The 57,671-nt window shown below is 48.3% G+C and carries 30 protein-coding genes (2 of these 30 cut by a window edge); 28 read left to right on the forward strand and 2 right to left on the reverse strand.

Features of this window, described 5'->3' with window-relative positions:
- From P6910_RS21010 to P6910_RS21120, 23 genes are all read left to right on the forward strand, one after another.
- Positions 1–1,402 carry the 3' portion of a hypothetical protein gene (locus tag P6910_RS21010; protein WP_317143211.1) on the forward strand. It extends 593 nt beyond the left edge of the window, so the window shows 1,402 of its 1,995 coding nt (coding positions 594–1,995); the start codon falls outside the window, past its left edge; its stop codon occupies positions 1,400–1,402.
- Positions 1,403–1,535: 133 nt separating this feature from the next.
- Positions 1,536–4,031: a hypothetical protein gene (locus P6910_RS21015; RefSeq protein WP_317143212.1), complete on the forward strand. Its 2,496-nt coding sequence runs from the start codon at positions 1,536–1,538 to the stop codon at positions 4,029–4,031.
- A complete protein-coding gene (locus tag P6910_RS21020) occupies positions 3,991–6,798 on the forward strand; it encodes a hypothetical protein (RefSeq protein WP_317143213.1) in 2,808 nt (935 codons plus the stop codon). The genes P6910_RS21015 and P6910_RS21020 overlap by 41 nt, the downstream gene beginning before the upstream one ends.
- Positions 6,799–6,916: 118 nt before the next feature.
- The gene (locus P6910_RS21025) at positions 6,917–9,583 is read left to right on the forward strand and encodes a hypothetical protein (protein WP_317143214.1); all 2,667 of its coding nucleotides are present in this window, start codon (positions 6,917–6,919) and stop codon (positions 9,581–9,583) included.
- 204 nt (positions 9,584–9,787) lie between these two features.
- Positions 9,788–11,821, forward strand: a complete 2,034-nt coding sequence (locus P6910_RS21030) for a hypothetical protein (protein WP_317143215.1) — start codon at positions 9,788–9,790, stop codon at positions 11,819–11,821.
- A gap of 162 nt (positions 11,822–11,983) precedes the next feature.
- Positions 11,984–13,810, forward strand: coding sequence for a hypothetical protein (locus P6910_RS21035; RefSeq protein WP_317143216.1), 1,827 nt, complete (start codon positions 11,984–11,986; stop codon positions 13,808–13,810).
- 120 nt (positions 13,811–13,930) lie between these two features.
- Positions 13,931–16,033 carry a hypothetical protein gene (locus P6910_RS21040; RefSeq protein WP_317143217.1) on the forward strand — a complete coding sequence of 701 codons (2,103 nt, stop codon included), beginning with the start codon at positions 13,931–13,933 and terminating at the stop codon, positions 16,031–16,033.
- 121 nt (positions 16,034–16,154) lie between these two features.
- Positions 16,155–18,248: a hypothetical protein gene (locus tag P6910_RS21045; RefSeq protein ID WP_317143218.1), complete on the forward strand. Its 2,094-nt coding sequence runs from the start codon at positions 16,155–16,157 to the stop codon at positions 18,246–18,248.
- Between the two features lie 127 nt (positions 18,249–18,375).
- Complete coding sequence (locus tag P6910_RS21050; RefSeq protein WP_317143219.1) at positions 18,376–20,343, forward strand: hypothetical protein; 1,968 nt, start codon at positions 18,376–18,378, stop codon at positions 20,341–20,343.
- Positions 20,344–20,471: 128 nt separating this feature from the next.
- Complete coding sequence (locus P6910_RS21055; RefSeq protein WP_317143220.1) at positions 20,472–21,998, forward strand: hypothetical protein; 1,527 nt, start codon at positions 20,472–20,474, stop codon at positions 21,996–21,998.
- 467 nt (positions 21,999–22,465) lie between these two features.
- Entirely contained in the window at positions 22,466–24,403 is a 1,938-nt protein-coding gene (locus P6910_RS21060; RefSeq protein WP_317143221.1) for a hypothetical protein, read from the forward strand.
- Positions 24,404–24,536: 133 nt separating this feature from the next.
- On the forward strand, positions 24,537–27,089 hold the full coding sequence (locus P6910_RS21065) for a hypothetical protein (RefSeq protein WP_317143222.1): 2,553 nt from the start codon (positions 24,537–24,539) through the stop codon (positions 27,087–27,089).
- A gap of 75 nt (positions 27,090–27,164) precedes the next feature.
- The gene (locus P6910_RS21070) at positions 27,165–29,228 is read left to right on the forward strand and encodes a hypothetical protein (RefSeq protein WP_317143223.1); all 2,064 of its coding nucleotides are present in this window, start codon (positions 27,165–27,167) and stop codon (positions 29,226–29,228) included.
- A gap of 390 nt (positions 29,229–29,618) precedes the next feature.
- A complete protein-coding gene (locus P6910_RS21075; protein WP_317143224.1) occupies positions 29,619–31,427 on the forward strand; it encodes a hypothetical protein in 1,809 nt (602 codons plus the stop codon).
- A 93-nt stretch (positions 31,428–31,520) separates the two neighbouring features.
- A complete protein-coding gene (locus P6910_RS21080) occupies positions 31,521–33,602 on the forward strand; it encodes a hypothetical protein (RefSeq protein ID WP_317143225.1) in 2,082 nt (693 codons plus the stop codon).
- Positions 33,603–34,000: 398 nt separating this feature from the next.
- Entirely contained in the window at positions 34,001–35,485 is a 1,485-nt protein-coding gene (locus P6910_RS21085) for a hypothetical protein (RefSeq protein ID WP_317143226.1), read from the forward strand.
- 598 nt (positions 35,486–36,083) lie between these two features.
- Positions 36,084–37,730 (forward strand): hypothetical protein, encoded by a 1,647-nt coding sequence (locus P6910_RS21090; RefSeq protein ID WP_317143227.1) that lies wholly within the window; start codon positions 36,084–36,086, stop codon positions 37,728–37,730.
- Between the two features lie 340 nt (positions 37,731–38,070).
- Positions 38,071–40,326 carry a hypothetical protein gene (locus P6910_RS21095; RefSeq protein ID WP_317143228.1) on the forward strand — a complete coding sequence of 752 codons (2,256 nt, stop codon included), beginning with the start codon at positions 38,071–38,073 and terminating at the stop codon, positions 40,324–40,326.
- A 179-nt stretch (positions 40,327–40,505) separates the two neighbouring features.
- Positions 40,506–42,383 carry a hypothetical protein gene (locus P6910_RS21100; protein WP_317143229.1) on the forward strand — a complete coding sequence of 626 codons (1,878 nt, stop codon included), beginning with the start codon at positions 40,506–40,508 and terminating at the stop codon, positions 42,381–42,383.
- 181 nt (positions 42,384–42,564) lie between these two features.
- Complete coding sequence (locus P6910_RS21105) at positions 42,565–44,727, forward strand: hypothetical protein (protein WP_317143230.1); 2,163 nt, start codon at positions 42,565–42,567, stop codon at positions 44,725–44,727.
- Between the two features lie 194 nt (positions 44,728–44,921).
- A complete protein-coding gene (locus P6910_RS21110; RefSeq protein ID WP_317143231.1) occupies positions 44,922–46,796 on the forward strand; it encodes a hypothetical protein in 1,875 nt (624 codons plus the stop codon).
- Between the two features lie 177 nt (positions 46,797–46,973).
- Positions 46,974–49,079, forward strand: coding sequence for a hypothetical protein (locus tag P6910_RS21115; protein WP_317143232.1), 2,106 nt, complete (start codon positions 46,974–46,976; stop codon positions 49,077–49,079).
- Between the two features lie 199 nt (positions 49,080–49,278).
- Positions 49,279–49,647: a hypothetical protein gene (locus P6910_RS21120; protein ID WP_317143233.1), complete on the forward strand. Its 369-nt coding sequence runs from the start codon at positions 49,279–49,281 to the stop codon at positions 49,645–49,647.
- A gap of 21 nt (positions 49,648–49,668) precedes the next feature.
- Here P6910_RS21120 and P6910_RS21125 read toward each other — a convergent pair whose 3' ends face one another.
- A complete protein-coding gene (locus P6910_RS21125) occupies positions 49,669–50,925 on the reverse strand; it encodes a transposase (protein ID WP_317143234.1) in 1,257 nt (418 codons plus the stop codon).
- Between the two features lie 63 nt (positions 50,926–50,988).
- Between P6910_RS21125 and tnpA the strand changes: the two genes are divergently transcribed.
- Entirely contained in the window at positions 50,989–51,399 is a 411-nt protein-coding gene (tnpA, locus tag P6910_RS21130) for an IS200/IS605 family transposase (protein ID WP_317146576.1), read from the forward strand.
- A gap of 530 nt (positions 51,400–51,929) precedes the next feature.
- Here tnpA and P6910_RS21135 read toward each other — a convergent pair.
- Positions 51,930–52,310 carry a hypothetical protein gene (locus tag P6910_RS21135; protein ID WP_317143235.1) on the reverse strand — a complete coding sequence of 127 codons (381 nt, stop codon included), beginning with the start codon at positions 52,308–52,310 and terminating at the stop codon, positions 51,930–51,932.
- A gap of 68 nt (positions 52,311–52,378) precedes the next feature.
- Between P6910_RS21135 and P6910_RS21140 the strand changes: the two genes are divergently transcribed.
- The 4 genes from P6910_RS21140 to P6910_RS21155 form a co-directional block, all read left to right on the forward strand.
- Positions 52,379–52,873: a hypothetical protein gene (locus tag P6910_RS21140; protein ID WP_317143236.1), complete on the forward strand. Its 495-nt coding sequence runs from the start codon at positions 52,379–52,381 to the stop codon at positions 52,871–52,873.
- A 177-nt stretch (positions 52,874–53,050) separates the two neighbouring features.
- The gene (locus P6910_RS21145) at positions 53,051–54,982 is read left to right on the forward strand and encodes a hypothetical protein (protein ID WP_317143237.1); all 1,932 of its coding nucleotides are present in this window, start codon (positions 53,051–53,053) and stop codon (positions 54,980–54,982) included.
- Between the two features lie 176 nt (positions 54,983–55,158).
- Entirely contained in the window at positions 55,159–57,336 is a 2,178-nt protein-coding gene (locus P6910_RS21150) for a hypothetical protein (protein ID WP_317143238.1), read from the forward strand.
- 125 nt (positions 57,337–57,461) lie between these two features.
- On the forward strand, positions 57,462–57,671 hold the 5' end (the start) of the coding sequence (locus tag P6910_RS21155; RefSeq protein ID WP_317143239.1) for a hypothetical protein. 2,124 nt of this gene lie beyond the right edge of the window; the window shows 210 of its 2,334 coding nt (coding positions 1–210); it begins with the start codon at positions 57,462–57,464; its stop codon lies off the right edge, out of view.

Genomic DNA, 57,671 nt, shown 5'->3' on the forward strand with positions numbered 1-57,671 from the left:
ACAGCAACATACTTTGGATTTAAATTGCTTCGTCCAGCCCTGTTATGGCGTTTGTGAATTCCGACTATCTTCCGAAAGCGTGGGGCCAACTGAATCTTCGCTGAATTATCAAGACGGGGTCGCCTCAGACGGGGTCGCCTCAGACAGGGTCATCCCGAACTCAATGGGTGCAGCAGCAACCAATAAAAGAGCCTCTGCCGGGCAGGCAACCTGCAACGTTGTAATGGTTGGGGAGGTTGGGCAGCTGCTGCAATGCGAGAGGATCTTCAAAACTGCTCAAGCCCTGCGTAATCACAAAAAAAGAGTCCATACCGGGCAAAAAATCTGTGATGCAACCGTGTTCAGGGAGGATGGCCAGCCGCGGCCATGTGGAAAAGTCTACAAAAATGCTGATTCTCTGTCGTCTCACAAAAGACTCTTCCACACCAGGCAACAAACCTGTGACGTGACAGTGGTCGGGGAGGATGGTCAGCAGCCATGCGGGAAAGTCTGCAAGAACGCTCATTCTCTGTTGTCTCACAAAAGAAACTTCCACACCGGGAAACAAGTCTGTGACGTTAATGTGATCGGGGGGGATGGCCAACAGCAGCCATGCGGAATAGTCTGCAGGAGTGCTCAAAACCTGTCGGAACACAAAAACAAATTCCACGGTGGGCAAAAAACCTGTGAACTGGCCATTATCGGGGAAGATGGCCAGCCGCAACCCTGCGGGAGGATCTGCAAGAATACTTATAACCTGTTGTTCCACAAATACAGAGTCCACGGCAAGCAACAAATCTGTGACACGTTAGTGGTCGGGGAAGGTGGCAAGCAGCGACAATGCAAGAAGGTCTGCAAAAATGCTCTTGCCCTGTCGGCTCACAAAAGCAAGTACCACAGAGGGCAACAAAACTGTGACGTGACCGTGGTCTGGGAGGATGGCCAGTCGCGACCATGCGGGAGAGTCTGCAAGAATGCCAGTGTCCTTTCAAGTCACAAAAGCAGATTCCACAGTGGAGAAAGAGCCTGTGACTCAGTCGTGATTGGAGAAGATGGCCAGCTGCGGCCATGCGGGATGGTCTGCAGGAGTTATGGAGCTCTGTGCGATCACAGAAGAAAAGACCACACCGGGCCAAAAACCTGTAACGTGAACCTGGTCAGAAAGGCGGGTCAGCAGCAGCCATGTGGGAAAATCTGCAAGAATGCCAGTGCTCTCTCAGTTCACAAAAGCAAATGCCACAGTAGACAACACACCTGTAACACGACAGTAGTTGGGGTGGACAGCCAGCCGCGGCCATGCGGGAAGGTCTGTAAAAGTGCTCAAGATCTCCCGAATCACAAAGGAACACATCGAAAACGCAAGCCTGTTGATGCGAACCAGGAGGGTGACCTCACTACTCCAAAAGGTAAAGCCGACAGATAACGGTCTTCAACTGAAGGTTATTGACAGAGTAACACCCTTATTTTTCTGGTCTATCCTTCCTTTCTGTAAACTAGAACGCAAGAATAGAATTATTAAACTCTCACTCCCTGCGGCACTGCAGTTGCTGCTAGCTTTGTTGACCGTCATCGACCAGGCCGAAGCGTTGACAAGCCGTTTTATTGTCGAGCTTCAACAGAGTGCAGACCTTCCAAAACAGAGCTTTTCAATAAAGCCAGTACAGCGTACATGGTCCGATAAACCGTCAGGCCCTGCCTTCAAAAACGGCTATGCAAGACCAGATTTACCCACTGATAACAAACGACAAATATCCACCAATTACGGAGTAAAAAAAACCATCATTGAGTCGATTTCCTGGCAATGGCTTTACGCCACGAATCTGCTGGTTGCCTTCGAACTGACCCTTATAACCAGAGACGCCCCCCCTCTGAGCTCTACACCCTGTTCACGCCTACCGGTAGAAGCAGCTACAGCTGTCGGGTGGTTTTTAAAAAGTTACTGGAGTCTCAATTCACTGCTGTTTAACCCGATGGAACATCAAAAGGAACAACAAGAGGCGACATCCATCCTGAAACAGGAGGATCAGCCATTTAGCAACATCGCTATGATGTTTGGTTCTGGAAATAACCAACAACCCTGTCAGCAACTGGACCAGCGATCAGAATCATTTAGCCAGCAGACCTCGGTGGCCACAGGCTATTTCAACAGCTCCCCGTATTCTCGCTCGGGGGACGGTAACGAAGATCCTCAACAACATCACCATACTATGGGTTTAAATTGCTTCGTCCAACCCTGTTATGGCGTTTGTATATTTCGACCATCTTCCGAAAGCACGGGGCCAGCTGAATGGTTGTTGAATTGTGAAGACGGGGTCGCCTTAGATGGGGTCGCCTTAGACGGGGTCGCCTTAGACGGGGTCTCCTTAGACGGGGTCTCCTTAGACGGGGTCGCCCTGGACGGGATCGCCCTGGACGAGTTCGCCTTAGACGAGTTCGCCCCGAACTCAATGTGTGCATGGACAACCGATACAAGAGCCTCTGCCGGGCAGATAACCTGCAACATGGAAGTAGTTGGGGTGGGTGGCCAGCTTCAGCAATGCGGGAGAGTCTTCAAGAGTGCTCAAGGTCTGCTGGTTCACAAGAGTAAATTACACAACGGGCAAAAAACCTGTGACCTGTCCATTAAAACCTGTGACCTGGCCATTATCGGGAAAGATGGTAAGTCGCAACCATGCGGGAAAGTCTACAAAAATGCCCTTGCCCTCTCGGTCCACAAAAGCGGATACCATACCGGGCAACAAACCTGTGACTTAACCATAGTCGGGGAAGATGGCCAGCAGCAGCCATGCGGGAAAGTCTGCAAGAATTCCCTTGCCCTGTCCGTTCACAAAAGCGGATACCATACTGGGCAACAAACCTGTGGCTTAACCATAGTCGGGGAGTATGGTCAGCAGCAGCCATGCGGGAAAGTCTGCAAGAATTCCCTTGCCCTGTCCGTTCACAAAAGCGGATACCATAGCGGGCAAAAAATCTGTGACTTTCCCCTGGTTGGGGAGGATCACCAACCGCAGCCATGCGGAACAATCTGCAAAAATGCTCATTCTCTGTGGTCTCACAAAAGAAACTTCCACACCGGGAGAAAAATCTGTGACGTCACCGTGATCGGGTTGAATGGCCAGCAGCAGCCATGCGGAAAAGTCTGCAGGACTGCTCAGGGCTTGTCGTATCACAAAAGCAAATTCCACGGCGGGCAAAAAACCTGTAACGTAAACGTGGTTGGCGAGGATCAACAATCATCGCCATGCGGAAGGATTTTCGAGAGTGCTCAAACCCTGTTAAATCACAAATACAAATTCCACAGCGACCAAAAAACCTGTAACTCGATCGTGATTGGAGAGAATGGCCTGCCGCGGCCATGCGGTGAAGTCTGCAAGGGTTCTCACGCTCTTTCGGATCACAAAAGAAGACACCACAGCGAGCAAAAAATCTGTAACTCCAACGTGATTGGGGAGGACGGCCAACCGCGGCCATGCGGAAATATCTACAAGAATGCTAAAGCCCTGTCAGCTCACAAAAGCGCATTCCACAGTGGAGAAAGAACCTGTAACTCCAACGTGATTGGGGAGGATGGCCAGCAGCGGCGATGTGGGATGGTCTGCAGGAGTTATGGAGCTCTGTCGAATCACAAAAGAAGATACCACACCGGGCCAAAAGCCTGCGACGTGAACCTGGTCGGAAAGGAGGGTCAGCGGCGGCCATGTGGGAAAATCTGCAAGAATTCCAGTGCTCTCTCCGTTCACAAAAGCAGATCCCACAGCGGGCAACAAACCTATGACGTGACCCTGGTTGGTGAGGATCAGCAACTGCGACCATGCGCAGAAGTCTTCAATTGTTCTCAAACCCTGTCAAATGACAAAAGCAAATGCCACACTGGACAACAAACCTGTAACACGACCGTAGTTGGGATGAGCGGCCAGCCGCGGCCATGCGGGAAGGTCTGTAAAAGTGCTCAAGATCTCTCGAATCACAAAGGAACACATCGAAAACGCAAGCCTGTTGATGTGAACCAGGATGGTGACCTCACTCCTCCAAAAGGTAAAGCTGACAGATAACGGTCTTCAACTGAAGGTTGTTGACAGAGTAACACCCTTATTTTTCTGGTCTATCCTTCTTTTCTGTAAGCCAGAACGCAAGGATAGAATTATTAATCTCTCGCTCTTTGCGGCACTGCTGTTGCTGCTCCCGTTGTTGCCCGTCATCGGCCACGGCGAACTGTTGACAAAGCGTTTTATTGTCGAGCTTCAACAGAGTGCAGGCCCTCCAAAACAGAGCTTTTCAATAAAGCCAGATGAGTGCACATGGTCGTATACCCTGTCAGGACGTGCCGATAAAAACGGCTATCCAAGGCCAGGTTTACCGCCCGGTAACAAACGACAAATACCCACCAATTACGGAGTAAAAAAAACCATCATTGAGTCGATTTCGTGGCAATGGCTTTACGCCACGAGTCTGCTGATTGCCTTCGAACTGACCCTTGCTACCAGAGACGCCGCCCCTCTGAGTTCCATAGCTTGTTCATGGCTACCGGTAGAAGCGGCTATAGCTATCGGTTGGTTTTTAAAAAGTTACTGGAGTACCAGTTCAATGCTGTTTAACCCGTTGGAACATCAAGAGGAACATCAAGAGGAACAACAAGAGGAACAACAAGAGGCGACCTCCATCTTGAGACAGGGGGATCAACCATTTAGCAACATCGCTATAACGTTTGGCTCTGAAAATAACCAACAATCTTGTCAGCAACAAGACCAGCCATCAGAACCATCCGGCCAGCAGACCTCGGTGGCCATAGGCTATTTCACCAGCGTCCTGTATTCTCGCTCGGGGGACGGTAACGAAGGTCCTCAACAACAGCAGCATACTTTGGGTTTAAATTGCTTTGTCCAGTCCTGTTATGGTGTTTGTAAATTCCGACTATCTTCCGAAAGCACGGGGCCAGCTGAATGGTCGCTGAATTTTGATGACGGGGTCGCCTTAGACGGGGTCGCCTCAGACAGTGTCGTCCCGAACTCAATGGTTGCAGGGGCAACCGATGCAGGGGCCTCTGCCGGGCAAGCATCCTGCAATGTGGTAGTGTTTGGGGAGACTGGGCAGCTACTGCAATGCGAGAGAATCTTCAAAACGGCTCAAGCCCTGCGTAAACACAAAAAAAGAGTCCATACCGGGCAAAAAATCTGTGACCTGGCCATGCTCAGGAAGAATGGCCAGCTGCGGCCATGCGGAAAAGTCTACAAAAATGCTGATTCTCTGTCGTCTCACAAAAGACTCTTCCACACGAGGCAACAAACCTGTGACGTGACCGTGGTCGGAGAGGATGGTCAGCAGCCATGCGGGAAAGTCTGCAAGAATTCGCTTGCCCTGTGTGTTCACAAAAGCAGATACCATACCGGGCAACAAACCTGTGACTTAACCATAGTCGGGGAGTATGGTCAGCAGCGGCCATGCGGGAAAGTCTGCAAGAACTCCCTTGCCCTGTCCAATCACAAAAGGGGATACCATAGCGGGCAAAAAATCTGTGACTTAACCATAGTCGGGGAGTATGGCAAGCCGCGGCCATGCGGGAAAGTCTGCAAGAATTCCCATGCTCTGTCCACTCACAAAAGCGGATACCATAGCGGGCAAAAAATCTGTGACTTTCCCCTGTTTGGCGAGGATCACCCACCGCGGCCATGCGGAACAGTCTGCAAAAATGCTCATTCTCTGTCGTCTCACAAAAGAAACTTCCACACCGGGAAAAAAGTCTGTGACGTCAATGTGATCGGGGGGAATGGCCAGCATCGGCCATGCGGAGTAGTCTGCAGGAGTGTTCAAAACCTGTCGGAACACAAAAACAAATTCCACGGCGGGCAAAAATCCTGTGACCTGGTCATTATCGGGGAAGATGGCCAGCCGCGGCCATGCGGGATGGTCTTGAAGAGTTATGGAACTCTGTTGGATCACAAAAGAAGCTTCCACACTGGACGACAAATCTGTGACGTGACCGTGGTTAACGGGGATCAACAACCCCGGTCATGCGCAAAGGTCTTCAATAATGCCCGAGTCCTGTCAAGTCACAAAAGCAGATACCACAGCGGGCAAAAAACCTGTGACTCGACCGTGGTTGGGGAGGATGGTCAGCCGCGGTCTTGTGGGTTGGTCTGCAAGAGCTCCGGAACTCTGTCAGATCACAAAAGAAGAGAACACACCGGACAAAAAACCTGCAACATGATTCTGGATACAGAGGATGGCCAGCTGCGGCGATGCATGATGGTCTGCCGAAATGCTCGCGCCCTGTCGAATCACAAAAGCAAACTCCACAGCGGACAAAAAACCTGTGATTTGACAGTAATCGGTAAGGATGACCAGCAGCGACCATGCGGGAAACTCTGCAAGCATGCCCAAGCCCTGGAGCTTCACAAAAAAAGTGCACACACCGAGCAAAAAACCTGCAACTCAACAATAGTAGGGAAGGATGGCCAGGCGAAGCCATGCGGCGCTGTCTTAAGGAATCTTCAATCTCTGGCATCTCACAAACGCAGATTCCACAGTGGGCAAAAAACCTGTGATGTGATCGTGGTTGGGGAGGATGGCCAGCAGCAGCCATGCGGTATCATCTGCAGGAGTTCTGGAATTTTGTCAGATCACAAGAGAAAAGACCACTCCGGACAACAGACCTGCAACATGATTCTGGTCGCGAAGGATGGCCAGCTGCAGCCATGCGGGAAGGTCTGCAATAATGCTCAAGATCTTTCGAGCCACAAAAGAATACATCGAAAACGCAAGCCAGTTGATGTGAGCCAGAATGATGACCTCATTGCTCCAAAAGGTAAAGCCAACAGGTAATGATCTTTAACTGAAGGTTCTTGACGGAGTAACACCCCTATTTTCTTGATCTATCCTTCCTTTCTGTAAACCAGATCGCAAGGATAGAATTATTAAACTCTCACTCTCTGCGGCACTGTTGCTACTACCGTTGTTATCTGTCTTCGGTCAGGCCGAACTGTTGACAGGGCATTTTATTGTCGAGCATCAAAAGAGTGCAGGTCTTCCAAACCAGAGCTTTTCAATAAAGCCATACCAGAGTAAATGGTCAGACAACCCTACAGGCTTTGCCAACAAAAACGGTTATGCAAGACCAGGTTTGCTACCCGAGAATATACGACAAACAACCAACAGTTACGAAGTAAAAACAACCAGTATTGAGTCGATTTCCTGGCGATGGCTTTACGCCACGAATCTGCTGGTTGCCTTCGAACTCATCTTTACCACCAGAGTCTCTGCTCCGAGTTCAACACCTTGTTCATGGCTACCGGTGGAAGCGGCTATAGCTTTCGGTTGGCTGTTAAAAGGCTATTGGAGCCCCGGTTTACTGCTGTTTGATCTGATGGAACATCAAGAGGCGAGATCCATCTCGAGACAGGGGGATCAACCATTTACCAACATCGTTATAATGTTTGGCTCTGACAATAACCAACAACCTTCTCAGCAACAAGACCCGACAACAGAATCTTCCGGCCAGCACGCCACGCTGGCCAAAGGCTACTCCACCAACGTCCTGTATTTTCGCTCGGTTGACGGTAACGAAGACCCTCAACAACAGCAGCATACTTTGGGTTTAAATTGTTTTGTCCAAACCTGTTGTGGCGTTTGTAAATTGCGACCCTCTTCCAAAAGCATGGACCCATTTGAACGGTCTCTGAATTGTGAAGACGGGGTCGCCTTAGACGGGGTCGCCAAGAACTCAATCGCTGCAGGGGCAACAGATACAGCAGCCCCTGCCGGGCAGACAACCTGCAACGTGATACTGGTCGGAGAAGATGGTCAGCTTCGGCAATGCAGGAGAGTCTTAAAGAGTGCCAAAGCCCTGTCGAATCACCAAAGAAGAGTCCATACCAGGCAAAACATCTGTGAAGTGACCGTATTCAGGAAGGATGGCCAGCTGCGCGCTTGTGGAAAGGTTTGCCAAAATGCTCATTCTCTGTCGTCTCACAAAAGAACCTGCCACACCGGGCAACAAACCTGTGATGTTACCGTAATCAACGAGAATGGCCAGCAGCTGTCATGCGGAAAGATCTGCAAGAGTGCTCAAGCCCTGTCAAGTCACAAAAGCAAATTCCACAACGGGCAAACAACCTGTAAAGAGAAAATTGTCAGGGAAGATGGCAGGCCGCAGCCATGCGGGAGAGTCTTCAAGAATGCTTATGCAGTGTCGCTTCACAAAAACAAAGTCCACGGCAAGCAACAAATATGTGACGCTACAGTGATTGGGAAAAATGGCCAGCTGATGCCATGCAGGGCAGTCTGTAAAAATGCTAAAGCTTTTTCGGATCACAAAAGAAGCTTGCATAGCGGGCAACAAACCTGTGATGTGACCCTGGTCGGGAAGGATGGTCAGCAGCAGCCATGCGGGAAAGTCTGCAAAAGTGCCTGTGCCCTCTCCTCTCACAAAAGCGGATACCACACTGGACAAAAAACCTGTGAATTTACCCTGATTGGCGAGGATCACAGACCGCGGCCATGCGGCAAGGTCTGCAAGAGTGCTCAAGCCCTGTTAATTCACAAAAGGAGATCGCACAGCGAGAAAAAAAGCTGTGACTGGGCCGTGGTAGGGAAGGACGCCCAGCCGCGGCCATGCGGGATGATCTGCAAGAGTTATGAAACTCTATCGGATCACAAAAGAAGCTCCCACAACCAGCAACAAGCCTGTCAAGTAACCGTGGTAGGTGAAGATCAACAACCGCGGCTGTGCGGAAAGGTCTGCAAGAATGCTCAAGCCCTGTCAACTCACAAAAGCATACTCCACAGCGGCCAAAGAACCTGTGATGCCACACTGGTTGGGGAGGATGGCCAGCTGCTGCCATGCAGGACAGTCTGCAAGAATGCTAAAGCTTTTTCGAATCACAAAAGAAGACTCCACACCGGGCAAAAGACATGTGAAGTGACCGTGGTCGAAAAGGATGGTCGGCAGCAGCCATGCGGTAAAGTCCTTAAGAGTGCCTTCGACCTCTCCGTTCACAAAAGCAGATACCACACCGGACAACGAACCTGTGACTTTACCCTGATTGATGAGGATCACCAATCGCGGCCGTGTGGAAAAGTCTGCGAGAGTGCTCAAGCCCTGTCAAGTCACAAAAGCAGATCGCACAGCGAGCAAAAAACCTGTGACTCAACCGTCGTTGGGAAGGACGGCCAGCCGCGACCATGCGGGAAGGTCTGCAAGAATTCTAAAGCACTGTCGGGTCACAAAAGATGCTACCACAGCAGGCAAAAAACCTGTGACGTGACCGTGGTTGGCGAGGATCACCAACCACGGTTGTGCGCTAAGCTCTGCAAGAATGCTCAAGCCCTGTCAACTCACAAAAGCAAACTCCACAGCGGGCAAAGAACCTGTAACTCGACCGTAGTTGGGGAGGATGGACAGCCGCGGCCATGCGGAATGGTCTGCAGGAACTCTGGAGCTCTGTCGAATCACAAAAAAAGAGACCACTCCGAACAACAAACCTGCAACGAAATCCTGATCACAGAGGATGGCCGGTCAAAGCTATGCGGGATGGTCTGCAAAAGTGCTCACGATCTCTCAAATCACAAAAGAAAACATCGAAAACGCAAGTCTGTTGATAAGGAGTAGGACGATGACCTCACTCCTCCACAAGCTAAAACGAATCAGTAATGATTTTTAACAGAGAGACTTTGACAGGGTACGCCCTTATTTTCTTGATCTATCCTTCTTTCCTGTAAACCAGATCGCAAGGATAGTATTATTAGACACTCACTTTTTGCGGCACCGCTGTTGCTGTTATCGCTGCTGCCTGTCACCAGCCAGGCAGAATCGGTGAAAAGATGTTTTATTGTCGAACTTCAACAGAGTAAAAGTCTTCCAGGCCAGAGCTTTTCTATAAAACCAGACCAAAGTACATGGTCGGATAACCCGTCAGGCTTTGCCGTCACAAACAGCTATGCAAGACCAGATTCACCGCCGTATAATATACGACACAAACACTTCAGTTACAGAATAAAAACAAGCATCATTGAGTCGACTTCCAGGCGATGGTATTACGTCACTAACCTGCTGGTTGCTTGCCAACTGATCCTGACCACCAAAGACAATCCTCTAAGCCCCATCCCTTATTCATGGCTACCGGCAGAGACAGTTGTCACTCTCGGCTGGCTTTTAAAAAGCTATTGGGGCCCTGCTTCAATGCTATTTAACCCGATGGAACATCAGGAGGAAAAACGAGAGGCGACATCCATCTTCAGACAGGGGGATCGACCATTTTCCAACATCGTTATAATGTTTGGCTCTGGAAATAACCAACAACCTTGTCAACAAAAGGACCAGCCATCAGAATCTTCCGGCCGCCCCCACCCTGTAGACAGAAGCCATTCCACCGGTGTCCCGTATTCACTCTCTGGAGAAGGTAAAGAAGGCCCTCAACAACAGCAACATACCTTGGGTTTAGATTGTTTTGTCCACCCCTGTCATGGCGTTTGTCGATTCCGACCATCATCCGATGACATAGAAGCTACTGAATGGCTGTCGACTTTCGAAAAAAGTTCGACAGGCCATTCAGGAGTTAAACCCGGGCAAAGCTCACGCCCCCGCTTTACTGAGGAACACGGCCTGTGTTGCAAAACTGATTTTGATTCTTTAACCACTACATATCTACGACAAAAATTGTCTTTCGAAACATTAAATGGTCTCTCAGCCATTCAAAGCCAGCGTGCTTCCAGCCAACCCTGTCATCCCCAGACCCATCAATCTGATGATGTGCGGATGCATGGAAATATACCTGCCACTTATGATGATTTGATAATAATCGACGGGCTTCTCAAGCTTTGCGGTCATGGTCTTCTTAAAGAAAACGAAATTTCCCTTACGCTTACTCATTTCACCCACCCATTCGGAACTTCACAAACACAACAAACAGGAAGATCACCCCAATTGGGTCAAAGCTCACCTTATCTTTCCCTGACAGGCTCCAGGCATGCCATTGACCACAGCGGGAAACTAGATTGTGACACGACCTTGGCCGTTAGTAATGGCCAACAGATACCGTGCAGGTCGGTCTGCAAGAATGCTCATGCTCTTTCGGTTCACAAAAAAAGATACCACAGTGGGCAAAAAGCCTGTGAAATGACAATGGTCGGGGAAAATGGTCAGGAGCAACCATGTGGAAAGCTCTGCAAGAATCTTCAAAGTCTGTCGGATCACAAACAAAGATATCACACCGGACAACAAATCTGTGACGTGATAATGGTCGGGAAAGATGGCCAGCTGAAACGATGCGGGAAGGTCTGCAAAAGTCTAAAAGCACGGTTGGATCACAAAAGAAGCTTACACACCGGGCAACAGACCTGTGAGCTAACCATGGTCGGAGAGGATAACCAACTGCAGCGATGCGGAAAGGTCTGTACGAGTGCTCAAGCCCTGTCAACTCACAGATACAGATACCACGCCGGGCCAAAAGCCTGTGACGAGACCGTGGTTGGGGAGGATGGTCAGCAGCAGCCATGCGGGAAAATCTACAAAAATGCCAGTATCCTCTCCATGCACAAAAGCAAATACCACACCGGGCAAAAAACCTGTGACATGACTGTGTTTGGTCAGGATGACCAAGCGCGCCCATGCGGAAAAGTCTGCAAGAATGCTCAAGCCCTGTCAACTCACAAAAGCAGATTCCACAGCGGACAAAAAACCTGTAACTCGACCGTGGATGGGGAGGACGGGCAGCCGCAACCATGTGGAAGGGCCTGCAAAAGTGCTCAAGACCTCTCGAATCACAAAAGAGCACATCGAAAACGCAAGCCTGTTGATGTGAACCGGGATGATGACCTCAGTGCTCCAAGAGGTAAAACCAACAGGTAACGACCTTTAACAGAAGTTTTTGACAAAGAAACACCTTTATTTTTTTGATCTATCCTTCCTCTCTGTATACCAGAACGCAGGGATAGAATTATTAAACACCCACTCTATGCGGCACCACTATTGCTGCTAATGTTGCTGTCTGTCATCGGCCGGGCGGAACTATTGACAAGGCGTTTTATCCTGGAGCTTCAACAGGATTCCGGTTCTCAAAATGAGAGTTTTTCTATAAATCCAAACGGGATTACATCGTCCTTTAACACATCAGCCATTTCCGACAGCAACGGCTATTCAGGATCAAATTTTCCACCATATTACAAACGACAAAGACCTTACGGTTACAGGTTAAAAACAAAACCCATTGAGTCGATTTCCTGGCAATGGCTTTACGCCACTGACCTGCTGGTTGCTTACGAACTGACCCTGACCACCAGAGGCACACAGCCCGGCCCCATCCCTTATTCATGGCTACTGATAGAAACGGTTCTTGCTGTCGGCTGGCTTTTAAAAAGTTATTGGAACCCCCATTCACCTCTGTTTAAAGCAATTGAACTACAGTCGTCATCTATATTGACACAGGGGGGGGACATATATGCGATCAACACGATGGTGCCTGGCTCTGGACAGGAGCAACAACAAGTCCAGCTATCACAATTAGCTGACCAACAGAACAAACAGCCAACCCGCCAAACTGCAAGCGCTTTCACCCACGCCCTTTATTCCTGCTCTGGCGACGGTAATGGAGACTCTCAAAAACACTCACATACTCTGGGTTTAGATTGTTTCGTCCATCCCTGTCATGGCGTTTGCAGGTTCCGAACTTCATCCGATCGTACACATTCAATGACTGTAGGGATTGCATGTCCTGACCCTGTCGGGTCACTCAGTGATGAAACACCAATATCCGGGAATCTGCCTGCCAGCGCTGATGACCTGATTATAGTCCAGGGATTACTCAGTCTAACTAAATATAAACCTCACGAAGAAACCGAAATTTCCTGTACGCCCGTCCATTTCACATCCCCAATGGGGACTTCAGCAACACGACAAACAACAGGATCACCCCAATGGGGCCAAAGCCCAGCTCGTCTTTCCCGGACAGGCACCAGACAAGCCACTGATCACAGCGGGAATCGAACCTGTTACGAGATCCTGTACGGAAAGAATGGTCAGCAGCGACCATGCGGAAAAATCTGCAAAAATACTTCGGCCCTGAAGGTTCACAAAAGCAGATACCATACCGGGCAAAGAACCTGTTACACGGCTGTGGTCCCAGAGAATGGTGAGAAGCGGCCATGCGGAAGGGTCTGCAACAATGCTCAAGCCCTGTCGGAGCATAAAAAAAGAGACCACACCGGGCAACAAATCTGTGACGTGACAGTGGTCAAAAAGGATGGCAAGCAGCGACCATGCGGAAAGGTTTACAAGAATGCTCCTACCTTGTCGATGCACAAAAGCAGATACCATACCGGACAAAGAACCTGTCAGGTGACAATAGTCATGGAGGATGGCCAGCAGCGGTCATGCGCAAAGGTCTGCAAAAATCTTCAAGCCCTGTCGGATCACAAAAACAGAGACCATACCGGGCAACAAATCTGTGACGCAAGAGTGGTCGAAAAGGATGGCCAGCAGCGACCATGTGGGAAGATCTGCCAGAGTGCCCGCACCCTTCTGGATCACAAAAGAAACACCCACAGCGGGCCACAAACCTGCGACTTAACAGTGCTAGGAAAGGATGGCCCGCCGCGGCAATGCGGAAAAATCTGCAAGAGTTCTCTAGCCCTGTCAAATCACAAAAGAAGAGACCACACCGGGCAGCAAACCTGCAACGAGACCCTGGTCACAGAGGATGGCCAGACAAAGCTATGCGGGATGGTCTGCAAAAACGCTCATGATCTCTCGTGTCACAAAAGAACACATCGAAAACACAACACTGTTGGTGGAAACCAGGATGTTGACCTCATTGCACCAAAAGGAAGAGCCAACAGGTAAAGATCTCTAGCAGAAGGTTATTGACAAAAAACAACTTTATTTTCTTGATCTATCCTTCCTCTCTTTATAGCAGAAGGCAAGGATAGAATTATTAAACACTCACTCTTTGCGACACCACTGTTGCCGCTACTGTTGTTATCTGTCATCACTCAGGCCGAACCGTTAACAAGGCGTTTTATCGTCGAGCTTCAACAGGACCCTGATTCTCCAAACCAGAGTTTTTTTATAAACTCAGACCCGCTTATACTGTCGGGCAAACCGTCAGTCATCACTAACACCAACAGCTATTCAGGATCAGATTTTCCACTTTATGATACACGACAAAGACTTGACAGTAACAGGGTAAAAAGAACCCTTATCGAATCGATTTCCTGGCAATGGCTTTACGCCACTAACCTGCTGGTTACTTACGAACTGACTTTGACCACCAGAGGTACACCACTGAGCCCAACCCCTTATTCATGGCTACTGATAGAAACGGCTGTCGCTGTCGGCAGGCTTTTACAAAGTTATTGGAACCCCGACTCATTGCTGTTTAAACCAATTGGTATACATATGTTGTCTACATTAGCACTGGAAGATCACAGGTTTGTGATCACCACCATGGTGCCTGGCTCTGAACAACAACAGCAACAACAAGGCCAGCTATCAGAATCATCTGGCAAACAGGCCCCGCAAGCCAGCAGCCACCCTGCAGGCGCTTTCACCAGCCCACGGTATTCTAGCTCTACCGACGGTAACGGAGACTCTCAACAACAGTCACATACTTTGGGTTTAAATTGTTTCGTCCATCCTTGTCATGGCGTTTGCAAGTTCCGATCATTGTCCGATCATACCTATTCAACGAGTGCGTGGACTCCCTACGCTGAACCTATCTGTCCACCCGTTGATAAAGCAACAATACCCGTGAATTTGCCTGCCAGCGCTGATGACTGGATTATAATCCAGGGGCTTCTCATTCTGGGTAAGTATGGAACTGACAATGAAACCGAAATTTCCTGTACGCCTGCTCATTTTACCCCCTTGATGGTGACTTCAGAAACACAACAAACCACTACAGAACCAACCCAATGGGGTGAAAGTTCACCTCGTCTTTCCCGGTCAGTCACCGGGCAGGGCACTGAACACAGCGGGAAACTAATCTGTGATGTGACGCTGTTCGAGAAAAATAGTCAGCAGCGACCATGTGGAAAGGTCTGCAAGAATACTCGTGCCCTGTCAGCTCACAAAATCAACTACCACAGCGGGCAAAGAACCTGTGACGCGACGGTGCTCGGCGAGGATGGTAAGGAGCAGTCATGCGGAAAGCTCTGCAAGAATACTCAATTACTGTCGTATCACAAAAAAAGAGACCACACCGGGCAACAAATCTGCAAAGCAATAGTGGTCGGAAAGCATGGCCAGCAGCGACAATGCGAAAAGGTCTGCAACAATGCTGCCTCCTTGGCGAATCACAAAAAAAACTTCCACAGTGGACAAAAGACCTGTAAGACGACAGTGGTCAGTGAAGATGGCCAGCCGCGGCTATGTGGAATCGTCTTCGGCACTACTCAAGCCCTTTTCTACCACAAAAGCAGAGATCACACCGGGCAACAAATCTGCGACGTAATAATGATCGGGAAGGATGGCCAGCAGCTACCATGCGGAATAGTCTGCAATAATGCTAAAGCCCTGTCAGATCACAAATCCAACTTCCACACCGGGCAACGAACCTGTGACCTGACCCTGATCGGGGAGGATGGTCAGCAATGGCCATGCGGAAAGGTCTGCAAAAGTAATAAAGAGCTTTTGTATCACAAAAGAAGACACCACACCGGGCAAAAAACCTGTGACCTGACTGTGGTCGGCGAGCACCATCAGCTGGAGCCATGTGGAAAGGTCTGCAACAATGCTCAAGCCCTGTTAATGCATAAAAGCAGATTCCACAAAAGGCAAAGGACCTGTCAGGTGACAATAGTCGGGGAGGATAGCCAGCCGCAGCCATGCGGGAAGCTCTGCAAGAGTATAGAAGCACTGTTGGATCACATAAGAAGAGACCACACCGGGAAACAAACCTGCAACGTGGTCCTGATTCCAGAGGATGGCCAGCCGCGGCAATGCGGGAAGGTCTGCATAAGTGCTAAAGCTCTCTCGAATCACAAAAGAATACATCGAAAACGCAAGCCTGTTGGTGGAAACCAGGATGTTGACCCCAGTGCTCCAAAAGGAAGAGCCAACAGGTAAAGATCTTTAGCAGAAGGTTTTTGACAAAGAAACAACTTTATTTTCTTGATCTATCCTTCCTCTCTTTATACCAGAAGGCAGGGATAGAATTATTAAACACTCACTCTTTGCGGCACCACTGTTGCCGCTACTGTTGTTATCTGTCATCACTCAGGCCGAACCGTTAACAGGGCGTTTTATCGTCGAGCTTCAACAGGATCCTGGCTCTCCAAACCAGAGTTTTCTTATAAACTCAGACCCGCTTATATTGTCGGGCAAACCGTCAGTCATTAGCAACACCAAAAGCTATTCAGGATCAGATTTTCCACTTTATGACAAACGACAAAGACCTGACAATAACAGAGTAAAAACAACCTTCATCAAGTCGATTTCCTGGCAATGGCTATACGCCACTAGCCTGCTGGTTACTTACGAACTGTCTTTGACCACCAGAGGTACAGAACTGAGACCAACTCCTTATTCATGGCTACTGATAGAAACGGCCGTCGCTTTCGGCAGGCTTTTACAAAGTTATTGGAACCCCGATTCATTGCTATTTAAACCAATTGGTATATATATGTCGTTTATATTAGCACTGGAAGATCACAGGCTTGTGATCACCACTATGGTGCCCGGCTCTGAACAACAGCAAGGCCAGCTATCAGAATCATCTGGCAAACAGGCCCCGCAAGCCAGTAGCCAACCTGCAAGCACTTTCACCAGCCCCCTGTATTCTGGCTCTGCCGACGGGAACGGAGACTCTCAACAAAAGTCACATACCTTGGGTTTAAATTGTTTCGTCCATCCTTGTCATGGCGTTTGCAAGTTCCGATCATTATCCGACCATACCTATTCAATGAGTGCATGGACTGCTCATGCTGACCCTATCAGGCCACCCGGTGATAAAGCAACAATACCCGGGAATTTGCCTGCCAGCGCTAATGACAGGATTATAATCCAGGGGCTTCTCATTATGGGTAAGTATGGAACTGACAATGAAACCGAAATTTCCTATACGCCTGCTCATTTTATCCCCTTAATGTTGACTTCAGAAACACAACAAACCACCGTAGAATCAACCCAATGGGGTCAAAGTTCACCTCGTCTTTACCGATCAGTCACCGGGCAGGCCACTGAACACAGCGGGAAACAAATCTGTGACATGCCCCTGTTCGGTAAGAATACTCAGCAGCGACCATGCGGAAAGGTCTGCAACAATGCTCATGACCTGTCAAGTCACAAAAACAGATACCACAGCGGGCATAGAACCTGTGGCGTGACTGTGGTCGGGGAGGATGGTAAGGAGCGGTCATGCGGAAAGGTCTGCAACAATGCTGATGCCCTGACGAAGCACAAACGAAAAGAGCACACCGGGCAACAAATCTGTGACACAACAGTGGTCAGGAAGGATGGTCGGCAGCGACCTTGCGGGAAGGCTTGCAAGAACGTCGTAGCTCTGTCGGAACACAAAAGAAACATCCACAGCGGGCAAAAAATCTGTGACCTGACAGTAGCCGGTGAAGATAGCCAGCTGCAGCTATGCGGATTGGTCTGCAACAATACTCAAGCCTTGTATTATCACAAAGTCAGAGACCACCACGGTCAACAAACCTGTGACGTAACCGTAATCGGGGTGGATGGCCAGCAACGGTTATGCGGCAAGGTCTGTTCGAATCATCAATCCCTGTCGGTTCACAAAAGCTCAATACACAGCGGAGAAAAAATCTGTGTCCTGACAAAGCTCGGAGAAGATGGCAAGCAAAGGCAATGCGGGAAAATCTGTAAAAATGCACAAACACTGTCGTATCACAAAAGAAAAGACCACACCGGGCAACGAACCTGTGAACTGACCGTTGTCGGAGAGGATGGCCAGCAACGGCCATGCGGGACGACCTGTAAAAATGCCCTAGCCGTGTATTCTCACAAAAGAAAAGACCACACCTGGCAACAAACCTGCAACGTAATCCTGGTCACGGAGGATGGTCTGCCACGGCCATGCGGGACGACCTGTAAAAATGCCCTGGCCCTGTCAAATCACAAAAGAAGAGACCACACCGGGCAACAAACCTGCAACGTGAACCTGGTCGCAGAGGATGGCCCGCCAAAGCTATGCGGGATGGTCTGCAAAAACGCTCATGATCTCTCGAGTCACAAAAGAATACATCGAAAACGCAAGCCTGATGATGTGAACCAGGATGATGAACTCAGTGCTCCAAGAGATAAAACCAACAGGTAATGATCACCAACAGAATTTTTTTTACAGAGAAACATCTTTATTTTCTTGATCTATTCTTCCTTTCTGTAAAACAGAACACAAGGATAGAATTATTAAACACTCACTCCTTGCGGCACTGCTGCTATCCTTGTTGTCTGTCAACGGTCAGGCCGAACCGTTGACAGAGCGTTTTGTTGTCGAGCTTCAACAGGATTCCGGTTCTTTAAGCCGGTTTTTTCCTATAAAACCAGATTTATGTATACTGTCGTGTAGTCCGCCAGTCATTTTCAGCACTGAAGGCTATTCAGGATCAGATTTGCCAACTTATGACAAAAGACAAAGATCTGGCATTTACGGGATAAAAACAACCCTCATTGGGTCGATTTCCTGGCAATGGCTCTTCGCCACAAACCTGCTGGTTGCTTACGAGCTGACCCTGACCACCAAAGACACCCCTCTTAGCCCCAACCGCTATTCATGGCTACCGTTAGAGACGTTTATCGCTGTCGGCTGGCTTTTAAAGAGTTATTGGAACCCGGATTCACCGCTGTTTAAACCAATTAAAAATCAGTCGACGTCTATGTTGACACAAGAGGGTTACACGTTTGCGATTACCACTATTATGTCTGGCTCCGAAAAAGAGCGAAAACAAGGCCAGGCATCAGAATCATCTGGCCAAGTCCCAAAAGTCGCCAGCCAAACTACAAGCGCCTTCACCACCCCCCCGTATTCTGGTTCCGGTGAAGGTAACGGAGATTCTCAACAATACTCACATACTTTGGGTTTAAATTGTTTTTTCTACCCCTGTCGTGGTGTTTGCAGGTTCAGCAGATCATCCGATAATACACATTCATTGATTGCAGGGACTGCATATGCTTGCCCTATCGAGCCACTCAATGATGAAGCACCAATGACCGGGAATTTGCCAGCCAGCTCTAATGATTTGGTTATAATCCAGGGGTTACTAAGTTTACAAAAGGATAAATCTCATGAAGAAACCCAAGTTTCCTCTATGTCTGCTCATTCCACATCCCCAATGGGGTCTTCAGAAACACAACAGGCAACAGGATCATTCCAATGGACTCAAAGGTCACCTCATCTTTACAGGACAGACATCAGGCAAACCACAGGCCATATTGAGAAACGAATCTGTGAGGTGCCCCTGAGCGGGGGGAATGGCCAGCAGCAACCATGCGGGATGGTCTGCCAGAATGCTCCTGCCCTGTCGGTTCACAAAAGCAGATACCACTCCGGGCAAAGAATCTGTGACGTGATCCTGGTCGAGGAGAATGGTCTGCAGCGAACATGCGGGAGGACCTGCAGGAATACTCTTGCTCTGTCGGTTCATAAAAGCAGATACCACTCCGGGCAAAGAATCTGTGATGCAATAGTGGTCCGGGAGGATGCTGAGGAGGGACAATGCGGAAAGGTCTGCTACAACGCTCAAGTCTTGTCGGATCACAAAAAAAGAGACCACACCGGCCAACAAATCTGTGACACGACAGTGGTTGGGGAAAATGGCCAGCTGCGACAATGCGGAAAAGCCTGCAAGAATATAAAAGCCATGTGGAGTCACAAAAACAGCGCTCACACCGGGCAACAAATCTGTAAAGTGACTGTGGTCGGAGAGGATGGCCAGCAGTGGTCATGCGGTAAGGTCTGCAAGAGCTCTAAAGCCCTGTCGGATCACAAAACCAAGTACCACGGGCAAAAAACCTGTGATGTGGCCATAGTCAGGGAGCGGGGTCGGCAACGGCCGTGTGGGACGGTATGCAAGAATGCTCAAGTCCTGTCACATCACAAAAGAATGGAACACACGGGGCAATCAACCTGCGTGGTGATCACGGTTGGTGAAAACGGCCAACTGCAACCATGCAAGGCCACCTTTGAAAATAAACAAGGCCTCCTGGATCACAAAAGAAAATATCACAATGGGCAGCAAATCTGTGACGTAAGCTTTGTCAAAGAGGATGGTCAGCCGCACCCATGTGGAAAGGTCTTTAAGACTACTCAAGCCCTGTCTGGCCACAAGAGAGTACACCGAAAACGCAAGCCTGCTGATGTGGAGCAGGCTGATAACCTCTACCTTCCAAAGAAAGGTAAAGCGAATAATTAATGATCAGTAGCAGAAGGTTTTTGACAAAAAAACGCTTATTTTCTTGACCTAACTTTCCTCTCTGTACACAAGAGCACAGGGATAGAATTATTAAACGATCACTCTTTAAGATACCGCTATTGTTGCTAATGACGTTGTTTGTTGTCTGTTGGGCCAAAACGTTGGCAACACAATTTATTGTCGAGCTTGAACAGAATGCAGTTATTTCGAACCAGAGTTTTTCCACAGAGCCAGACCGGCCTGCACTGACGGCCAACTCGTCAGACAATGTCGGCATAAACTGCTTTGCAGGACCAGATTTAGCGCTGCATTATAAGCAACAAATATTTATCTGTTACAGTGCAATCAGAACTCTCTTTGAGTCAATTTCCTGGCAGTTGCTTTACACCACAAATTGCCTGGTTGCTTTCAAACTGACCCTGACCACCAGAGACCTGCCACTGAGCTCAAACCCTTATTCATGGCTACCGGTAGGAGAGGCGATAGCCGTCGGTTGGTTTTTAAAAAACTATTGGAACCCCGATTCATCGCTGCTTAACCCGATTGAGCGACACGAGGCGACAGCTATGTTGACACTGGGGAATCATCCATTGGCCACTATCACTAAGATGTTTAGCTCTGGAAATAACCAACAAACCTGTCAGCAACAAGACCAGACATCAGAATTATCCGGCCAGCATACCTCTCCGGCCACACGCTATTTCATTAGCGTTCTGTATTCTCGCTCGGGCGACGGTAACGAAGGCCGTCAACAACAGCAACATACTTTGGGATTAAATTGTTTTGTCTCCCCCTGCCATGGCGTTTGTAAATTCCGATCAGCATCCGTCAGTACAGGGCAAGGTGAATGGCCACTGAATTCGGTAAAAGGCTCCACAGGCCTCACAGCCGCGACATCCGAACAAAACTCACACCTTCAGGCCAATAAACACTGTCTTTGTTGCATAATCCAGATCAGTCCTGTAGGTGCTCTACATCCCCAACAAAATTCAAGCATCAGAACACTGGATGAGATCTTTGACATTGAACTCGAATTCAATCCTGCCCAACTCTGTCAGCCACCAGCACACTGGCGACAGGCCCATGGCATTGATGTAGACTCAATGACCGCAGCGGCAAACTCTACAACTGCCGGACAAAAGAACTGTGACAAGACCCTTATCGGGAAGGGTGGCCAGACGCGATCATGCCCAAAAGTCTGCATGAATGCCAAAGCCATTTGGGAACACAAAAGAAGATTCCACACCGATCAACAAATCTGTTACTCACCAGTAGTTGGAGAGGATGGTAAACAGCGGCAATGCAGAAAGATTTGCAACAATGCCAAAGCCCTGTCGAGTCACAGAGCAAGACACCACGGCAAGCAAAAAACCTGTGACCTAACCATGATCACAAAGGATGGCCTGCAAAGGCCTTGCGGGAAGGTCTGCAAGAATAGTAAAGTCCTGCTGGATCACAAAAGAAGTACCCACACCGGGCAACAAACCTGCTATACGATCGTGGTCAGGGAGGATGGCCAGCAGCGACCATGTGGGAAGGTCTGCAATAATACTCTGGCCCTGTTGAATCATCAAAGAGCACATCGAAAACGCAAGCCCGCTGATGCGAACCCGCACGATGACCCCAGTCCTCGAAAAGTTAAAGCCAATAAGTAAGTACTCAACCATACGAAATCATATTTTCTGACTCATTGTTCAGTCACTCGCGGCAACTGCTCCTGCGTTGCTCTAGCTCCTGCATCCATGCAGTCGTGCGGCAACTGCTCCTGCGTTGCTCTAGCTCCTGCATCCATGCAGTCGTGCGGCAACTGCTCCTGCGTTGCTCTAGCTCCTGCATCCATGCAGTCGTACTGCGTTGCAACTCTGGTCACATAGTTAGCTATGCTCCCACCGTTGCGCTTTGCAGAACACCTGACCAATAAGCCAGAAATATTCGATTCCGTACGGCTGAGTACACAACGATCTTTAAGGGAAGGTTTTTGACAGAAAACACGCTAATTTTTTCTTGATCTATCCTTCCTCTCTATAAACCAGAACGCAGGGATAGAATTGTTAAACACTCACTCCTTGCAGCACCGCTGTTGCTGCTGATGTCATTGCCTGTTTTCTGTCAGGTCGAATCGTTGACAAGACATTTTATTGTCGAGCTTCAACAGGATACAGGTTTTCCAAACCGGATCTTTTGTATAAAGCCAGACCGGCGTACATTATCGTTTGGCCCGTCTGGTATTGCCGAAACAAAAAACTATGCAGAATCAGATTTACCTGTTAACTACAAACGGCAAAGACCTCACAGTTACAAGGTAAAAACAACCATCATTTATTCTGTTTCCTGGCAGTTGTTTTATGCCACCAATCTGCTGGTTGCCTTTGAGCTGATCCTGAGCGCCAGAGACACCCCTCTGAGCCCCCCTTATTCATCGCTACCGATAGAAACGATTGTCGCTGTCGCCTGGTTTTTAAAAAGCCAATGGAACCCCAATTCGCCGCTGTTTAAGCCAATTGAACTACAGTTGAAATCTATATTGACACGCAGGGATCACCTGTATGCAACCATCACTACAATGTTTGGCTCTGGACAAAACCCACCACAATCCCAACCATCTGCATCAAGCAGTCAGCAAGCCCCACCAGCCAACAGCCAACCTGAAAGCCCTTTCAAAAATCCACCGTATTTTCGCTCTGACGACGGTAACGGAGACCCTCAACAACATTCACATACTATGGCTTTAAATTGTTTCGTACACCCCTGCCATGGCGTTTGCAGGTTCCGAATATCATCTGATAATACGCACTCAATGAGTGCAGATACAGCAACTACAGCCCCTGTCCGTCCACTCAATGTTGATCAGCAAATGTTCGGAAATCTGCCTTTCAACGCTAACGATTGGGCCATAGTCAGAGGGTTACTGAGTTTAAAAAGTCACACACTTATCAAAAAAAACGGAATTTCCTCTACGCCCACCCATTTCACACCCCCAATAGAGACTCCGGAAACGCTACAAACAACAACAGAATCACAACCGGCTCAAGACCCACCTCGTCTTTCCCATACAGGCACAGAAAAAGCCACAGATCACACCAGACAACGAACCTGTGACGATACAATGAACGTGAAGGATGCCCGGCAGCGACCGTACAGAAAAATCTGCAAAAATACTAAAGCCCCGCCCAATCAAAAAAGGAGAAATTACAGCAGGCAACGAATCTGTGCCGCGACAGAGCTCGGTGACGATGGTCAGCAGCGTCTATGCGGAAAAGTCTGCAACAATCCCCAGGCCATGTTTGAGCACAAACAAAGAGCACACACCGGGCAACAAAGCTGTGTTGAGACGACAGTCAGGGAGGATGGGCAACGGCGCCCGTGCGGGGCGATCTGCAAGAATGCTCAGGCTCTGAAATCTCACAAAAGCAGATATCACAGTGGGAAAAAAACCTGCTTTGAACCCGTGATCAGGGAGGATGGCCAGTTGCGTCCATGCGGAAAGATCTGCATGCATGCTCGAAGCCTGATGAGTCACAAAAAAAGAGACCACACCGGACAACAAACCTGTGACGAGACTATGGTCGAGGAGGATGGCCAGCTGCGGCTATGCGGAATGGTCCAAGACAATGCTCAAGCCCTGTCGGATCACAAAAGAAAAAACCACACCGGACAACAAACCTGTGTCGTGACCATGGTCAGGGAAGATGGCAAGCTGCATTTATGCGGGAAGGTCTGTCAAAATATTCGGGCCCTGTCAGCTCACAAATGCAGAGTGCACAGTGGGCAACAAACCTGCGTCCTGACAGTGCCCGGGGATGATGGCCAGCCGCGCCCATGCGGGAAGATCTGCAATAATGCTCAGAGCCTGTCGAATCACAAAAGAAGAGTCCACAGTGGTCGAAAAACCTGTGACGTGATCGTGGTCGGGAAGGATGGCCAGCAATGGCCATGCGGGAAGGTCTTAAAGAATATTCAAACCTTGCTGAATCACAAAAGAAAACATCTAAAACGCAAGTCTGATGATAAGAACCAAGACGATGACCTCTGTTTTCTTAAGGGTAAAACGAATAAGTAATGATCCTTAACAGAATGTTTTTGACAGAAAAGCACCCTTATTTTCACGATCTATCATTCCCCTCTGTATATCAGAATGCAAGGACATAATTATTAAACTCTCACTCTTTGCGGCACTGGTAATACCGCTAATCTTGTCTTCTTTCGCCTGTCAGGCCGAACCATGGGCAGGAAGTTATATTGTCGAGTTTGAGCAGGATGCAATTTCCCCAAACTGGAGCTTTTCTATAAAAAGTGAACTGCTAACATTGCCGGACAACCCGTCATATATTTCTGATACAAACGGCCATACAGGACCCGATTCGCCGCCTGATGACAGACGACAAGTATCAGGCAGTTACGAGGTAAAAACGACCATCATTGAGTCAATTTCGTGGCAGTATCTTTACGCTTCTCATCTAATGGTTGCTTACGTACTGATCCTGACCACCACCCCTTTAAGCTCCAACCTGTATTCATGGCTACCTATAGGAGTAGCTGTCGCTGTCAGCTGGCTTTTAAAAAACTATTGGAGCCCCCATCCACAGCTGTTTAACCCGTTTGAACAACAAGCGGCAGTTATCTTGACACAGGGCGACTACCCGTTTGCGAATATCACTATTATGTTTGGCTCTGGACATAACCCGCCACAATACCAGCCGTCAGAACCATCTGGTCAGCGAACTCCACAAACCTCCACCCAACCCACAGGCAATTTAGCTGAACCCCTGCATTCTGGTTCTTTTGAAGGTAACGGAGGCCCTCATCAATACCATCATACTCTGAGTTTGAATTGTTTTGTCTATCCCTGTCATGGTGTTTGTGAATTTCGACCATCATCAGATAACCTGAGGCCAGCTGAATGGTGGCTCAACTCCGAAGAAAGTCTGACAAGATACGAAAGAGCAACACCCGGACAAAGCGCATGCTCCCATCTGGTTGATGGATACTGCTTTATTTGCAGAAGTCAATTGGCTCCTTTAGATACTACAAATCCACTACAAAGTTCGCTATTCATAACATTGAATGATTCCCCTGCTATTGAACCTCAATACGACTATGGTCAACTGGTTAAGCCACATACAAATCAGTCACAGGTGCATGGCGTTGATAGCCCCCATGCCAATGGCTACAACTTTATAGACTGGGTTACCTCAGACTCAGTAGGTATTGTGAGAACCAATATAACAACCCCTGACAGGCAACTAATCTGTGACGTAACCATAATTGGGAAGGATGGCCAGCCGGTGGCATGTGGAGTCACCTTCAAGAATAATAAGGCAATGTCAGTTCACAAAAGCAAATACCACTCCGGGCAAAAAACCTGTGACGAGACCGTGGTTGGGGAGGATGGCCGTCGGCGGCCATGCGGGAGGCTCTGCAAGCATGCCGAAGACCTCTCGGATCACAAAAGAAGAGAGCACACCTTGCAACAAACCTGTTATGTGACCGTGATCGGTGTGGATGGTCTGCCGCGGACATGCGGTGCCATTTGCAAGAATGCCAAGTCTATGTCAGATCACAAAAGCAAAAACCATTCAGGGCAAAAAGCCTGTGAGGTGATAGTGTTCGGGGACGACAGCCAGCAGCGGCCATGCGGGCTGGTCTTCAAATGTTTGAGCGCCCTGTCAGATCACAAAAGAAAAGAGCACAGCGGTGAAAAAATCTGTGATCTGACTCTGATCAGTGAGGATGGCCAACCGCGGCCATGCGCGACCCACTGCAAGAATGCCAAAGCCTTATCGGATCACAAAACCAGATTCCATAGCACTCAGCACAACTGTGACTTTACAGTGGCCGACAAAGACGGCCAGCAGCGACCATGCGGAAAGTTCTTCAACAATAATAAAGCTCTGAAGGGTCACAAGAGAAACGTTCACAGCAATCAACAAACCTGTAACGAGAACGTGATCGGGGAGGATGGCCAGCCGCGGCCGTGCGGAATGCTCTGCAGGAATATTCTTGGCCTGAAATACCACAAAAAAAGAGACCACAGCGGGCAACAAATTTGTGACGTCACCCTGGTCACAGAGGATGGCCAGCAGCGGCCATGTGGATTAGTCTGTAAGAATACTCAAGCCCTTCAATATCACAAACACAGAGACCACACAGGGCAACAAACCTGCGATGCAATAGTGTTCGCAGAAGATGGTCAGAAACGGCCATGTGGAAAGGTCTGCAAGAACGCTCAAGCCCTGCGGAATCACAATAGAAGCGCCCACACCAAACCTAAAGTCTGTGTCTATGAAGTCGTTGGCGAGGAAGGTCAGCGTCGATCTTGCGGGATAGTCTGCAAGAGTGCTATAGACCTTGTAAATCACAAAAGAGTAGCCCACAGCCTGCAAATGACCTGTGACGTAAATTTAGTTGGCAAGGATGGCCAGCAGCGGCCATGCGGAAAGACCTACAAGAATATTCAAAACCTTTCAGTGCACAAAAGCAGATACCACGGCACGCAAAAAATCTGTTACTCGACAGTGGTCGGAGAGGATGGCCTGCCGCGACCATGCGAAAAGACATTAAAAAATTCTAAAGACCTGTCGAATCACAGAATGAAAGAACATTCCGGAGAACAAACCTGTGGAATAACAGTACACGGGGAGGATGGTCAGCCGAGGCCATGCGGGAAGGTCTGTAAGAATGCTATGGCCCTGTCTTATCACAAAAAAGTACATCGAAAACGCAAGCCTGATGATGGGAACAAGTAAATATCTCCACCTGATCCCAACACCATCATTCTTTTGACCTACTTTCCTATCTGTATACGAGAAAGTAAGGATAGAATGATTAAACACTCTCTCTATCTGGCACTGCTGTTGCTTTCGTTGTCTGTCGTCTGTCAGGGCAAACCGTTGACAAGACGTTTTATAGTTGAGCTTCAACAAAGCACAGGTTATCCAAACCAGAACTTTTCTATGAGGCGAGACCTGAATACATCGTCGGGCAACCCGTCAGACAATATCCGTATAAAGGGCAACGCAGGATCCGGTCCGCCACCTGATAAAAAAAGACAGAGAGCGTGTGATTACGAAGTGAAAAAAACCATTATTGAGTCGATTTCGTGGCAATTTCGCTATGCCACGAATCTGCTGATTGCATACGAACTGATCCTGACCACCAAGTACTCTCCCGCATGCACCATGCCTCATTTGTGGCTATCTCTGGACGCCATTGTGGCTGTCAATTGGCTTTTGAAAAGCTGTTGGAGCCCCGATTCACCGCTGTTTAATCCGATTGAACAACAAGCGACATCTATGTTGGCACAGGGGAGTCAACCGTTTGCGACCATGAACATGATGTTTGGCACTGAGCATCACCAACAACCCTACCAGTCATCAAAATCATCCGAGCAGCACACCCCGGAAGCCACCAGGCACCCTAAAGGCACTGTCATTAGCCCTCTGCAACCTGGCTCCGGCGGCGGTGACGAAGGCCCTCAACAATATTTTCACTCTTTAGGTTTAAATTGTTTTGTCTATCCCTGTAAAGGAATTTGTCAATTCCGACTGTCATTCAATAATACCGGGACCGCTGAGTTACACTGTGAGCGGCCCTTCATGCCAATACAGATTCCAGAGACAATAACAGGAATACAAATCTCTCAAACAGAAGCATCACCCGAACAAGGCTTATGCCCGCATTTGGCTCAAGGATACTGTTTTAATTGCATGATTGAGTCTGATTCTTCAGAAGCTTTACTTTGCGAACAAAACCAGCTTACAAAAATATTGAATAATTTCCCTGATGATATTCAGCTCCTGTGCGATTCTAGTCAACTATTTCAGCCATATGATATCGATGGCAGCCCTCTGGAAGGATTGGCCATAGACTCAATAAGTACTGAGGCAGCCTGTGCAAATGATCCTGCCGGGCGACCAACCTGCAACCTGACAGTGGTTGGGGTGGATGGCCAGCTGCGACCATGTGGAAGAGTTTACAATAAAGTTGCATCCCTGACGTATCACAAAAGAAAAGCCCACACCGCGAAAAAAACCTGTGACGTGAACGTCGTCGGGAAGGATGGCCAGTCACGGCCATGCGGGATAATCTGTAAGAATGCTTCATCTCTCTCGGCTCACAAAAGCAGGATCCACAGCGGACAAAAAACCTGTGATGCGACCGTGGTCGGTGAGAATGGCCAACCGAGGCCATGCGGAAAAATCTGCAAGAATGCTTCACTTCTGGCGACTCACAAATACAAAATCCATGGAAGGCAAAAAAGCTGCAAAATGATCATGGTCAGGGAGAATGGCCAGCCGCATCTATGCAGGAACGCCTGCAAGAATGCCAGAATCCTGAGGAATCACAAAAGCAGAGAGCACTTAGGGCAACAAATTTGTGATGTCACAGTGGTCGGAAAGGAAGATCAGCAGCAGCCATGCGGGAAAGCTTACAAGAGTATTAAAGTCCTTTTGGATCACAAAAGACGAGATCACACCGGACAAAAAACCTGTGACGCGACCACATTCGGGAAGGATGGCCAGCGGCAGCCATGCGGAAGAGTCTGCAAGAGTCAAAGAAGCCTGACGGATCACAAAAGAAGAGACCACACCGGGCAGAAAATCTGTCAGGTAACCGTGATCAGGGAGAATGGCCAGCTGCACCTGTGCGGGAAGATCTGCAAGAGTGCTCAAGCCCTGTCAGAACACAAGAGAAGGAATCATACCGGGCAGCAAATCTGTAACGAAACAGTAATCGAAGAGAATGGCCAGCAGCGACCATGCGGAAAGACCTGCAAGAATGCTGAAGCCCTGACGAATCACAAAAGAATACATCGAAAGGGCAAGCCTGCTGATGCAGACAAGGCCAAAGGCCTCAGACTTCGAGAAAGTCAGTTACATAAGTAACGACAGAGCCTCTTCATGACGTTTACCTGGTCAAACTTTGGTTTTTAACAAAAGGTCTTTAATAGAAAAACACCCTTATTTTCTTGATCTATCCTTCCTCTCTGTAAACCAGAAAGCAAGGATAAAATTATTGAATACTCACTCTTTACGGTACTTCTGTTGCTGCCACTTTCATTGCCTGACACTGGCCAGAACGAACCATTGTCACGACCTTATGTTGTGGAGCTTCATCAAAGCTCAGGCTCTCCAAACCGCAACTTTTCCATGAAACCTGATCGACATACATTATCGGGCAACTCGTCAGACAGTGACCAAACACACGACTATGACAGATCAGATTCACCGCCTGATAACAAAGGATACAGACCTGACATTTACAGGATAAATACGATGCTCTTTGTGTCGATTTCCTGGCAGTTGTTTTACGCCACGAATCTGCTGGTTGCTCACGAACTGAGCCAGGGCAGCAGAGACGCCGCTCTAATCCCCACCCCCTGCTCATGGTTACATGTAGAAGCCGTTGTCAGTGTCGGTTGGCTTTTACAGAGCTATTGGAACCTGGATTTATCGCTTTTTATATCGATTGCACGGCAGTCGACATCTATATTGACACAGGGGAATCCCCCGTCAGCTGCCATCACGATTACGTTCGGCTCCGGGGATAATCAACAGCAGCACCAGCAACAATACCAGTCATCAGAATCATACGGCCAGCATATCCCAGTGATATCCACCCACTCTACAGGCTCTATCAGTGGTTCTCTTTACTCTGGTCCTTGTGGCGGTGACGAAGACCCCGTACAACATCAACATACTTTAGATTTCAATTGTTACTTCAATTCCTGTCATGGCGTTTGTCAGCTCCGACCCTCATTCGGCAGCACAGAGCTCGCTGAATCGCCGCTGAATTCTACAGAGATTTCAAGAGGCCACACAGGAGATACACTCCAACAAAGCTTTTTACCTCATTTGCTGAATAGACACTGCCATAGTTGCATAGGTCATTTTAATTCTGTCAGCGCTACAGGTTCTCAAGTAGAGCCGATTTTTGAAACATTGGATGACCTCTTTGACACTGAAATCCTGGGCTACGGCCAACCATCTCAGCCACAGACTCATAGCATGGATGACAAACTATTCAATAGCTGCAGTCTCTTGGATTGGGTTACCTCAGACGGGGTTAACTATACAACTGACACCAGTGTGGCACTCAATGATGACGAGCAAATATCCGGGAATTTGCCTTCCACGGATACTGATTTTTTAGTCATAAATCGGTCACTCTCTGCGCAGCGCCTTCTCGAACAGCACGAAATTTTCTTTACAATTGCCCATTCAGAAACACAACAAACAATCACTGAATCATCCCTCTTGGACCAGGGCCCACCTCATCTTTACCAGACAGCTACATTAACAACCCTGTCGGATCACAAAGGCAACAACCACACCAGACAATCAACCTGCAAAGTAAAAGTGATCAGGGAGGATGGCCAACAGAGGCCATGCGGGAAGGTCTGCAAAGATACTCGAACCCTATCGAAACACAAAAGAAAAGACCACAGCGGACAACAAATCTGTGTTGTGACAGTAATCGGGGAAGACGGCCAGCCAAGGCCATGCGGGAAAGTCAGCAAGAATACTGAAGCCCTGTCATCTCACAAAAGCAGAGACCACTCCGGGCAAAAAACCTGTTACGTGACAGTCGTCGGGGAGGATGGCCAGTTGCGCCCATGCGGGAGGATCTTAATGAGCGCACGAGGCCTCACAGATCACAAAATAAAAGACCACAGCGAGCAAAAAACCTGTGTCATGACAGTGTTCGGTGAAGATGGTTGGCCACGGCCCTGCGGGGTCATCTGCAAAAACATCAAAAGCCTTTATGATCACAAAAGATTCGCCCACAGCGGGCAGAAAACCTGTGATGTACCCGTGGTCGGGGAGGATGGTCAGCCGCGGCCATGCGGGAAGATCTGTAACAATGCTCAAGCCTTGTCGATCCATAAATTCAGAACCCACAACAGGAAAAAAACCTGTGAAGTAAAAATAGTCGCAGAGGATGGACAGCTGCGACCATGCGGAAAAGCCAGCAAGAATGCTGCTGCCCTGTTTGAGCACAAAAGAGCACATAGAAAACGCAAGACTGTTGATGTTAAACCGGAGGATGACTTGAGTCGTCAAGAAACCAAAGTGAACAAGTAACGATCTGACTCCAGTCCTGTCAAAAGTTTTTGCCAGGTAAACCTTTGTTTTTTTACCAGAGGCTTTTCAACAGGAGGCCTTTGATGGAAAAACGTGCTTATTTTCTGTTGTTCAGGATACAAGGATAGAATTATTAAACACAATCTCTTTGCGACAATGCCTTTGCTGCTGTTACTTTCTGTCGCACGTCAAGCCGAGCCTTGGACAGGACGCTTTACTGTTGAGTTTGAACAGAATTCAGGATTTTCAGGCCAGAGCTATTCTATTAAGCCATACCGTCCTGCATCGTCGGGCAACCCGTCAGAAATTGCTGACAAAAACGACCGTGCAGGATTAGCTTCGATAACTGATGAAAAACAACACAGATCGAGCGTTTACGGGGTAACAACGACCCTCAGTGAGTTGATTTTGTGGCAATGGCTTTACACCACTCACCTGCTGGTTAGTTATGAACTGACCTCTGGCACTGAAGGCAATTCTCTGGGCGCCCCCTCTTATTCATGGCTAGCTGCAGAAGCAATTTTCGCTGTCGTTTGGCTCACAGAAAACCATTGGAACCGCGATTCATCACTGCTAAACCCGATTGAACAACAAGCGCCATTTATGTTGCTGCAGAGGGATCCTCCGTTTGAGGCGGTAACAATAACATTTGGCTCTGGACAGACTCCATCAAAATACCCGCCATCTCAATCATCCGGCCAGAAATCCCCACAAGCGCCCACTCATTTTACAGGCTCTTTCACCAGCCTCCGCAATTTTGGCTCAGACGACGATAACGAAGACCCGGAACAACACCAACATACTTTGGGTTTAAATTGTTTCGTTTATCCTTGTCATGGCGTTTGTCGATTCCGATCATCGTTGGATAGCGAAAGATCCGCTCAATGGCCGCTGGATTTCGCAGAAAGTTCTTCAGGCCAAACGCAAGCAAGTCTGGAACAGAGCTCATGCCCTCATCTGGCTCATGGACACTGCTTTAGCTGTTTAAGTTATTTTGATCCTGAAGGCGCTGTAGATTCGCAAAAAAACACGTCTTTCAAAACATTCATTGATCCCCCCGCCATTCAAATCCAATGCAACTATGGTCATCTATCTGAGCCACAATGGCATGATAGTTATGGCAACCCAGCCAATAGCTGGAACTTTGCAGACGGGGTCACCCCAGAGGGAGTTGCCCCGGACTATACAAGTGCGGGGATAGCTTATACGACTGAAGCTACGAGACGACTGACCTGTTATGTGACCCTGACCGGAAAGGATGGCCAGCCGCAACACTGTGGGAAGGCCTTCAAGAATTCTAAATGTCTGTCGACTCACAAAGCCAAATACCACAGCGGGCAAAAAATCTGTGCCGCAATAGTGGCTGGAGAAAATGGCCGACAGCGACCATGCGGGAAGATCTGCAAGAATGTTCAAACTCTGGCAGATCACAGAAGTCGGGTCCACAGCGGGCAAAAAACCTGTGACGCGATCACGGTCGGGAAGGATGGCCAGCGGCAGCCATGCGGAAGAGTCTGCAAGAGTCAAAGTAGCCTGACGGATCACAAAAGAAGAGAACACACCGGGCAGAAAATCTGTCAGGTAACCGTGATCAGGGAGAATGGCCAGCTGCACCTGTGCGGGAAGATCTGCAAGAGTGCTCATGCCCTGTCAGAACACAAAAGAAGGGATCATACCGGGCAGCAAACCTGTAACGAAACAGTGATCACAGAGGATGGCCAGCCACAACAATGCAGAAAGATTTATAAGAATGCTAAAGCCCTGGCGGAACACAAATGCAGGTACCATTCAGGGCAACAAACCTGTGACGCAACCGTGGTCGGGGAGGATGACCAGCAGCAAACATGCGGGACGGTCTGCAAGAATTATAAGGCCCTGTATGATCACAAAATAAAATACCACGGTGGTCAACGAGCCTGTCACATAACTGTGCTCCCGGAGGACGGCCAGCAGCGGCCATGCGGGAAAATCTGCAAGAATGCTCAATCCCTGGCACATCACAAGAGAAAAGACCACACCGGACAACAAATCTGTGACGTGCCACTGCTCGGGCTGGATGGACTGCAGCGACCGTGTGGGAAAATCTTCAGGAATGCTAAAGCTCTGTCGGGCCACAAAGGAATACATAGAAAACGCAAGCCTGCTCATGTGAATCGGGACGATATCAGTTTTTGATCTGACACACCCGCTGCCATAAGGTTTTGCCCGGTTTAACCTTTGGTTTTTAAAAGAGGTTTTTAAAAGAATTTTTTTAGCAGATGTTCTTTGACAGAAAAACACGTTTATTTTCTTGATCTATCCTTCCTCTCTGTAAACCAGAATGCAGGGATAGAATTATTAAACACTCACGCTTTTCGCCACCACTTTTGCTACTACTGTCGTTGTCTGTCATCTGTCCGGCCAAACCTTTGACAAAACATTTTATTGACGAGTTGGATCAAGATACAGGTTTTTCAGGCCGGTGCTGTTCTGTAAAGCTTTACCAGTATACTATGCCGGGCTACCCGTCAGATATTGACTCCTCCCCTTGTTCACAGCTTCCTTTAGAAGTGGTTATAGCTACAGGTTGGCTTTTGAAAAACGATTGGAACCTCAGTTCAACACTCTTTAAATCGATTGAAGAACAGACGACACGTACTTTGACACAGAGGGATCACCTGTTTGCAGCCATCACTATGACGCCCGGCTCTGGATATAAGCAGCAACACAGTCGACCATCAGAATCATCTGGCCAGCAGGCCCAACAATCGACCACAAAGCTTACAAACTATTTCACTCATCTCGTGCATTCTGACTGTGACGACGGCAATTCCCCTCCCCGACAACACTCTCATACTTTAGGTTTAAACTGTTACCTCTATCCCTGTCATGGCGTTTGTCAATTGCGACCATCATCCGATAGCAGAGTGGCAGAACGGCCACTGGATTCGCTAGAAAACTCCACAGGCCAGACAGATTCAATCAATGATGATGTGTCAGGGCTAGGGAATTTGCCTCTCACCACGGACGATTGGCTAATGGTCAGCGGGCTACTCAGTCTACGTAGCCGCAGTCCTTTCGAAGAAACACAACAAACATCCACAGATTCATTTCAATTGAGTCCAAGCCCACTTCCTCTTTCCCGGCCAGGGGCATTACAAGCCAGGGACCATGTCGGGCAGAGCACCCGTGATGTGAACATCGTCGGGAATGATCGCCAGCAGCCATGGGGGAAGAACGGTCCTAAAGCCTGTGGCATGCCCGTAGTCGGGAAAGATGGCCTGCAACGGCCATGTGGAAAGATCTGCAAGAATGCTAATGCCCTGTCATCTCACAAAAGCAAAGTCCACAGCGGGCAAAAAACCTGCAGTGTGACCATCGTCGAGAAGGATGGCCAACAACGGCCATGTGGGATGCTCTGCAAGAATTCTCTAATACTGTCGCAACACAAAAAAAGAAGCCACACTGGGCAACAAACCTGTGTCGCGATTGTATTAGGGGAAGATGGCCAACAACGGCCATGCGGGCAGTTCTGCAAGAATGGTCAAGTCCTGTCGGATCACAAAAGAAGAACCCACTCTGAGCAACAAACCTGCGACCTGTTCATGGTCGGGGAGGATGGCCGACAGCTGACATGCGGAAGGGTCTGCAAGAGTAAACAGGCCCTGTATCTTCACAAAAGAAAAGACCACAGCGAGCAACAAACCTGTGACTTAACTGTGGTCGGGGAGGATGGCCAACAACAGAGATGCGGGACGGTTTCCAAGAATATACATGCCCTGGAATCGCACAAAAACAAATATCACTCCGGGCAAAAAACCTGTGAAGTTCAGATAGTCAGGGAGGATGGCCAGCAGCAACCATGCGGGAGGATCTGCAAGCATGCTCAAGAGCTGTCAACTCACAAACGCAAAAAACACAGCGGGCAAAAAACCTGTGAAGTTCAAGTAGTCGGGGAGGATCGCCGGCAGCGGCCATGTGGGAAGATCTGCAAGAATGCTAAAGCTCTGTCAGACCACAAAAGAATGCATCGAAAACACAAGCCTGTTGATGTGAATCAGGACATTATCGTTCCTTGATCTGACTCCCGCCCTTTCAAGAGGCTTTGCCCAGTTTAACCTTGGCTTTTAACAGAATCTCTTTGAGGGGAAAACACGCTTATTTTCTTGATCTATCCTTCCTCTCTGTAGACCAGAACGCAGGGATAGAATTATTAAACACTCACTCTTTTCGGCATCGCTTTTTCTGCTACTGTCGCTGTCTGTCGTTTGTCAGGCAAGACTATGGATAGGACGTTTTACCGTCGAGCCAGAACGGGTTTCAGGTTTTCCAAACCAAAGCTTTTCTATTAAGCATGACCTGCATGGATTAACAGAAAACCCGTCAGACGTTGCTCAACAAAACGGCTATGCAGAACCGGATTCGACGTCTGATTACGAACGCTACAGAGCTGGTTATCAAGCAAAAACGACTACCATTGAATCGATTTCCTGGCAATGGCTTTACACCAGTAAACTGCTGGTTGCTTATGGTCTGATCCTGACCACCAACGACGCCTCTCTGCGCTCAACCCCTTATTCATGGCTGCCTGTAGAAATGGTTGTTGCTGTCTGCAGGCATTTAAAAAACTATTGGAACTCCGATTTACGGCTGTTTAACCTCATAGAACAAAAAAAGATGAGTCAAAACCACCCGTTCGCGATCACCTTTGTGATGGCTGGCCCTGAACATAACCAACAACAATACCCGCCATCAAAATCATCTGGCCAGTCAGCCCAACAAACGATCAATCGCCCTACAGGCTCCTTCATTAGCCCTCATTATTATTGCTCTGGTGGCAGTAACGGAGGCCCTCAACAACACCAACATACTTTGGGATTAAATTGTTTCGCCTATCCATGTCATGGCGTTTGCATATTCCGATCATCATTCTATAGCAGCGAGCCCGTCGAATGGCCGCTGAACGCTGAAGACAGTTCGACAGGCCAGACAGAATCACTCAATTATGATGTGACTACGCCAGAGCCTATGTCTGTCGACATTGATGACGTGGTTATAATCAACGGGCTACTCAAACTGCAAAGTCAGAGCCTTCTCGGAGCACCCGGGACTTCCTTTATGATTACCCGCTCTCTCCTCCAGATGGAGACTTCAGAAACAAACCAGACAACAACAGAATTAGCCCAATGGGATCAGAGCACAACTCATCTTCCCCAGTCACCCCCAACAGCAGTAGCTATATTCACGACATCAAACCAAAGAACCCCAAAAACTGGAGCACTTGCATTGGCAGGGATTTCACCCTCGGATTGTCTTCCCTCCGAAGAAGCTACCCATTGCCAACAAACCCTGTCGAATCACAAAAGAAGAGACCCCGACAGGCAACGAATCTGTGTCATGAAATTGGTCGGAGATGACGGTCAGCCGCATCCATGCGGGAAGGTCTTTAACAATGCTCAAGCCCTTTATGATCACAGAAGAAGAGGCCATACAGAGCAACAAATCTGTATCTTGACAGTGGTCGGTGAGGATGGTCAGCAGCGGCCATGCGGGAAAGCCTGCAAGAATGTTCGTGCTCTGACGGACCACAGAAGAAGGGTTCACAGCGGGCAACAAATCTGTGAGGTAAGCGTGGTCGGGGAGGATGACCAACAAAAGCTATGTGGTATGGTCTGTAAAAATATTAAAACCCTGTCGGATCACAAAATAAGACACCACACCGGGCAACAGACCTGTTACGTGCCCCTGGTTGGGGAGGATGGCCAGCAGCGGCCATGCAGGGCGGTATGCAAGAATTCCCGAGCCCTGACGGTTCACAAAAGCAGAGTGCACAGCGGGCAACAAACCTGTGTCGTGTTATTAGTCGGAGAGGATGGCCAGCAACGACAATGCGGTAAGATCTGCAAGAATAATCAAGTCCTGTCGGATCACAAGAGAAGAAACCATACCAGACAGAAAAACTGTGAGCTGATTCTGGTCGGAGAGGATGGTAAGCAACGACAATGCGGGAAGATCTGCAAGAATGCTGAAGCACTGAAGGATCACAAGATAAGAGACCACACCGGACAACAAAACTGTGAGCTGACTCTGGTCGGAGAGGATGGTCAACAACGACAGTGCGGGAAAATTTGCAAGAATGCTAAAGCACTGAAGGATCACAAAAGAAAAAGGCACACCGGACAAAAAATCTGTGACTTTTCCGTGGTCGGGTTGAATGGATTGAATCAGCCATGCGGAAAAGTCTGCAGGAGTGCCATAGCTCTATCGGATCACAAAAGAGAACATCGAAAACGCAAACCTGTTGCTGTAGATCAGGACGATTGATCTGCCACCCGCCGTTTCATGAGGTTTTACCCAGTGCCATCTTTGGTATAACAGCGGTTTTTTAAGTACCTGGCCAGTTGGTTTCGCATATTCTGGCGAGAGGATTTTTTCATCCTTCAAGGCGCAACGACGGGCGCGTAGCCATAGCTACGCAACCAGAGTTGGAACGCAGAAGGATGGAAAAAGCCGCCGTCCAGAATATGCGAAACCAACTGGTTAGGTACTTACAGTAATTCCCTGAAAAAAAGTACGCTTACTTTCTTGATCTATCCTTCCCCTCTGTAGACCAGAATGCAGGGATAGAATTATTAAACACTCACTTTTTGCAATACCTCTGTTGATGATGCTGTCGTTTTTTGTTGTCTGTCAGGCTGACCCATGGACAGAACCATTTATTATCGAGTTTGAACAAAATACAGGTTCTCCACTAAGGAACTTTTCTATAAAGCCTGACCGTCAAACATTGCCGGGAAGTCCATCAGGCATTGCCCACACAAACGGCTATACAGAATCAGATTCTCTGCCTGATGAAAAACGACAAAGACCCAGTGGTTATGGAGTAAAAAAGGCCATCATTGAGTCGATTTCATGGCAATGTCTTTACACCCGTTATCTTCTGGTCGGTTATGAACTCATCCTGACTGACAAAGACACTCCTTTAGACTCTATCTCTTATTCATGGCTAGCTGCAGAAGTGGTTGTCGCTATCGGTTGGCTTTTAAAAAGCTATTGGAAACGGGACTCACCGCTGTTTAACCCGTTTGAACAACAAGAGGCGATATCTATGCTGACACAGGGGTGCCAACCGTTTTCAGCCATCACTATGACGTTTGGCTCCAGAGATAACCAACAACAATATCAGCCAACGGAATCATCGCAACAGCAAGCTTCACAAGCCAGCAACCAGTCCGCAAGCGATTTAAACAGTCTCCAGTACTCTAACTCTGGCGACGATAACAAAAGCCCCGAACAAAACCTGCATACTTTGGGTTTAAATTGTTTTGTTCATCCCTGTCATGGCGTATGTAAACTCCAACAATCATCCGCTAGCAATGAGCGCGCTGAATTTCACTTTGGGGAGACCTGTGCGCCCATACAGACTTCGGAGGCGATGACAGAAAAACAAGCCGCTGAACCAGAAGCAATACCCGGACAAAGACTGTTTACTCATTTGGAGAATAGACACTACCTCAGTTGCATAGGCCCTTCTGATTCTGCAAAAGCTACACATTCCGAACAAAAGTCGCTTTTCAAACTATGGAATGATTTTTCTGACATTTACCCGCCCTTCTATACTGACCAACTATTTGAGCCACAGCCGCATGATATTAATGGTAATCTGGCCAACAGCATTAATTCTTCAGACGGGGTCGCCTTAGACGGGGTCGCTTTAGACGGGGTCGCCCTAGACGGGGTATCCATAGACTCAATGGGTACAGTAGCTGCTTTTACCACATTCCCTGCCGGGTCACTCAACCATGAAATGTCAATATCCGGAAATTGGCCTTCCATCACTGATGATTTTTCGGTCATTGACAGACCATTTGAACCGGGTCGTCTACTCGAAGAAAACATTTTTTCCCCGACGTTTATCAAGTTCTCCCCCCTGAAAGGAACTTCAGAAACACAAGAAAACACCAGTGAATCTTCTCATTCGGATCAGAGCCAACCTCATCTTTCCCAAACAGGCCTGGTAGGGGCTCTGTTGGATGAAAAAAACAGAATCAATACCGGGCAAAAAACCTGCCACATGACCGTGGTCGCGGAGTATGGCAAGCCTCGGCCTTGTGGATTAGTCTTCAAAAATGCTCGATCGCTGTCAGTTCACAGGTACAGAGACCATAGCGAGGAAAAAATTTGTAACTTGACTGTTGTCGGTAAAGAGGGCCAGAAACAGCCATGTGGGAAGATCTGCAAGAATAACGGAAGCCTGTTGGATCACAAAAGCAAAAAGCACTCCGGGAAAAAAACCTGCGGCCTCACAATAGTCGGCGAGGATGGACAGCAGCAACCATGCGGAGAGGTTTGCAAGAATGCACGTATCCTGATGGATCACAAAAAAATTAAGCACACAGGGCGGCAAACCTGTAAAGTGATCCTGGTCAGCGAGGATGGCCAACAACTGCCATGCGGGAAGACCTGCAAGAATGTACAAGCCCTCTACATTCACAAAAGCAATTACCACGGCAGGCAGCAAGCCTGTGGCTTGACCCTGGTCTCAGAAGATGGCCAACAGCGGCCATGCGGGACGGTCTGCAAGAATCCTGACGCTCTTGCGGCTCACAAAAGAATGGCTCACACCGCGCAACAAAGCTGCGATGTTCAAGTAGTCGGGAAAAACGGCCAACCAAGGCCATGTGGGATAGTCTTCAAGAATCTTCAATCTCTGTCATCTCACAAATCCAGAATCCACAGCGGGCATCAAACCTGTGACGTGACCGTTGTCGGCAAGGATGGCCAGCCAAGACCATGCGGGAAGATCTGCAAGAATGCTGGCGCCCTGTCGAATCACAAAATAAAACATCGAAAACGCAAGCCTGTTGATGTGGACCAGGGCGATGACCTCAGTCATCCAGAAAGTAAACAGAAAAAGTAACCACCAGTACAGGGCTTCAATGAAGTTTTACCCGGTGCAGCCTATGGTTTTTAACAGAGAGCCTTTAAAAGACATTCTTTGACAGAAAAGCACACTTATTTTCTTGATCTATCCTTCCTCTCTGTAGACCTGAATGCAAGGATAGATGTATTAAATACTCACTGTTCGCACTAACTCTTTTGACGGTACTGTCGTTTTTTGTTGCCTGTCAGGCTGATCCATGGACAGGACGATTTATTATCGAGTTTGAACTAAATTCAGGTTTTACAAACCGCAGCTTTTCTATAAAGCGAGACCAACATACATTAACGGTCAACCCATCAGACATTGCCGAAAAAAAAGACTATACGCAATCCGATTCGCTCTCTGAGGTCAAACGACAGCAAACTTACGTTTTCAGAGAAAAAAAAACCATCATTAAGTCCATTTCGTGGCAATGGCTTTACGCCACTAACCTGATGGTTGCTTATGGGCTGACCCTGAGCACCAAATATGCTCCTTCGAGCTTCATTTCTTACTCATGGCTACCTATAGAAGTGATTGTCGCTGTCGGCTGGCTTTTAAAAAGCTATTGGAACCCGGATTCATCGCCGTTTTACCCTATTGCACGACAATTGATATCTATATTGACACAGGAGGATCAATCTTTGGCGATCATCACCATGATGCCTGGCTATGGACATAACCAACAACAAGGTCGTCCATCAGGATCATCTGACCAGCAAGCCCCCCAAACATTTACTCACCCTTTAGTCCATTTGACCAATCTTGTGTTTTCCAACTTTGGCGATGGTAACCAAGGCCCTCAACAACACCAACATACGTTGGATTTAAATTGTTTCATCCATCCCTGTCATGGCCTATGCAGATTCCGACCATCGTCCGATTCTTACGATAGCGGCGCACTGAATTCCAAAGAAAGTTCGATTGGCCACACAGAAGCCCGCCCCGGGCAAGACTCATGCCCTCATTTTGTCAATAGAAACTGCTATCGTTGCAATTTAATGGACGGGGTCGCCTCAGACGGGGTCACCATGAACTCAGCAGGTGATGGGGCAACCAATACAAACACCTCTGCCGGGAAAGTAATCTGCAACGTGATCGTGGTCGGTAAGGATGGCCAGCTGAGGCAATGCGAAACGGCCTGTAAGAATGTCAGAACCTTATCGGCTCACAAAAGCGGACACCACACCGGGAAAAAAAACTGTAATATGACCCTGATCGGTGAGGATGGTCGGCAGCTACCGTGCGGGAAGCTCTGTAAGAATGCTCACGCCCTGTCATCTCATAAAAGTAGATACCATCGAGGGCAAAAAACCTGTGACGTGAACCTGATCGGCGAGGAACGCCAGTCGCGGCCATGTGGGAAGGTCTGCATTAATTCTAAAGCCCTGACAGAACACAAAAGAAGAGACCACAGCGAACAAAAAACCTGTGAAATTATCGTGGTCGGGAAGGATGGCCAGCAGTGGCCATGCGGGAAGACCTGCAAGAATATACAAATCCTCTCCATTCACAAAAGCAAATACCACACCGGGCAAAAATCCTGTAAAGAAACAGTAGCCGGGAAGGATGGAAAACAGCGGCCATGCGGGAAGACCTGCATAAATGCACAAGCCCTCTACGCTCACAAAAACAATTGCCACAGCGGGCAGCAAACCTGTGATATGACCCTGGTCTCAGAAGATAACCAAGAGCGGCCATGCGGGAAGGTCTGCAAGAATCCTGAAACCATGAGGGTTCACAAAAGAAGTGTTCATACCGGACAGCAAACCTGTGCCGTAACAGTAGTCGGGAAAAATGGCCAATCGATGCTGTGCGGGCTAGTATTCAAGAACCTTCATTCTCTGTCATCTCACAAATCCAGAATCCACAGCGGGCAACAAAGCTGTGGCATGACCGTCGTCGGGAAGGATGGCCAACCAAGACTGTGCGGGAAGGTCTGCAAGAATGCTGGAGCCCTGTCGAATCACAAAATAAAACATCGAAAACGAAAGCCTGTCAATGTGGAACAGGACGATGACCTCAGTCCTCAAGAAGACAAGAAGAAAAAGTAACGACCAGTACATGGCTTCAATTAGGTTTACCCGGTGCAACCTTTGGTTTGCGAGAAAGGGTCTTTAAAAGAAATTCTTTGACAGAAAAGCAAGCTTATTCTCTTGGTCTATCTTTCCTCTCTGTAAACCAGAATGCAAGGATAGAATTATTAAACACTCACTCTTTGCGCTGGCGCTATTGATGGTATTACCATTTTCCTTCGTCTGTAAGGCCGAACCATTGACAGGGCATTTTATTATCACGCTTGAACAGAATGCGGGTTTTCCAAACCCGAGTTTTTCTATCAAACGTGATCAACTCACATTACCGGGAAACCCGTCAGACATCGCCGACACAAATGACGATGCAAAATCCGATTCACTGCCTGATGACAAACGACACAGACCTGACGATTACGAGGTGAAAACGCCTCCCATTGAGTCGATTTCCTGGCAATGGCTTCACACCGCTAAGTTGCTGATTGCTTACGAACTGTTCCTGACTACCAAAAACGCTCATCCAGGCTCAAAACGGCTACCTGTAGAAGTAGTTGTCGCTGTCGGCTGGCTTTTAAAAAGCTATTGCCACCATTCACCTCTGTTTAACACAATTGAAAGACAATCGGCAGCTATATTGAAACAGTGGTATCAACTGTTTTCCCTCACCACTATGATGACAGGCTGTGAACATGACCAACAAAAGGGTCAATCATCAGGATCATCTGTTCAGCCCGCCCCCGCCACTCACCCTTTCCCTGCAGGCTATTTCACCGGCTTACTGTTTTCCGCTTCTGACGAAGGGAACGAAGACCCTCAACAATACCAACATACCCTGGATTTAGATTGCTTCGTCTATCCCTGTCACGGCGTTTGTAGATTTCGACCATTATCCGATAGCCGGACGCTGGACTTCCCAGATAGTTCGACAGGCCAAACAGGAGCGATAGCCGGACAAAGCTCATCCCCCCACTTTGCCGATAGAAACTGCTATCGCTGGCCAAGTCATTCTCAGACTGAAGATGTCAGAGATTACGATCAAAACATACCTTTGGAAACATTCAATGACCCTCCCGCCATTCAACTCCAGTGTGCTTCTGGGCAACTCGTTCAGGCACATGGCACGGATGGCAACCGAACCATTAACTGTAGCTCTTCAGGCGGGGTTGCCTTGGACTGGGGCGCCTTGGACTGGGGCGCCTTGGACTGGGGCGCATTAGACGAGCTCGCTCTGGTCTCAATGGGTGCAGGGGCAGACGATAGAAAGGCCACTGGCAAACAGACAATATGCAACGGGATAGTGGTCAGGGAGGATGCTCAGCCGCAGTCATGCGGGAGGATCTTCAAAAATCTTCAAGGCCTTTCGCATCACAAGGGAAAATACCACGGTGGGCAAAAAGCCTGTGACGTGCCCCTGGTCGGAGAGGATGGCCAACAGCGGCCATGTGGAGAGGTCTGCAAAAGTACTCAAGCCGTGACAGAACACAAAAGAACACTCCACAGCGGGCAACAAACCTGCAGTGCAAACGTGGTTGGAAAGGATGGCGAGCAGCGGCCATGCGGGAGACTTTGCAAGAATGCTCTGGCCCTGGCATCTCACAAAAACAAATTCCACAGCGGGCAAAAAGCCTGTGGCGTAACCGTGTTCGGAAAGGATGGCCAACAGCGACCATGCGGAGCGGTCTGCAAAAATTCTAAAGCCCTGACAGATCACAAAATAACAGTCCACAGCAGGCAACAAACCTGTGACATGATCGTAGTCTGGGAGGATGGCGAGCAGCGGGAATGCGGGAAGGACTGCAAGAATACAAAAACCCTCTACTCTCACAGAAGCAAACACTTCAGCAGAATACAAACCTGTGACTTGACTGTGATCGCAGAGAGTGATCAGGAGCAACAGTGCGGGAAGGTCTGCAAGAGTGCTGTAGCTCTGTCGAATCACAAAACAAGAGACCACACCAAGCAACAAACCTGTGATCTGACGGTGGTCACAGCGGATAGCCAACAACGACCATGCGGGGTGATCTGCAAAAGTACTCAAGCCCTGAGGACTCACAAAAATAGAGAGCACTGCGGGCAAAAAACCTGTGACGTGACCGTCGTCGGGGAGAATGGTCAACCGAGGCCATGCAGGCTATTTTTCAAGAATTTACAATCTTTGTCATCTCACAAAAGCAGATTCCACAGAAGGCAAAAAGCCTATGACGTGACTGTCGTCGCGGAGGATAGCCAGCCGCGACCATACGGGAAGATCTGCGAGAATGCTGGCCCCCTGACGGACCACAAAAGAAGACATCGAAAACGCAAGCCTGTTGATGCGGACCATGACAGTGGCCTTAGCCATCCAGTAAGTGAAGAGAAAGAATAACGACCAGTGCAGGGCTTCAGTGAAGTTTTATCCGGTGCAACCTTTAGTTTTTAACAGAGTTTTTTTTAAAAGAGGGTCTTTAAAAGAATTTCTTTGACTGAAAAACACGCTCATTTTCTTGATCTATCCTTCCTCTCTGTAAACCAGAATGCAAGGATAGAATTATTAAACACTCACTCTTTTCAGCAACGCTGTTGCTACTGTCTTTCTCTTTCACCTCCCAGGCTGAGTCGTTAACAATACATTTCATTGTCGAGCTTGAGCAGAATACAGGCTTTCCAAACCGTAACTTTTTCATTAAGCGTGACCAGCATGGGTTACCTGACAACCCGTCAGATGTTGCCAATGTAAAAGGCTATGCAGAATCAGGTTTTCCACCTGATAAGAAACAACACAGAGTCCTCAGTTATGGCGTAAAAACGTCCCTTTTGAGTTCCAAGCCTTATGCGTGGGTACCAATAACAGCCTTTGTTGATGTCGAGCCGCTTTTAAAACGCTATTGGAATCCGGACTCAGCTCAGCTTAACCCTATTGAACAAAAGGAGGCGACATCTATGTTGGGAGAGTACCCGTTTGCGACTATCACTGCGATGTTTAGCTCCGGGCATAACCCACCACAATACCAACAATCAAAATCATCTGGCCATCAAGCACCACAAGCCAACACACAACCTGCAGGCTCTTTCATTAGCCCTCTGTATTCTGGTTCTGGAGGCGGTGAAGGAGACCCTCAAGAGCACTCACATACTTTGAGTTTAAATTGTTTCGTCTATCCCTGTCATGGCGTCTGTCGATTCCGATCATCATTCGGTAGCAGAGCACCCGCCGAGTGGCCTCTGGATTCAGTTGGAAGCTCGACAGACCACACAGAGGCATTACCTGAACAAAGTTCATGTCCTCATTTGGCTAATGGATACTGCTTTAGTTGCATGGGTCATTTTGATTTTCTAAACGCTGCAGACTCCAGACAAGCTCTGTCTTTCGAGAGAATGGAGTTTTTTTCTGACATCCAACTCCAATACGCATCTGCCCAACTATTTCAGGTGCATAGCATTGCTGGCAACACAACCAGAAGCTGTAACTACGAAGAAGAGGTCGACTCAGACGAAATCGACGTAGAAAAGGTCGACTCAGACGAAATCGACGTAGAAAAGGTTGACTCAGACGAAATCGACGTAAAAGAAGCTGACCCAGACCCAACAGGTTTCAGGTTAGCCTATACAATAGACCCTTCCGGGCAACAAAGCTGTGAAGTGACCGTGGTCGCAAAGGAGGTTCAGAAGCAACAATGCGGGGCGCTCTGCGCGAATGCGAAAGCCTTGCAGGAACACAAAAGAAGAAAGCATAGGGAACAAAAAATCTGTTACCTGACCATAGTAGGAAAGGATGGTCAGCAGCAAAAATGTGGGATGGTATGCAAGAATCCTAAAGCTCTGTCGGATCACAAAAGAAAAGACCACACCGAGCAACAGACCTGTGACAAGATCGTGGTCACAGATGATGGCCAGAAGCGACTATGCGGGAAGATTTGCAAGAATAGTCAGGCGCTTTCGTGCCATAAAAGCAGATACCACACCGGTCGCAAAACTTGTAACCTTACCGTGGTCACAGAGGATGGCAAACAACGGCAATGTGGGTTGACAGTGGCGAATGCACGCACTCTGGCGGATCATAGAAGTAGACACCACACCAGGCAACAAACCTGTGACTTGATAGTGATCGGGAAGGATCGGCAACAGCGACTATGCGGGAGAGTCTGCAGAAGTACCAGAGCCCTGTCGGATCACAAAAGCAGATATCACAGCGTGCAACAAACCTGTCAAGCAACAGTGATCGGGAAGAATGGCCAGCCGCAGCAATGCGGTAAACTCTGCAGGAGTACCAAAGCCCTGTCGGATCACAAAAGAAAAAACCACAACGGGCAAAAAACCTGCGACGTAACAGTGTTGTGGAAAGATGGTCAGCGGCGGCCATGCGCGATGGTCGGCAAGAGCACCCAAGTCCTTTACAGTCAAAAAAGAATACATCGAAAACGCAAACCAGTGCCTGACCATGACTCAGGTCTTTGATCTGAGGCCGCCTTTTAATGAGGTTTGCCCGGTGCAACTTTTGTTTTTAAAACAGAAGGTCTTTGACAGAAAAATTCACTTATTTTTTGATCTATCCTTCCTCTCTGTAAACCAAAAGGCAAGGATAGAATTGTTAAGCACTTACTCTTTGCGACACTGCTGTTATTGCTACTTTCGTTGTTTGTAGTCTGCCAGGCCGAGCCCTGGACAGGGCGGTTTACTGTCGAGCTTGAACAGGATACAGATTCTCCAGGCCAGAGCTTTTCTATAGAGCATAATCAACATACATCGTCAAGCAATCCATCCGATATTGCTCACAAAAGCGGCTGCTCAAGATCAGCTTTGCCGTCTGGTGAAAAACGACAAAGATCGGGCAAATATGAGATTAAATCGACCATCATTGAGTCGGTTTCGTGGCAATGGTTTTATGCTGTTCATTTGTTGGTTGCTTACGAACTGGTTCTGACCAGCAAAGACTTCCGGCCACGCCCGGTCCCTTATTCATGGCCACCTGGAGAAGTGATCGTTGCTGTTGCATGGCTTTTAAAAAATTATTGGAGTCCGGATTCACCTCTGTTTAAACCGATTGAACAACAGGCGAGCCGGGATCAACTGTTTGCAATCATCACCATGATGCACCGCTCTGGACATGACTCACCACAATGCCAGTCATCAGCATCGTATGGCCAGCAGACCCGACAAAGCACCATCAATCTTTCGGGCTCCTTCACCCGCCACCTGAATGCTGGCTCTGGCAACGGCAACGGCAACGGAGATCCTCAACTACACCTTCATACTTTGGATATAAATTGTTACGTCTCTCCCTGCAGTGGCCTATGTACATACCGGCCATCATCTGACAGCAGGGAGTCAGCTGAATGGCCACTGAACTCCCCGGAAAAATCGATTATCGGACTATTAAATGGTCATTCCGAGGTTCAACCCCTATTCGAGGCCGAGCCACAAACGGCTGACATTGATGGCAACCCAGCCAATATCTGCATGCCTGTATACGGGGTCGCCCCGGACTCCATGAGTTTAGAAGCCGCTTATACTACAGACCTCACCGGATCACTCAACCACATGGTGCCAACGCCTGAAAGTTTGCCTTTCATTGATAATTTTCCGTTCATTAATGAGCCAATCGATCTACAAAGTTTTTTTGAAGAAATCAAGGTTTTCAATACGCTTACCCATTCAGAAACACAACAAACAACCATTGAGTCATCTCAATTGGGTCAGAGTCCACCTCACCTTCCCCAGACAGATTCACTACAAACCCTGTCGGATCATAAAAGCAACGACCACACTGCACAAAAAACCTGTAAGGCGACCATGATTGGTAAGGATGGTCAGCCGAAACCATGCGGTAAGATCTGCAAGAATGCTCGAGTCCTGGCAGATCACAAACGCAAGGACCACACCGGACAGCAAACCTGTAACCTCACCTTGGTTGGGGAAGACGGCCAGCAGAGGCCTTGCGGGCAGGTCTGCAAGAATGCTCGAGCCCTATCATCTCACAAAAGCGGAGCCCATAGTGGGCAACGAACCTGTGATGCAATAGTGGTCGGAGAGGATAGCCAGCCCAGGCCATGCGCAGTAATCTGTAAAAATAGTCAAGTCCTGACGCACCACAAAAGAAGGAACCACAGCGGGCAAAAAACCTGTGACGCTGCAGTGGTCGGGGAGAATGGCGAGCTGCGAACATGCGGGACAGTTTGCAAGCATGCTGAATTCCTGAGTGAACACAAAAGAAGATACCACTCCGGGCAAAAAACCTGCCAAGTGATCATGGTCGAAAAGGGTGGCCAAAAGCGACAATGCGGGACGATCTGCAACAATTCTAAAGCCTTGGCGAATCACAAAAGAGGACAGCACAGCGAACAACAAACCTGTAGCGTTACCGTGGTTGGAAAGGATGGCCAGCAACAGAAATGCGGGATGGTCTGCAAGAATTCCAAAGCCATGTCGAATCACAAAATAAAAGATCACTCCGGGCAACAAACCTGTTACGTGACTCTGTTGACAAAGGATGGCCAACAACGGCCATGTGGAAAAGTCTGTAAGAATGCCAAAGTCCTGGCGGATCACAAAAGATACTTCCATAGCGGACAACAGAACTGTGGCGTAAATGTGGTCGGGGAAGATGGCCTACAGCGGCCGTGCGGGAAGCTCTTCAAGAATACTGAAGCCTTGAATAATCACAAAAGAAAACATATAAAACGCAAGCCTTTTGAGGCGGATCAGGACGACGACCTCAGTCCTGAAAAAAAGGCAAACTGAAAAAGTAACAGCCCTGATCTTTAGTAGTCACGATCTGCCCCTCACCTCTCATTGGGTTTTGTCCGGGAAATCCTATGATTTTTAACAGAAACTCTTGGACGGGAAAACACACTTATTATCTTGATCTATCCTTTCTCTCTACAAACCAAACGGCAAGGATAGGATTGTTAAACACTTACTCTTTGCGGCACCGCTGTTATTGCTACTGTCGTTGTTTGTCGTCTGTCAGGCCGAACCCTGGACAGAGCCTTTTGTTGTCAAGTTTGAACAGGATAAAGATTATCCATGCCAGAGCTTCTCTATAAAGCATGCTCCTTGCAGATTGCCAGGCGGTCCATCAGATACTGTTCACAAAAAAGGCTATGCAAGACCAGCTTCGCCGCCTGATGACAAACGACAAAGACCGGGCGATTACGGGATTAAAACGACCACTATTGAGCCGACTTCGTGGCAATGGCTTTATTCCACTCACCTGTTGGTTGCTTACGAACTGGTTTTGACCATCAAAGACGCCCGACCAGATTCTGTCCCTTATTCATGTTTACTCTTGACATCCTCCTCCAGCTAGGTCGCTGGAGGATTCCTGTTGCTAGACAGCTACTTTCTCACGATTTCGCTGAAGTTCCTGCTTCTTCAAAGGCTCTAACGAACCCTCTCCACAGGCTAAAACGCTGTGCCCCAACGCTAGTATATTTTTTGCAGCCTGAATATCTGCATTCTCAGAATGACCGCAAGCCACACACTCGAATTTTGCCTGAGTATTTCTGTTTGCCTTCTCAGTGTGACCGCAAGAGCTACATGCTTGGCTGGTATATGCCGGATTAACCGCAACCACTTCACCACCTAACCAGCCCTGCTTATACTCAAGCTGCCGTCTGAACTCATACCATCCCTGATCGAGAATGGATTTGTTAAGTCCAGACTTGGCCCTCACATTTTTACCGTGTTTCTCTGCAGTGCCCTTTGCAGACTTGGACATATTCGATACCTTCAGATTCTCAACCACTATCATTGCGTGATTTTTGCTAATTTCGGTTGAGGTTTTGTGAAGGTAATCAGCCCGACAACTGGCTATTTTACTGTGAATGCGGCTAATACGCTGATTTTGCTTTTTCCAGTTTTCGGAGAACTTCACTTTGCGGGAGAGCTTTCTTTGTTCTCTGGCAAGCTGTCTCTCGTGTTTCCTGAAAGCATTAATCGGTTTGTACTGCTTACCGCTGGACAGCGTGACAAACTTGGCAATACCCATATCCAGACCAACCGCTTTTTCAGAAGGGTGAACCGGAGTTGTTAATTCTTGCTCGGTTTGAAAACTAATAAACCAATGGCCTGATTTACGGGTAATGGTGCAATTCTTTATCTCACCTTCTATGTTGCGAGACTTGCGGAATTTTACCCAACCCAATTTACTTGGCAGTTTTACTCTGCGATTTTCAACCTTGCAGTACTTGGAGAACTGCATGATACGAATTGAGTTATGGTGATCTTGGTTTCGCTTCTTGAAGCATGGCTTTTCAAACTGGACTTCCTTGATTTTCCCGGCTTTGAGTTTTGCCAGGTCGTCAAAGTGACGTTTCCATGCCGCACCAAGATCATTCAGTTTTTGCTGCAAGGCAACGGCATTTCCCTGAGTAAGAAAGCTCGTTTCTTCGTCTTTTTTCCATACTGGAAGCCACTTGTGCATGGTATAAGATGATGGAATTTTTTCGCCAGACTCCCACTTTTCATTGCAGATGCTCAATGCTTTATTCCAGACAAAGCGAGCTGTGCCACAAAGCTGCATGAGTCTTACATGCTGCTCTGGTGTTGCCTTCAGTCTGAATTTATATGCCTTGAGAATCTTCATTGATGCAATCAGTGTGTTAATCTTTAATGCTTAAATTACATAGCATAAAGTGGAATATTAAGCATTAGTATACAAGAAATAAAGAAAGGCCGACACAGTGCTTATACTTTGCACTGCCACATTGTTTTTGTGACAAAGTACAGAAAGAAGGTGCTTGGCGAGTTGCATCTAGCCAGACTCAGAGAAATATTTTCTGAGATATGCGGAAACTTTGAGGCAGAGCTAACAGACTGCAATGGAGAGGCAGACCACGTTCACCTGTTGGTTGAGTATTCACCCAACACGCCAGCCATTGCGAAACGAGTAAACAGTCTGAAAGCTGTTTCATCCAGACGATTAAGGCAGGAGTTTTGTGATATTGCAGGTGCGTACCGAAAGCCGGTTTTGTGGTCAAGATCGTACTTTGCTGGGAGCTGCGGCGGAGCCCCTCTGGAGGTAATTAAACAATACATAGAGAACCAGAATCAGCCCTAAGGGGCTGAATGAAATTCACCTCCCGCCTAGCTCGGCGGGAGCACTCTTTCAAGCGCAGGTAGAAGTGATTGTCGCTGTTGGTTCGCTTTTAAAAAGCTATTGGAACCCCGATTCACTGCTGTTTAACCCGATTGAACAACAGGCGAGCCAGGATCAACCGTTTGCGGTCATCACCGTGATGGCTGGCTCTGGACATAACTCACCACAATGCCAATCATCAGAATCATCTGTTCAGCAAGCCCTGCAAACCACCACCTATCCTTCAGGCTCCTTCACTCATTACCTCAATAATCACTCTGGCGATGGTAATGAAGATCCTCAACCAGACTGGCATACCTTGGATATAAATTGTTACGTCTCATCCTGCAATGGCGTTTGCAGATACCGACCGTCATCCGATAGCAGAGAGCTAGCTGAATCGTGGCTGAATCCCAGGGAAAATATGCTTTTCGAACTATTGAATGATTTTTCTGAGCTGCACCCTCTATTCGAAGCTGAGCCACAAACGGATGACATTGATGGCAACCCAGTCAATTTCTGCACGCCTGAAGACGGGGTCGCCTTAGACGGGGTCGCCTTAGACGGGGTCGCCCCGGACTCATTGAGAGGGTGTCGCAAAACTCCAACAGCTCGTTCCCACGCTCTGAGGTCGTCATTCCCGCGAAGGCGGGAATCCAGCGCCAACGATGGATCTCTGCCTTCTCGGGGGTGACAAGGCCAGGGGGCACCGGGCAGTATGGTTCTGGTGGTGAGTCAGTGTGGATTCCCGCCTTCGCGGGAATGACGAGAATGAAGCCGGGAATGACGAGAGTGAAGCCGGGAATGACGAGAGTGAAGCCGGGAATGACGAGAATGAAGCCGGGAATGACGGGAGTCAACTTGTTCCCACGCTGGAGAGAGTTTTGCGACACCCCCATTGAGTGCGGGGGCCGCTTATACTGCAGACTTTACCAGGTCACTCAACCAAAAGTCAGGAAGTTTGCCCACCATTGCTAATTTTGCGTTCATTAATGGGTCAATCAATCTAGAGAGTCTTTTTGAAGAAATCGGGATTTTCAATACGCTTACTCATTCGGAAAAAGAACAAACAACCACTGAGTCATCTCAATTGAATCAAAGCCCTCCTCATCTTTCCCAGACAGATTCATTACAAGCCCTGTCAGACCAAAAAAAAGGACCACACCAGACAAAAAAAACCTGTGATGTGACCATCATTGGGAAGGATGGCAAGCCGAAAACATGCGGGAAGGTCTGCAAGAATACTCGAGTCCTGTCAGATCACAAAGGCAGAGCCCACACTGGGCAACAAACCTGTAGTGTTAGCGTGGTTGGGGAGGATGGTCAACAGCGGCGATGTGGAGTGGTCTGCAGGAGTGCAAGTGCCCTATCGAAACACAAAAGAATACATCGAAAACGAAAGTCTGTTGGTGTGAGCCGGGGGACGTTGAACTCAGCCCTCAAAAAAGGAAAGTGAATAAGCAATGATCTGATCCGGGATACCTTTTATAAAGTTTTGTCCGGTAAACCTTTGATTATTAAAAAGCCTTTTGACAAAAAAACACACTTGTTTTCTTGATCTATCCTTCCTCTCTGTACGCTAGAATGCAAGGATAGAATTATTAAATACCCATTCTTTGCACCAGCAATCTTGTTGCTGCTTTTGTTATCTGTCGTCTGTCAGGCCCAACCGTGGACAGGATCTTATGTTGGGCTTGAACAGAATACAGCTTTTCAAGAACAGGACTTTTATATAAATAATGACCGTCGTACATTACCCGACACCCCGTCAGACACTATCGAAACAGACGACTACGCAAGATTAGCATCGCTACCTGATAATAAACGAAACAAACCCTTCGGTAACGAGGTAAAAACGACCATCATTGAGTTGATTTCCTGGCAATGGCTTCATGCCACGAAACTGCTGGTTGCATACGAACTGATCCTGACCACCATAAACAACCCTCTAAACTCCAGCCCTTATTCCTGGGTACCTGTAGAAGTGGTTGTCGTTGTCGGTTGGCTTTTAAAAAACTGTTGGAATCCCGATTCACCTTTATTTGACCCAATCGAACAACAGACGACATCTATGTTGACACAGGAGGATTATCTGTCTGAGATCCTCATTACTATGTATGGCTATGGACAAAACCTACCACAATGCCAGCTATCAGAAGCATCCGGCCAACAAGCCCCACAAACCACTAATCCCCCTAAAGACTCTCTCACTAACCCGCTGTATTCTGGCAATGGCGGCGGTAACGGGTGCCCTGAACAACTCTCACATACTTTAGGTTTAAATTGTTTCGTTCATCCCTGTAACGGCGTTTGTCGATTCCGACCATTACCCGATGGCAAAAGGCCCCCTGAATGGACGCTGAATTACCAGCAAATCTCGTCAAACCACACAGGACCGCACCCCGGACAAGGCTTACACCCTCATTTTGCCAATGGACATAACCCCTCCCAACGACAAACGCATCAGCCTAATGATGCAACAACGCTCAAGCATTTGCCTGTCAGCAGTGATGATTTGGTTATAATCAACGGACTGCTCAATCTACATAATCAACGTTGTCCCGAAGAATCCGAAATTTCCTTCACGCTTACCCATATGACATCCCGTGCGGGGATTTCAAAAACACAACAAACAGTCGCTCACTCATACCAACTGGATCAGAGCTCATCTCATATTTCCCGGACAGACACAGTACAAGTCATAAACAATAACGGACAACTAGCCTGTGACTTAACAATAGTTGACAAGAATAGCCAGCCGAAGCCATGCAGGAAAATCTGCAAGAATGTTAATGCCTTGTCGGTTCATAAAAGCAAATTCCACACCGGACAAAAAGCCTGTTACGTGATGGTGGTCGGGGAAGATGGCCAGCAACAGCCATGCAGAAAGATCTGCAAACATGCCAGTGCTCTAACAGATCACAAAAGAAGAGACCACACCGGACAACAAATCTGTGGCGCAACAGTGATACTGGAAGATGGCCGACCACGACTATGCGGGATGGTCTGCAATAATGTCGAGGCCCTGTCGTCCCACAAAAGAAGACACCACACCGGGCAACAGACCTGTGACGTAACAGTGATCGGCGAGGGTGGCCAGCAGCGGTCGTGCGGAAAAGTCTGCAACAATAACGGTGCCCTGGCAGATCACAAATACAAGTACCACGGCGGGCAACAAACCTGTGACGTTACAGAGATCGGCGAGGATGGCCTGCAACGGCGATGCGCGACGGTCTGGAAGAACCCTAACTCCCTGAGAAATCACAAAAGAAGAAAGCACACCCTGAAAAAAAGCTGTGACGTGACCGTGACCGGTGAGAATGGCAAACAGCAGCCCTGTCGTAAGCTATTCAAAAATGCTAACGCCCCGTCATCTCACAAAAACAGAGACCACAGCAGGCAACAAACCTGTGACCTGACAGTGACCAGGGAGAATGGCCAGCAGCCTGCATGCGGGAAACTATGCGACAATGCTCATGCCCTGTCGATTCACAAAAGAATACATCGAAAGCGCAAGCCTGTTGATGCGGACCAGCCTCAGTCTTCAAAAAAGCAAAGTGAATAAGCAAAGATCTGAGCTGCGAACCCTTTAATGAGATTTTGCCCAGTAAAAGCTTTGATTATTAACAGAAGATCTATGGCAAAAAAACAGACTTATTTTCTTGATCTATCCTTCCTCTCTGAAGACGAGAACACAGGGATAGAATTATTAAACACTCACCCTTATCGACAGCAAAGTTGTTGCTATTTTTGTTATCAGTCACCTGTCAGGCCGAACCATGGACAGGAGGTTTTACTATTGAGTTTGAAAAGAATACAGCTTGTCAAGAACAAAACTTTTATATAAAAAATGACCGTCTTACATTACCTGGCACCCCACCAGATAACGTCAACTTAAACGACTACGAAAGATCGGCTTCACTGCCTGATAATAAACGAAAAAAACCGTTCAGTTACGGAGTAAAAACGACCATCGTTGAATCAATTTACTGGCAATGGCTTTACACCACGAATCTTCTGGTTGCTTGCGGATTGATCATGACCACCAAAGCCCCCCCTCCAGGCTCCACCCCCTATTTCTGGATACCTGTAGAAATGATTGCTGCTGTCGGTTGGCTTTTAAAAAACTATTGGAACCCCGATTTGCCGCTATATAACCCGATCGAACAACAAACAGCATCTATGTTGACACAAGGGGATCATCCTTTTGCGACCATCATCACAATGTATGGCTCCAGACATAACCTCCCGGAATATCAGCCTCCGGAATCATCCGGCCAGCAAGCCCCAAAGGCCAACGCTCAGCCTGCAGGCTCTCTCACTAACCCGCTCTATTCTGACAATGCCGATGGTAACGGGGCCCCTGAACAGCTCACACACAATTTGGGTTTAAATTGTTTCGTTCATCCCTGTCACGGCGTTTGCCGGTTCCGACCATCATCCGATGGCAGAGGGCCCACTGAATGGACACTGAATTCCGAAGAGGGCACGACAAACATCACGGTAGAAAAACCCGGACAAAGCCCACACTCCCATTTTGTGAATGGACACTGCCCAGTCTGCATAAGCGATTTTGACCAACTCTCTGAACGACAGACACATCAGCCTGATGACGGAGCAACGCTCAGTCATTTGACACTCAACGCTGATGACTTGATTATAATCAATGGACTGCTCAATCTTCGACATCAAAGTCCTCCCGAAGAATCCGGAGTTTCCTGGAAGCTTACCCGCCCCCCACCCCCGGTGAGGACTTCAGAAACACAACAAACAGCCACTTACTCCCCCCCATTGGGTCAAAACTCACCTCATCTTTACCAGACAGAGACAGTAAAAGTCACAAGCAATGACGAGCAACAGAACTGCGGTTTAACAATGGCCGTGAAGGATAGTCAACTGAAGCCATGCGGGACAATCAGCAAGAATGCCAGTGACCTTTCGGCTCACAAAAGCGAATACCACGCCAGAAAAAAAATCTGTGACGTGATCATGGTCGGCAAAAGTGGTCTGCAACAGCCATGCAGAAGGGTCTGCAAGCATGCCAGTGCCCTGTTAGATCACAAAAGAAGATACCACAGCGGACAACAGACCTGTGACGTAATAGTGGTCATGGAAGATGGCCAGCAGCAACCATGCGGGAAGGTCTGTAAGAATGCCGAGGCCCTGTCTACTCACAAAAGAAGATATCATACCGGACAACAAACCTGTGAAGTGACCGTGATCGGCGAGAATGGCCAACAGAAGTGTGGGAAGGTCTTCATGAATGCAAAAGCTCTGTCGAATCACAAAAGCACCTGCCATAGCAGACGACAAACCTGTAAGCTGACAGTAGTCCAAGACGGTGGCCAGCCGCGGCCATGCGGAAAAGTCTGCGACAGTAGCATTGGGCTGGCGGATCACAAATACAAGCACCACAGCGGGCAAAAAACCTGTTATGTGACCGTGGTTGGAGAGGATGGCCTTCAACGACGTTGCGGGACGGTCTGGAAGAATCCTAATTCCCTGATGAATCACAAAAGAAGACAACACACCGAAGAACAGACCTGTTACGTGACTGTAATCGGGAGGGATGGCCGACAGCGGCAATGCGGGAAGGTCTTAAAAAATACGTGCTCGCTGGCGGATCACAGATACAAATATCACAGCGGGTATCACACCTGTCATATGACCGTGGTCGGAGAGGATAGCCTTCCCCGGCAATGCGGAATGGTCTGGATGAATGCCAATTCCCTGACTAATCACAAAAGAAGATGCCACACCGGACAACAAATCTGTGAAGTGACCTTGGTCAGAGAGAATGGCCAGCTGTATTCATGTGGGAAGCTCCTGAATAATGCAAAAGCCCTTTCAGACCACAAAAGAATACATCGAAAACGCAAGCCTGTTGATACAGACCGGGACAAAAACCTCAACCCTTGATCTGACGCCAGCCATTTCATGAGGAAGACAAAAAAACACGCTTATTTTCTTGATCTATCCTTCCTCTCTATATCCCGGAACGCAAGGATAGAATTGTTAAACCTTCACTCTTTGCGGCAGTGCTGTTGCTGCTACCGTTGCTGTCTTTCGTCTGTCAGGCCAAAGCATGGACAGGGCGCTTTGCTGTTGAGTTTGAACAGAATACGGGGGTTAAAAAACAAAAATTTTCTATAAAACGTGACCAGCTCACATTGTCGGCATTGCCGGGCAACCCGTCAGACGTCACTGACACATGCGGCTATGGAGGACCGGATGCACGGCCTGATAAAAAACAA

It is taken from the genome of Endozoicomonas sp. 8E (assembly GCF_032883915.1).
In the GTDB taxonomy this organism is placed as follows: domain Bacteria; phylum Pseudomonadota; class Gammaproteobacteria; order Pseudomonadales; family Endozoicomonadaceae; genus Endozoicomonas_A.

Bases quoted from the DNA above. Each gene is read 5' to 3' on its own strand.
- P6910_RS21020 (WP_317143213.1), top strand. From the start codon at position 3,991: ATGGTGACCTCACTCCTCCAAAAGGTAAAGCTGACAGATAACGGTCTT.
- P6910_RS21055 (WP_317143220.1), top strand. From the start codon at position 20,472: ATGACGTTGTTTGTTGTCTGTTGGGCCAAAACGTTGGCAACACAATTT.
- P6910_RS21070 (WP_317143223.1), top strand. From the start codon at position 27,165: ATGATTAAACACTCTCTCTATCTGGCACTGCTGTTGCTTTCGTTGTCT.
- P6910_RS21075 (WP_317143224.1), top strand. From the start codon at position 29,619: ATGCTCTTTGTGTCGATTTCCTGGCAGTTGTTTTACGCCACGAATCTG.
- P6910_RS21090 (WP_317143227.1), top strand. From the start codon at position 36,084: ATGAGTCAAAACCACCCGTTCGCGATCACCTTTGTGATGGCTGGCCCT.
- P6910_RS21095 (WP_317143228.1), top strand. From the start codon at position 38,071: ATGATGCTGTCGTTTTTTGTTGTCTGTCAGGCTGACCCATGGACAGAA.
- P6910_RS21105 (WP_317143230.1), top strand. From the start codon at position 42,565: ATGGTATTACCATTTTCCTTCGTCTGTAAGGCCGAACCATTGACAGGG.
- P6910_RS21125 (WP_317143234.1), bottom strand. From the start codon at position 50,925: ATGAAGATTCTCAAGGCATATAAATTCAGACTGAAGGCAACACCAGAG.